Consider the following 47990-nt stretch of genomic DNA (forward strand, 5'->3'; position numbering starts at 1 on the left):
TATTCCGCAAGCGCCGTGTTGATTTCTTCGACAGAAAAGTACGTCGGTAAACATTTAACAAAATCTTCCGTGCAAACATTTTCAGCCCACTCGCGGAACTCCGCTCTCTCCGGTTCCGGCAACCGGGGTGAAAGGATATCCTTCAGCGTTGCTTTTCTTCCTGGTACTGACAAATCCATGCTACCTCCCTTTTGTAATATGCTTTATTATAGCATAATATTATCACAGGATTTCAGAAATGTCAGCAAGATATTTTAAGCTAAATGCCAAGTTTTACAGGGTATTATTGCTTGATACATCTGGAATGATGGCGGATTTTCTGGTGGAAGGATATCGAAAGATGGCGAATAAAGTTTACAGAAACGACAAATGCCCCCGGAATAAATCCGACGGCATTCAGGATGGAGAGTTTGGTTTGTGGTTTAGCATTTCCGACAATTCACTTGTCGATGTCGGATATTCAAATTCACGTCAACGGGTCTTTGACGTGCAACGAATCAAAGGTCCTTGATATCGCCTTTGGCAATAAACTGCTCTAAATAGGCATCCAATGCCCTACGGACTATTTCGCTTTCTGAGTACCCAAATTTGCTTTGCATCTGACGGAGAAGTGAATCAATTCTTGGTGGTGCAATAACACGAAGCAATCTACTTTCTGCCGGCGAAGCTTTCAAGTCTGCCGGGTCCTTCTTTGGCGGTCTTCCACGGCGCTTCGGAATGCTGATTTCCATAATGACTTCCTTTATATTTAATATAGCTCTAAATTATCCTTAAATATGCTATATGTCAACGGGGTTTCCTTGACTTACCTGGGTTAAAAATGTATTTTAACGTCGCCGTTTTATTGACTTATACACCGTAATTTTAATGAGTTGCCAAAACACTGCATTGCTGGGGGGCAAATGAATGTTTTTGATTTCCGTGACCGCGTAATCGGCGAGTACGAGGCATTTTCGAGGAGTTTTTCCAAGTTCCACGCAAAAGATATTAAGACTTTTGTTGATGCAATCTACGAGGGTCAGCACTTTTGTCCTTCCCCCCTTATTCAACTCAACCCAAGCTTTGTCCCCGGCAGAACTGTTGAACAACTCGTCTCAGAAAAAATCCTCGATTCCGAATGCACCAAAATATTCAGAATAGGCAAGGATTCTGAAAACCTTGGTTTCACCCTTCCTTTGCATAAACATCAAGATGAAGCTATCGGCATCGCCCAACGCGGGGACAGCTACGTTCTGACAACTGGAACTGGTTCCGGCAAGTCGTTGAGTTATTTTATCCCTATTGTTGACGCTATATTGAAGGAAAAGAAGGCTGGAAGCGAAGGCAAGCGGATAAGGGCAATCATTATTTATCCGATGAATGCTCTCTGCAACAGCCAGCTTGAAGAACTCGAAAAGTTCCTTTGTCTTGGTTATGGCAAGAACCAACAACCAGTGACCTTCGGACGGTATACCGGTCAGGAAAAAGAAGAAGAGCGTCAGGCTATGGCAATTAATCCGCCAGATATTATCCTGACAAACTTTATGATGCTTGAACTGCTTATGACACGGCAGAACGACTTGGATAAAGCTATCGTTCGTGCTGCCGTGGGACTTCGATTCCTGGTGCTTGACGAACTTCATACTTACCGTGGACGGCAAGGTGCAGACGTAGCCATATTGGTTCGTCGTGTTCGTCAGGCTTTCAATGCTGACCTTCTTTGCGTTGGTACTTCCGCAACAATGGCCTCCGATGGGGATGCTTCAGACCGAAAGGCGAAAGTATCCGAAGTGGCCGGGCGATTATTCGGTGCAGAGGTCCGACCTGAGAACGTAATTACGGAAACTCTGCAACAGGTCACGCCCGATAATGTTGAACTCGATGAGGCTAAACTCAAATCGGCCATTGAACAAGGGATTCCAGAATCCGCTAATTATGACAAGCTTCGCCAGCATCCAATTTCGGTCTGGGTTGAACTGAACCTTGGATTAGCAAAAGAAGCCGGCAAGTGGGTTCGGGCAATTCCAAAAACAATTAATGATGCCGCCTTGATACTGTCTGAAAAAACTGGAATCAATGAAACTGTTTGCCGGGATTACTTGACCCGATTTCTTTTGCTTTCATATAACACCCGAAATGAAAGCGGTAAGAGCCTGTTTGCATTCCGACTTCACCAATTTGTGTCTGGTGCGGGAGACCTATTTACAACTTTGGAATCACCGGGCACGCGATATCTGTCTGTTGACGGCCAATTATTCAAGCCTGGCGACCGAACCAAGAAACTGTTTAATACGGTTTATTGCCGTGAGTGCGGGCAGGAATACCATCCTGTATGGGGAAACGTTCAAGCGCAGACTATCCAAACAATTGAACCAAGAAATCTCGATGAAAAAACACATGAAGACGAAGATGTAAGACACGGATTCTTTATGCCGGATACGACCGGCAAATGGGACGATACTGTCAATGAAGACAACTATCCCGAAGACTGGATTGAATACCACCGGGACAATCCCCGCTTAAAAGCTTCTTTTAGGGGTTATCAGCCGAAATTCTTGAAGGTGAATACCCTTGGGCAATCCGTTGAAGACGGGATGCGTGGTTGGTATATACCTGGAAATTTTCGTTTTTGCCTTAACCCGGAGTGTCGAGTTGTATATGACGGTTCTACCCGTAGCGATATAGCCAAACTTTCCAGCCTTGGAACCGAAGGCAGAAGTTCTTCCACAACTATCCTGACCATATCTGCAATGCGGTATCTGTTAAGCAGTGATTCGGAATTGTCAGCTCGCGCAAAGAAGCTTCTTGGCTTTTCCGATAACCGCCAGGATGCTTCCCTTCAGGCAGGTCACTTCAACGATTTCGTTCAAATCCTTCTCCTTCGCGGGGCGCTTCTCGCAGCCGTCCAAACATCCCCGACTGGATTCCTTACTGACGATGTACTTACTCAAGCGGTATTCAGCCGGTTGAATCTGGACAAAGTTGATTTTATGGCGAACTCGGATGCACCGCCATTTATTCAAATTCGGGTTGAACAGACCCTGCGTGATTTACTTGGTTATCGTTTGTATTTCGACCTTCGCCGAGGTTGGCGAATCATGAATCCCAACCTTGAACAATTGGGACTTTTGAAAATTGACTATCTGTATCTGGATGAGCTTTGTGCCCAGAATTGCTATTGGGAGAACGCACACCCACTTCTTGCTTCCGCTTCACCTGAAAAGCGAAAAGAGGTCGCTGTCGAACTTCTTGATACCCTTCGCCGGTCGCTGTGCATTAAAACGACATATCTCGACCGCTACAAGCAAGAGCAGATGCGGAATGCCAGTTTTACTGACCTCAAAGAACCGTGGGGATTGGCAGAGGACGATAAGCTATTTGAAGGGTGTTATATGCTCCCTGAAACCCGTCCGGCAAACGAAACACCAATGAACCGTGATTATCGGGCTATTTACCTGTCTTCACGCTCTAAATTTGGGAAGTATCTTCGTAAGCCATCAACATGGGGTAATAATCCGTCCTACCCCGAGAAGTTCAAGCAAGATGACTATGATAAGTTGATGAAAAGCTTGTTTGAAGTCCTGAACGGAATAATTGAACCTCTTGAAGCAAATAAAAAGCAGGCTTATGTCCTGAATGCGGCTGCCTTAAAATGGGTGGTAGCTGATTCAATCCCTTCAGGGAAGAAGAAGAGCGACAACAAATTTTTCGCAGACCTGTACCTTAATGTTGCCGCCATGCTTCAAGACAAAAACAGATTACTGCACCAGCTTGAAGCCCGTGAGCATACCGCACAGGTTGAATCCGAAGAACGCGAAAAGCGTGAAGATGCATTCCGAAGCGCCAAACTACCAGTTATGTTCTGCTCTCCAACTATGGAGCTTGGCGTCGATATATCCGAACTGAATACGGTCTACATGCGTAACGTTCCGCCTACGCCGGCAAACTATGCACAACGTAGTGGGCGCGCCGGGCGAAGCGGACAGCCCGCACTGGTAATCACTTACTGTGCGGCAAAAAGCCCTCATGACCAGTATTTCTTTGCTTCTCCAATACGGATGGTTTCAGGAAGTGTTTCGCCTCCGACTCTTGACCTGGCGAATGAAGACCTTATCAAAAGTCATTTGCATTCAGTCTGGCTGTCTGAAACTGGTCAGCGTCTGGAAAGCTCCGTAAATGGGATGTTGGCGCTTGAGCAGAAAGGGCTTCCAATTCTGCCGAGCATTGAAAGTTCAATGGATGTGGCAAGTGTCCGGGAACGAACCCTTGCGCGCGGGACAACAATTCTCTCCATGTTGAAAGATGAATTGACCCCAGAGCTTGCTCCCTGGTTTAAAGGTGACTGGCTTGAAAGGGTGATTCGTTCTGCTTTCCTATCCTTCAACCAGTCACTTGAACGTTGGCGAACCCTTTATTTAGCTACTGTCCGGCAACTGAACGCAAGCCATGCTATTCAGATGAATGCTGCCGCCACGGAAAAGGAGCGGAAGGAAGCAAAGCTTCGATACAACGAAGCAAGAACTCAGCAGGAATTATTGTTGAAAACAGGTTCAACAATGACTTCCGACTTTTATACCTACCGCTATCTTGCCAGCCAAGGATTCTTGCCTGGTTACAACTTCCCACGCTTGCCGTTACTGGCGTTCATTCCGGCAAGACGAGAAAAAGTTGGGCGGGATGCTTTCCTCTCTCGTTCCCGATTTCTTGCATTATCAGAATTTGGGCCATTGAGCCTGATTTACCATGAAGGGAGTCAATATCGTGTCCGCAAGGTCATTGTTGGCGTCAGGGACGATGATGCTGCAAGTGGTAACGGATTACCTGTCAGGGCAGCACGAATATGTCCCTTGTGTGGTTATGGTCATTTTGGGACACAATTAGACGACGAACGCTGTAATTCCTGTGACGCTCGGATTGATGGTGGAACGCTTCTGCCGAACCTCTACCGGGTTGAAAACGTCAGTACCCGGCGGGCTAACCGAATCACTTCTGACGAAGAAGAGCGCATGCGACTTGGATACGAAACGCAAACCACTATCCAGTATGCACAAGAGAACGGGGCGTTGCAGGTTATCAAGACTGTATTCAGTGAAGGCGGGAAAGATATTCTCCGGCTGTATTATGGTCCGGCAGCAACGGTATGGAGAATTAACCTGGGGTGGCGTAGACGCAAGAACAAGTCCATTTATGGTTTCAATATCAATCCTAATACTGGTGTATGGAGCAAAGATATCCAGGCACCAGACGACGTTGACGATGCGACAACTGACGAAAATGCTGATGCGGTTCAGCGTATAATCCCATATGTAGAAGACCGCAGAAACGTCCTGGTTATATTCCCGGAAGACCAATTAGATGAAGTGGCAATAACCACACTTCAATACATTATCAAGCGGGGCATCGAAGGAACATTCCAATTAGAAGAAAGCGAACTGATGGCAGAACCATTGCCATCAAAGGATGTTCGCAATGCTATCCTGTTCTATGAATCAGCAGAAGGTGGAGCTGGAGTTCTGACCCGGTTGGCAAACGACCTTAATGCCCTGAAACGGGTAGTCACCAAAGGTCTTGAAATGTGCCATTACGCTTCTACAACCGGGCGGTGGAATCCAGATTCCATTGAAAACACCCATACTGACTGTGAAGCGGGTTGCTACCGGTGCCTTCTGAGCTATTACAACCAGCCTGAACATGACAATATCGACCGCAGAAGACCCGATGTTATCGAGCTTCTGTGCAAATTGACCCGCGCCGAAGGGCGAAAAGGAACCGAAGGGCGTTCAGCAGAAAATCATTACGACGAGCTTCTTCGGTTATCAGGCAGTAGCCTGGAAAAAGCTTGGCTGAAACATCTTCATATAAAGGGCTACAACCTTCCTGACCGCGCCCAGATTCTTCTGGAACAATTCAATACCCGCCCGGATTTTGCTTATAGCAAATCACAATCTGTGGTTTACATCGACGGGCCTCACCATGAGCAAGAACCACGCAAAAATCTGGATGCGACAATAACCGCCAACCTTAATGACGCGGGCATCACAGTCATACGGTTTCCCAAAGAACAAGAAACATGGGAATCAATCATTTCAAAATATCCTGATTTATTCGGTAACGGAGAAGCTTCGTGACAATTCAATATCAACCTGGAAGTCTCGTCCGGGCAAGAGGCCGTGAGTGGGTCGTATTGCCCGAACAGAGAGAGGACGTTTTGCGTCTGCGTCCACTCGGCGGGAGCGACGAAGATTCCACCATAATTTACCTTCCATTGGAAAAGCGACAACCTGAACCGGCTACCTTCTTGCCACCTGACCCAGCAAAGGGTGGTAGCCAGGCAGCAGGATTACTTCTTCGTGATTCGTTGCGCCTAAAACTTCGTGCTGGGGCTGGTCCCTTCAGAAGCTTTGGTAATCTTGCTGTTGAGCCTCGTGGATACCAGTTAGTTCCGCTATTAATGGCTATGAAGCAGGATACCATTCGTCTTCTGATTGCTGATGATGTAGGTATCGGGAAGACTATCGAAGCAGCATTGATTGCCCGCGAGCTTCTCGACCGTGGCGAGATATTAGGCTTTGCGGTCTTATGTCCTCCGCATCTTTGCGAACAGTGGCAATCCGAACTGCTTACTAAATTCAATATCCAGAGCGAAGTCGTCAGAACCGGAACCGCAAGCCGTCTTGAACGTGGGCTTCCTGCAGGGAAGTCCATTTTTGATGTGTATCCGGTTACCATCATAAGCCTGGATTACATTAAGTCGGATAAGCGCCGGGACGAATTCCAGCGGGCATGTCCTGAATTCGTTATCGTTGAAGAAGCACACTCCTGCGTTAATGTTGGAACTGGAAGCAGGCATAAACGGTTCCAGTTGTTGCGTGGCCTTGCTGACAATACTGACCGGCACATGGTCTTCCTGACGGCAACTCCTCATAGTGGTAATGACGAAGCCTTCTACAACATGCTTGGCTTACTCCGCCCAGACTTCAAGACGTTGAAAGACCTGGTTGGCAATCCGCGTGACCGACTCCGGGAACAGCTTGCTGACTATTTCGTGCAACGTCGTCGTCCTGATATTGCGGAGTGGAAAGACAATACAGTATTCCCTGACCGCCAGACCAAGGAGCAGACCTATTCACTTACTGGTGACTGGGGAAAGCTCTTTGCCGAGGTGCTTGTCTACGCACGTCAAATGGTCGAAAAGTCCGAAGGTATGGGATTACTGCAACAGAGAATGAACTGGTGGGCAGCGCTTGCACTACTGCGGTGCATAAGTTCGAGTCCGGCTGCCGCCAGTGTTGCCCTACGAACCCGCTTGAAAGCTGTAACGGGCGAAACTGAACAACAACAGGCTGCTGAACTTGACGAAATCAGCGCCAGTATTGTCCTTGATGGTGACGGTGAAGACATATTTTCAATGGACGAAACCGTTCCTGGTGCAATTAGCGAACTGACTGCAAATAACCAGGAAGATTACAATCTCCTTGTAGAGCTTGCTCATAAGGCTGATGAACTCCGTGGGGCTTCCAAGGACCCGAAACTTTTCGCCCTGGTCAACCAATTAAAAGACCTGGTCAAAGAGGGATTTTATCCAGTTGTTTTCTGCCGATATATAGCAACGGCCCATTATGTTGCAGAACATCTCAAAGCAGTTTTCACCGGTAAAGACATGGTTGTTATGGCTGTAACGGGGGAACTAACTTCCGAGGAACGACATGAAAAGATTGCCGAAACAAAGGATTTTGACCACCGTATTCTTGTAGCAACCGATTGTCTTTCGGAAGGTATAAACCTTCAAGACCTGTTTACTGCAGTCATTCATTATGACCTGAGTTGGAATCCAACCCGCCATGAACAACGTGAAGGCCGAGTTGACCGGTTCGGGCAAAGAGCCAAGGTTGTCCGTGCAATAATGCTCTATGGTGACAACAACCCCATTGACGGGGCAGTTCTACAGGTAATTCTCCGTAAGGCTGAACGGATACGGAAAGAACTCGGCGTGTCTGTTCCTCTCCCTTCTGATACCAATAAAATCATGCAAGCCGTTATGGAAGCTGTCTTGATGCGTAAAGGTCAGACTTCTGAAACACGTCAGATGACTTTTGATTTTGGTGACGTAGAACGGAATGTGGATGCTGCCTGGGAAAGTGCCCGTGAGAAAGCAACGGAAAGCCGGACTATTTTTGCACAGCGCCGGCTTAAACCTGATGAAGTTCTCCCTGAATGGCAGAAAGCTATAACAGCCCTTGGTGGGGTTGATGATGTGCAACGGTTTGTTTCAGTGGCCGCACAACGGCTTAATGCGCCACTTGAATCAATGAAAGGGTATTTTCGGTTTCCAATCCAGTTTTTGCCGGTGGCGTTAAGGGAACAGTTGGAATTATCCGGTATCAAAGGAACGGTAAAAATCTCTTTCCAATACCCGGAACTGTCTGCTGTAGAACATGTCCACCGGACTCATCCTATTGTTATCGCATTATCGGACTATGTTGCTGAAAAAGCTCTTGCCGAGGAAATGCCTGAATTGGCGGCAAGGTGCGGGGCCATTTTTACAGACAAAGTTTCAAAACGAACCACCATTTATCTTCTCCGTTTGCGTAGTCAGCTCTCCATGAAACGTAAGGCTGAAGAGAAGATAATGCTTTCCGAAGAGTGTCTTGCTTTAACGGTTTCTGGCACTTCCGACCTGGTTGTAATGACTGAGCCGGATGCCCTTGTCCTTATGTCCTCGGAACCTACCAGGAATATGGATGTAGGCCAGAAAAGCCGTCTGATTACAGAAGCGGTTGACGCCTTATCAAGCCTTCAAGGTGATTTCAATTCAATCGCGGAAACAAGGGCGAAAATGTTGCTTGAAGACCATAAACGTGTCCGTGTTGCCAGCGACGCACGGGGGATACGTTATGATGTCAGACCGTGTCTGCCGGTAGACGTGGTTGGAATTTATGTTCTGATGCCTGTAGTGGCATTTTAGCCAGGAGCGACAATGAGAAAACGGACTGAACATGGCTTTGTCGCACTGAGATTGGAAGGCGGAATTCTCCCCGCAGAATTTTTCCAAAAGGTTGCTGCGCTTACTGCCAAAAAACAGAAAAATTCCGATTACCGGCTTGCCAAGGGTCTTAACATAAGAGACGAGATTGGTCGTGGCTGGCGTATTGCTGTGGCTGAATGGCAGGAATACCAAGAACACCGGATTCGAACCGGTGCCGACCAGAACGAAATCGGTATTATGCGTTGGCTTACAAGCTTGCTCAAGCAGGTTTTGGGATTTGAAGATTTGAATGCGTCAGACCGTATCTTCCACGCCGAGCGTAGCTTTCCGATTAACTACCGTGGCGAGAGCAATATAGTCCCTATGGTGCTTGCCACATACGATTACCAGTTGGATAAAGGTCATGTTCTATTCGGTGAAGATGGTCGCAAACGTTCACCACACGGGCTATTGCAAGAATACCTGAATGCTGATGAATCATGCCTGTGGGGATTGGTCAGTAATGGCTTAAAAATCCGCCTTCTGAGGGACAATCCGAGCCTGTCCCGTCCTGCCTTTATTGAAGCAGACCTGGAAAGAATCTTTGAGGAAGAACTATTTGCTGACTTCGCGGCCATGTGGCTTATTTTTCACGCCAGCCGTTTTGGTTCAGTAGATGGTGTGCCTGAACATTGTCCGTTGGAGGATTGGCGTGAAGAGGCCCAGGTTGTTGGTGAACGTGCCCTTACAGACCTTCGTAAAGGTGTAACTCAAGCCCTCCGTGAATTGGGCAATGGCTTTGTTCAGTTTCCTGGTAACACGGAACTGCGAACCGCTATTCAAGATGGAAGCTTTACCCCGATGGAGATGTACCAAGAACTGTTGAGGCTCGTCTATCGGTTTATATTTCTTTTTACCGCAGAAGACCGGGACATACTCAACACACCAGACGGAAGCGATTCTGCGAAAGTCATCTATCAAGACGGATATAGTATTACCCAGCTTCGAGAACTGGCACTGAAACGCCACAACTACGATACATTTCCTGACCGATGGGAAGGCTTGCAGGTTGTTTTCACCGGGCTTTCACAAGGCGCAGAAGCAATACGTCTCCCAGCATTGGGTGGTCTGTTTGCCGAAGAACAATGCCCCTGGATTGATTCGGCACTGATTGACAATAATCGCCTACTGAAAGCTATCTATAATCTGAGCTTCTTCCGCACGGGTGAGGTTCTTGCGCGAATCAATTATCATGACATGGACACGGAAGAACTCGGAAGTGTCTATGAAAGCCTTCTGGAATTGCATCCACAGGTGAATGTGACAAATCTGCCGTGGAGCTTCACGTTTGCTGGGGATGATACCGGTGAGGGTGTCAGCGGTTCAGAACGAAAACTATCTGGTAGCTATTACACCCCGGATTGCCTGGTTCAGGAATTGATAAAGAGTGCCCTTGAACCGGTCATATCAAAGACTATCGCCGAGAACTCGACAGACCCCGCCGGAGCCTTGTTAAAGCTCAAGATAATTGACCCAGCTTGCGGGTCTGGTCATTTCCTTTTGGCGGCATCTCGTCGCATGGCCGCCGAACTCGCACGCCTGGAAGCAGATACGAACCAACCTGATGAAGCCTTATACCGACACTGCATGCGACTTGTTGTGCAGAAATGTATCTATGGGGTTGACCTGAATCCAATGGCGGTTGAATTGTGCAAAACTGCACTGTGGTTGGAAACGATTGAACCTGGTATGCCACTTGGTTTCCTGGACAATCATATCCGATGTGGCAACTCGCTGGTTGGCGTCCGTGACCCGAAGATTATGGAAGATGGAATTCCTGACGCAGCCTTCAAGGCGTTATCTGGTGATGATGCCGACATAGTGAAGGAATTGAAAAAACAGAATAAGGCTACTGGTAAGGCAGTTCAGGGTGATTTGTTTTCTGGAACCGCCTTTGCTCTTGCTGTAACTCCATCTGCGGTTATCGATGATATGCCGGAAGATACAATTACCGACATTACCGCAAAGAAGGAAGCATACATAAAGGCACAAGAAGACAATACACAACGCCGTATGGCAAATATCTATACGGCAGCGTTCTTTGCTTCAAAGACACGTGAAAACCGCGATAGTGTTCCATTAACGGAGGACTTGAACCGATTACGTCAAGGACTTGTGCCAAAAGACAAATCACTTCAATACGCACGGGAGCTTTCATCTACATTCCGCTTCTTTCACTGGTATCTTGAATTTCCCAAAGCCTTCACCAAAGGTGGATTTGATGTTGTGCTTGGGAACCCGCCTTGGGAGCGAATCAAACTACAAGAAGAAGAGTTTTTCGCGCCCAGAAGCCCTGAAATTGCCAAAGCTTCAAACAAGGCAGCACGTGAACGTTTAATAAATATGCTGGTAGCACCGGAAGCAACTTTATCCGAAAAATCGTTACATAAGGAATTTCTCGATACGCGTCGTGGTGCGGAAGCAACCAGTGAATTCGTTAGAAATGCAGGATTGTTTCCCCTTACTGGGGTAGGTGATGTAAACACATATGCCCTATTTGCAGAATTATCCTTGAGAATAGTTGCTCCTGTGGGACGGGCAGGAATCATTGTTCCTTCTGGGATTGCGACTGACGATAGCACTAAAGCTTTTTTTGATGAAATTTCCGGTAAAGAGCGGTTAGTAAGCTTATTTGACTTTGAAAACCGTGAAGCACTTTTCAAAGGAGTTCACCGCAGTTACAAATTTTGCTTACTAACGCTTGGAACTGACATAAATATTTCATCATTTTGCTGTTTTGCTGGAAACATATCTCATCTTTCTGATTCGCGCCGTCGATTCAGTTTGACTGGCGAAGATATTCGGCTTCTTAATCCAAACACTCGCACTTGTCCTATCTTTCGAAGTCAAACAGATGCAGAACTAACTAAAAAGATTTATAGACGTGTCCCAGTATTAATGGATGAAAGTAAAGGAGACAGTGGGAATCAGTGGGGTATTCGTTTCACGTCGCTATTTCACATGTCAAACGATAGCCATTTGTTCAAGTCATACCAACAAGTATCCGAAGCATTAAAAGCGAGTGAGCAAAGCCAATCCGATGAATATTGGTTACCTCTATACGAAGCTAAAATGGTTCACCATTTTGACCACCGATGGGCGACTTTTGATGAAAACGGCAAGGACTCTAACGATTTAACGGAAAGCGAAAAGAGCGACATAAGTTTTGAGCCATTACCGCGCTACTGGGTGCCGGAAATAGCCGTCACAGACCTATTAAGCAATGTGCATTGGTCAAGAAAATGGTTATTGGGTTTCCGGGGTATCGGTCGCTCAACTGACGAAAGAACAATAATCTCTTCAATTATTCCCATTTCTGGGGTTGGCAACAGCTTTCCTCTGTTAGTAATGAACCCCAAAATTTCTCCACAATGCGTTTGCGCTTTGGTTGCCAATCTTTCAGCTATTGTTTTTGACTTTGTTGCAAGATTTAAAGCTGGTGGCGCAAATCTAAACTTCTTTATTATTAAGCAACTTCCAGTCCTTCCTCCTTCAGCTTATACAGATGAAGCGTTAGAGTTTATTGTGCCTCGGGTTCTTGAACTGACATATACTTCCAACGCACTTCGTTGTTGGGCATCAGACCTTGGTTACGAGGGCGAACCATTCATCTGGGACACGGACCGACGTGCAATCCTACGCGCTGAATTGGACGCATTTTATGCAAAATTATATAATCTAACACTTGATGAGTTGCTCTATATACTGGACCCTGCAGATAACAACGGTGAAGATTATCCGAGTGAAACATTTCGAGTCCTTAAAGATAAGGAACTGCGAACATACGGTGAATATCGTACAAAGAAATTGATTCTAAAATCTTGGAATGAATGCAAATAAATAGCATTTAAGGAGATATCGGCTAATGCGACTCAGGATAGTTAAAGTTTCAGAGCCTCACTTGAAAATATGTATGGAGTATAGCGTTTGGGCAAGCGAAAAAGCTCGGTTCAAGTCATGGGAAATCGGGGACAGACTTCTTTTCACTATTGACAAACATATGGCTGCATTAGCAATTGTGTCGGGGGCATCATTTGAATCAATTGACGTACTCTGGGAATCGAATCTTTACCCATACCGGATACCATTGAAGTTTACGCATTTGGTTGCAGAAGATGGAAGATTGTCTGTGGCTGATAACATAAGAGATATTTTGATACGGAATTGGGGAAAAAATTATGGTTTCGGGATTTTACAGCAATTTGTCCTGGAAGGCCCAGATGCCGATGAAATCGTAGATAAATTCAATTCTATTCCAAATTTACTGAACTAAATATAAATCAAGGTTAACTGAATGCAAACAGGAAACTATTATAAAGCTGTTGGCAATGTTCATATGTCAGTAATTGCTAACATAGATATCCTTGGTTATAAATCTTTTGTTGAAAAACCAAACAGTCTGGAAGAAACAAAACTTTATCTTGATTTACTGAAAAATGCTGTAAATAAATCATTTGAATTTATAAGGGATAAAACTCCTGATTTTATTGAATATCGTGGGTGGGAGATAAAAGCATACACTGATAATATTTCAATTTGTTTTCCTGTAATTGAAGGAAATATCAACGGTTACAGTAGTTCCGTCTGCGCTTTAAACGCAATGCTGTATATGTTAGGACGTTTTCAAATTGAACTCATAAAAGAAGGTAGTTTCTTTGTAAGAGGGGCAATAGCAATTGATGAAGTGTATTCGGATGAAATTATCGTTTATGGTAAAGGGCTTCTGAAAGCTCATGAAGCAGAAGAAAATCTTGCAATCTTCCCAAGAATAATAATGGCTGAATCCGCCAAAATGCTTGTAGATGGACATATTCAGCAAGTCAAAGATACCGAAATTGAATATTACTTGCCTGAAATCCTTGGAGACTCTGACGGACAATATTTTGTTGATTATCTAAAAATACTTAACAATGATGATGAGCTTTCTGAAAATGACTTTTTACAAATACATAGGGATACAATTCTTCAAAAAATAGCTGAATACTCAGGGATTCCGCCAGTATTAAGGAAATTTCTGTGGGTGGTAAGCTATCATAATTATCATTGTAAGCGTAAGGGACTGGATGGATTAATTATAGATTCTGCTCCCTACGATTTCAGAGAACTGATGGGGTGACCAATGCCCGACTTGATTGAAGATTTTTTTGCATTCCTATATTCAACCAAAGATAGGAAAAATCCTACGGCTAATAATGGTGCTAATTGCCCTGCTTGTGGGGCTGAATTGGAATATGACGAAGAAAATGAAACAATGACATGCCCAAACTGTGACTGAAATGACTGGAACACGAAAATTGAACAGGTACTTACAACTTCTGGTGATGCTGGCTCTGCTTGCTTTAGCCATTCCATGCTTCGCGAGAGATATTCTCCGTACGATTGAAGGTACTGTTACCAAGGTTTCCGATGGTGACACAATCCACGTAACCGACAATTTTGGCACGAAGGTCAAGGTAAGGTTTTATGGCATTGATTGCCCTGAAACCGAAAAATCAAACAAAAAAACCCTGAAAGTAAGTAAGCCGGGGCAACCATACGGGGAAGAAGCATACGTAGCTTTACGTGGCAAAATTTACCGTAAGCATGTGCGCTTGGAAGTCACGGATATTGATAAATACAAGAGGACGGTAGGCATCGTCTGGTTAGGTAGTAGGAACATAAATCAGGAGATGGTCGCGGAAGGTTGGGCCTGGGCGTACCGCGATTATCTTGATAGTCCGTATGCCAGCGAATTTATCCGGCTGGAAGAGCAAGCCCGCGAACAGCGATTGGGGCTATGGCAACAGGCGAACCCTGAACCGCCCTGGGAATTCCGTCATAAATTAAAAGCGAAGGGTAAAAGAAGACGATGACAAAAGCTGATATTTTTGAAAAGGTTTCATCAAATTTGGGTTTATCCAAGAAGGAATCCGCCGAACTGGTGGAAGCAGTGTTTGCTTTGATAAAAAGCACGCTGGAATCCGGCGATAAGCTCAAGATTGCAGGTTTCGGGAACTTTGAGGTCAAGCAGAAGGCAGACCGTCGTGGTCGGAACCCGCAAACTGGCGAGACCATTACCATTGAAGCACGCAGGATATTGACCTTCAAGCCGAGTCAGGTTCTTAAAAGCGCAATAAATAAGTAGTCAAGGGGTGGTTGATGCAAGTTGATATCGTCGGAAGGGTCAATAATCTCGACCTGCCTATCACCAAGCCATTCATTCCCTTGCTGGAATGTTTGGTTAATTCTATCGACTCAATTGAGGACGGCGGAATCAAGGATGGGCGGATTGATATTTATATCGAACGCGATTTTCGTGAACAGACATTACCCAACACCGACGAAACCTTCCATGCCCCCATTAAGGATATTACAGTTACCGATAATGGTATCGGATTCAACGACAACAACGCCCGTACCTTCTTCCTGTCTGATTCAACAAAAAAAGCCATTCGTGGTAATAAAGGCATTGGACGATTTACCTGGCTGAAGGTATTTGAAAAAGCCCGCATCAAAAGTACCTATCCAGAAGGGGAAGCATGGTTTACCCGAAGCTTTGACTTCGTGAAAACAACCGATGGAATTGAAAATGAAGAAGTAAATGACGCAACAAGGAAACTTCGCACTACTACTGTTAAACTTCTTGACCTACAACCTGAATACCAGAAGGCATTCCCTAAACATCTTGAAACCATTGCTCATAAGATAATCGACCATTTGCTTATCCACTTTGTCAACGGAACATGCCCTCAAATACTGCTTTCTGACAACGCCAATTCTTCATTGAATGTGAATCAATTATTCGCCGAAGAAGCAAAATCAAGAGGACAGGAAGTTGATTGCCAAATCCGTGAGTTGAATTTCAAAATTACCTTCCTGCGTTATCAGTCCGGCGCAACAAAGCATCACACCATTTCGTATAGTGCTAACAAGCGGGAGGTCATTGAATGGAAAGCTGGCACTTCCGTTTCTGACTTCAAAGTTAAGTTTATCGACGATTCAGGGCAATCGTTTGTATTCAAGACCTATGTTTCCGGGAGTTATCTTGATTCCAAAGTCAATTCGGAGCGAACCAGTATTCAGTTCCTGCAAGACGGGGAGCTTGACTATCCACACGAAATTACCCGCGCTGAACTGGATGCGGCTGTAATCACTGCTTTGAAAAAGGTTGCTGAACCATTTATGACCGTATTGAAGAAAGAAAAGCGCCAATCAATAGAGCAGTTCGTAATAAATAAAGCCCCTCAGTTCAGGTTTATTCTGAATGACCGTTATCAAAAGCACCTTGAGAAAATATCCCCGAACCTGTCTGATGACCAACTTGATATTGAAATCTACAAGGCTCAACGTGATATTGAAATTGAGCACCGTCAAGAAGCGAGTAAAATCAATTCTCCACCTCCATTGACTCTTGATGGGGCCGAAGAATACAAGGCGCTTTATGAGCAATACCTTGAACAGGAAAATGAACTGGGCAAGGCGGCACTTGCCAAGTATGTCATTCATCGCAGAACAATTCTGGAAATGCTGGATAATGCCCTGAAAATCCAGGACAACGGCAAGTTTGTCTGTGAAGATATAGTTCATAATCTCATATATCCCATGCGAACAACTTCCGCCGACATTGAATTCTCAAAGCAAAATTTATGGGTGGTTGACGAGCGACTTGCCTATCACTGGTATCTTGCGTCCGACAAAACTTTGAGCAGTATTAAGGTTGCAGACGTTAAGGGTGGAGATGAGCCTGATATCGTGACATTCAATACACCGCGTGCATTTACGGAATCTAAAAGCCCTTATCAGTCCGTGGTAATCGTTGAATTCAAGCGTCCTGAACGGAACGAATATCCTGATAAAGATGAAGACCCGATTGACCAGATTTTGCGTTACGTCGATAAAATCAAGGAAGGAACGGCAAAGGATAAGGACGGTAAAACCTTTACCGTTGGAACCATTCCGTTCTACGCATATCTTCTTTGCAGCCTGACTCCGAAAATCAGAAAGATTGCCAGAAGCAGGGATTTCACCAGCATGCCTGATAATGAAGGATATTTTGCTTATCACAAGGAAGCTGGTTGCTATATCGAAATCATTTCATTCGATAAGGTTTTGAGTGATGCCAAGAAGCGAAACCGTGCTTTCTTTGAACATCTCCAAATTCCTTGCACCTGACCTATGTGCGGACGTTTCGTAACGATAATCCCGTATGAGGAATTGATGGCAATATTTGGCATTATTGAAAGCCAAAATCGCACTAATCCCCGGTATAACGTAGCTCCTACCCAGGATGTTGGTGTTGTTCGTCAGGGAGACGACAAGTCGAATCACTTTGACCAGCTCCGATGGGGGTTGATTCCATCCTGGTCAAAAGACCCTTCCATTTCAACTCACACAATAAATGCCCGCTCGGAAACCGTCGCAGAAAAACCGTCCTTCAGGCACGCCATTAAGGTAAATCGGTGCATTATCCCTGTGTCCGGCTTTTATGAATGGAGCCGGCTTGGTGGCGAGAAAAGCCCACACTTCATCTACATGGCTGATAAAACTCCGATGGCGCTGGCTGGTATTTGGGAACACTGGGCGGGGCCGGATGGCGTGATTGAAACATTCTCGATTCTTACCACTTCAGCAAATAAAGTCATATCGCAGTTGCATGACCGAATGCCTGTTATACTTTCCGCAGATAATTACGACATGTGGCTTGATAAATCACTCAAAGACCCACGCCACCTTGAGCATCTTTACATTCCGTATCCTGACGAAGAAATTTCGTTGTATGAAGTTTCCAAAATCGTCAATAGCGTTCGGAACGACTTCCCAGAATGTATAGAACCTGTTTAGAAAAGTGATATCTGGTTGCTGTTTTCCCTGAATGCTTCATTGGGCTCTGCAAGGGAAATTACTCGACGTGCCCACGCTTTTGACCGTTGAAACCGTTCCATCTCTTCGGCGGAAAAATGACTTCCAGAGGTCATAATTTCCGATGTATCCAGCAGTTCTTTTAATGCTGCCAACAAGTCTTCTTCCAACAAAGTCATATATCCCTCAAAAAAATTTAGCAAATTTGCACTGAAGATAATCTCGGTCAATATAATTACCAACAACTTTAAAATACTCAATCCTGTTATTCGGAAGCGAAATAATTTCGTTTCCGAGTCTTAACTCACATCAACGTTTCGGATACCTTCTGGCCTCCAGGCCGGACTGATTACATGACTTCCCTTCTCTTCATTGTTCATGAGACTCCCGAATGTAACCCGGAATTCACCGAACCGGTCATTAACCGTGTCCATTGCCTTGATTGCGTCATTCCTCTTCTGGACATCGCGGAACAGGCTTAACTGTTCTGCTTCAAACTTCAAATTCGTCAGCCGGACTCCTAACTGACGTATTGGTTGCAGAAGTTCCAGTGTATCCAGTATTCGGACAGATGCTTTGAATATCTCATCACTCATATTGATATAACTGGTCAGGGTGTTCTGTTTGCCAACGTTAGAATAAAAATCGGCGAATCGAACATGAAGATGAACCGTTCTCCCAGATACACCGTAACGCCTGGCACGCCTACCAACCATCTCTGACAATTGAAGAAGATATCGCAGAATGTCCTCACGACTATCTACGTCTCTCGGCAAGGTCATACTATGCCCTACGGATTTTACCTCGTCATCTTCTTCGGCGGGAGAGACCGGAGAATAGTCAATACCTTGCCCCATTTGTTTATAGACTTTCCCAAGAATGCCGAACTTTTTAGTCAATCTTGCTTCGTCTGCACGTCCCAACTCACCACACGTGCGGATTGACATCATGGCAAAATGTCGGCCCATTTTCTTGCCAATGCCACAAAGTTCTGAAATCGGTAGCCGTTCAAGTACCCGGTTCACGTCTTCAGGGTGAATTACGGTTAGTCCATCAGGTTTCTTCATATCCGAAGCAAGTTTTGCGAGAAGTTTGTTTGGGGCGATACCGATAGAGCATAATAGCCCGAAACTTTCCTTTATACGTGCTTTCAGCAGGTAAGCAATCCGTTCCGGTGTCCCGAAGATACTGAGGCTATGCGTAACATCCATCCAAGCCTCGTCTATCGAAAAAACCTCAACAAATGGAGTGTAATCCCGCATCATCTCCATGATTCGACTGCTGGTGTAGCAATATTTCTTATTATCTCCCACTACTATAATCAATTGCGGACAAACTCGAAGGGCTTCCCACTTTGCCATCCCAGTCTTTACGCCAAAAGCACGGGCTTCATAGGAGCTGGTAGTGATTACTGTCCGTCCGTTGCCACCAACTACAGCAATAGGTTTCCCTTGCAGTTCGGGGTTGGCTTGCTGTTCGACCGAAGCAAAAAACGCATTAAGGTCCAGGTGCATTATAACTCTGGGTTCAGGCATCTTCATTCTGTCTTGTGGGGGTAAAGCGTCCAGGTTTGGTCATGAGTATTAAGAACAAGCTCGAATAGTGCTTCATTTTCGTCTACGACTGCGAAATGCAAAAGCGGTGTATCGCCGACCCGGTCTTTCCAGAAGTATGTTGTTCTTGCAACCTTGTGTTGCTGCCGATTTAGTTCAAACCAGATTGGTTTGATTTTTTCGCCTGGTTTGTAAACCACAGCTATGCGAACTGGTGTTCCAATCATCATCAATCAAAGAATCGAACAGTCTTCAGTAATTTACCGGCAATCATAGTTTCTGCTTCGCCGGCACGAACTATTATCGGTTGCATACTGATATTCTCTGGTTGCAATCGGATATGGTCATGTTCCCGGTAAAAACGTTTCAGGGTAGCTTCGCCGTTAATCAGAGCAACGACAATTTCCCCATTTTCTGCGTTTACCTGCGGGCGAATGATGGCATAATCACCATCAAATATACCCGCATCCCTCATAGACTCGCCTTTGACTCGCAGAATAAAATTACCATGACCAGAGAGCCAACTGGCGTCAATCTGACAAAACCCAAGTATGTCTTCTGTTGCAAGTTCCGGCGTGCCTGCCCGCACAACTCCGACTATCGGAACGGAGACGGAACTTCCAGTTTTTTTGGACAAAGCAATTCCGCGTGAACCTTCTCTTCTTTGTATAAACCCTTTCTTTTCTAATTCTGAAAGATGAAGCATGGCTGTTGCGGTGCCTTTGGTTCCTATCTCCTGAGAAATCTCCCGAAGCGTTGGCGGGCAGCCATGTTGCTCAATATAGGCACTCACAAAATCAAAAACCTGCTTCTGTTTGGGAGGAAGTGAATCCATTTTATTCTCCAAGGCTATCAGATGATAAGGCTATCAGATGATAGCTTTTGGATGTGTTTCCGTCAAGAGTCAAATGGCTTGTGACTACAAGTTGAGCAATATCAGATATTTATCTTGACAGTTAAAAATATAAATGCTATATTATAGCATAATCGAACGCAGGCAAGTATCTTTGGGGGATATTTGCGATTGCCAGATTATAGCGACATATTGTTGTCGCGGTGCACCTTGCCGCTGAGACCTGTGCACCAGTCTCAGCGGCATTCATATTTATGAGGGGGCAACTTGGAGTTACAAGCTTTACTGATTATACCGATTGTATGGATTGTCTACGCCTGGACAAAAACCATGTCTCCACCTCGGAAAGAAGTAGTCCGACAGAAAAGGAAATGGAAAAAGTCAAAGTGTAAAGCCAGTAATAACTGCTATCAACCATTGGCTACCTGTTTGGACGTCGATGAGCAGTTTTTTATCTCTAATGATGACACGACATTTTCCGATACAACGGATTTTGATTATTCATCAGGTTTTGATGACATAGGCACCATGTCGGATTCGGATTCTGACCCGTTCGATTGGAATGATAATAACTGTGCAATAAATGATTGGTGGAGTGACCCTGCATATAGTTCACTCGAAGGGAACATATTCCACCATCACGATGATTAACGGAAAGTGGGACGAATGAATGAAAAGAGCGGGATTAAATATTTCTGGCTGGCTGACCGGATTATTGCAAGATTTCTCTGGCTCCGGTTCAGTCCAACGGAATTAGAGGAAATCCGGGCGGAAGCGGTCTTCGGTGCGTGCGTTGCTCCGTATCCGTTGTCATATGCACTGATGCATTGGGCGGTGCGTCGAGCTATTGGAATGCACTGCGTTATCAAACCAGAATATGTTCTTGTTCCGCTTCATACAATCCGTGAAACAACTTGGCAGGTTGACCCGCCGGAACTTGTAGAATGTACCGTGGTTGATTTATCGAAGTATCGGCAAGAAAGAAAATTGATTGAGCGTGTTGTTTAGTTAATTTGTCCAGCCATTTGTTGTGGCAAATCTGCCACAAATATTATGAAGCAATTTTACTGTCTATTTGGGGTGTACCTGAACTGTCAATAGACCGTGGCTATATGACAGTAAATCAAAATTACCGGTTTTATTGTCAATAGGGTTTGGTTTCGGTTTTTGACAGTATTTTTTCAGAATAGTCCGCCCTATTGACAAAATGGAGGTCACAGATGGCGATAATTGGATACGCACGGGTATCAACTGCTGACCAGGAACTTGAAGCACAGATGGAGCAGTTGTGCTCCATCTCCTGTGAAAAAATATTCCGAGAAAAGATTTCTGGGGCGACCGTCGAACGACCTCAACTGACGGCATTACTGGAATACGTCAGAGAAGGTGACATCCTCGTAGTTTGCAAATTGGACCGCATTGCTCGTTCAACCAAAAATCTTCTGGATATCGTTGAACTGCTGGAAAAGAAGAAAGTGGCTTTCAAAGTTCTGAACATCAATCTCGACACGACTACTGCTACCGGAAAACTAATGTTGTCCATGTTGGCAGCAATCGGCCAGTTCGAACGTGAAATGATGCTGGAGCGTCAGGCGGAAGGAATCCGTATCGCAAAGACTAAAGGAATCTACACCGGACGGAAACCGACAGCCCGATTGAAGTCAAACCGTGCACTGGAACTACTATCACTTGGACGGACAAAGCAATCCATATCTGATGAACTGGGCATCAGTCTTTCTTCTGTATATAGAATTGCATTGGCAAATCGGGTCAATAGCGTGGCAGTCTCATAATCAGCACTATTAGCAACGGGAACCGCAAGTATTGTCTTTCTGTAACCTGCATAATTGAAAGGAGGTCTATGAAATTCAAACCCGGTCAGATTGTTACCACTCGTGCAATTCATGAACGTCGGATTGAAAATGTAGAATTTTCGAGGTTCGTCCAATTATCGCTATCCAGGCACCTCGAAGGAGACTATGGAGACATTTTGGATGACGACCGTGTTGCCAATGTCAACGCGGAAGATAAGGAAGAACGCATTCTTTCAGCATTTGACTTTCCTGGTTCCGGGGAACGAATTTGGATAATAACGGAAGCTGACAGAAGTAGTACGACGGTTTTGTTTCCTGATGAGTACTGACCTGGTTAAAACTTAAAACCAAAGGAGGGATATTGAGACAATTTGAATGGGTGTTGACTGCGATTACCTGGTATCAGACCGAAACACACTTCGACCCGTTGACCTGTAAGAATGACGGAACAAAACTTATCGGATGCAATCATCTTGGGCACGTTTACCTGGAATGTCCACTTTGCGGATTACGGAGATATGACATTCCGCCGTATGTAATTGAACTCTATTTCAAGGAGAACGATATTCCTACTATGTGGCAAATTCACGAAGCAACAGCATTGGCAGAAAAACTGGGCCGTACCGTGCCGGATTCCGTCTTGGTGTCGGCGGTGCAGTTAGAGCAGTACATTAAAGCAACAAAGGGAAAAGTTATTGCTCTTGGAGAATGGAATGGACAAAGTTCGTAATCATCCAAAAATAGGCGACCGGATTAAAGTGCAACCCATCCGGTGCATTGAGGATGTGAACCGGGTCAAGGTTCTGTTGCGGAATAATGTCCGTGACCTTGCCTTGTTTTCTCTCGGCGTTAATTCGGCTCTCAGTCCGTCCGCTTTACTGCATGTTCGGGTGGGAGTGGTGCGGAACCTTCGTCCTGGCGACTCATTTGAAATCAACGGAAAATCCGTTACCGTGAACAAATCTATAAAGGAGACGATTGACAAACTACTTTCTGCGATGTCCGTGGTTGAGGACAGCGACTTCTTATTTCAATCAAAAAAACTTGCAGGTCAACCGCTTGGGGCCAGTACTCTTCATCGCTTGGTAAAGACCTGGTGTGCTGATGCGAACCTCACCGGAAATTTTGGAAGTCATAGCCTCCGAAAAACATATGGGTATATCTATCGGACTACATTCAAAGCTGACCTTGGTCAACTTGCAAGGATTTTCAATCACGCTTACAAACGCCAGACTGTGGATTACCTTTGTCTGCCACAAGAAGAACTCCATAGTATCTGTATGCAGGAAATATGACCGGGCTGTTTCTGTTCTTCTTTACTATCTGGGCGCTTGGTTTCCTGATTACCATTGTTCATGAGTTGGGGCATGCTATATTTTCCGGCGGTAACGTAGAGTATATTCAAATCGGCATCGATATCGGAACATCTTTCGTTTTGGGTAAATTCATAATTTATCCGCTTCTTCCTATTGCTGGCGGAACCAAATTGACAATTGAAAATCCGTCAAAGCAACGGGTAGTGCTATTTGCTTCTGCAGGAATAATCATCGGAAGCGTTATTTGTATCCTGGTCGGTCTTATTGGATTAAGTCTGCTGCCACCAGAAACACTGGCGGAAGTGGTTCAAACCCACAAACTCCGCTTTCTTCTAACTACCGTCATTTTAGGTAATGCCAGTATTCAAACTACAATCGCAACTGCCTTCCTTTCTTCAGCCATCCTATACGGCGTTCAACAAATCGGAAATTTCTTCCCGGTTCCGGGCTATGATGGACACCTCATACTGAACGCAATTCTTCCTCGCTAAAACTTTTCTTAACTTTACTGATTATCCCGAAAAATCCTGACAAATCAAAAATAGCATTAAAAAAGTGGGCCAAAATCTGTGAACTGACTGATTAAATGGATAAAACATCTGCTTGACTCTTTCATTTTACAGAGTTACATGATGAGTAATTCCACTCCATTGAGACCAACTTAAATTGCCCAGACGCCCTTTCCTGCGTTTCTTCCAACCATTAATTACCTATTTCTGCGCCTGTTTCTGCATTACTCGACTTTTCAAATGGTCTGTATTGTTATCTGGCTCAACCATTCCAAACACAAAGCAACCTGCTCTGTGTTTTTTTATTGCTACATAAAATTAAAACTCAAATGAAAGGAGAATTATCGAAACTGAATGTGTAAGTAAAAAGGAAGGCTGATAAAGATTATCGTAATTGCGCAGTTAACAATGTAACAGCCTCACCACAACTGAATATACGGACACAAGGGCTGATGCAAAATAATCGTTATAGGCGATTAGCATCAGCTTTTTTGTGTCTGGAACATTTCATTCAAAAATCCAAAACTCAAACAATTAAAGGAGAAAACTCAATGATTAAAGACATTACTGCTACCAATTATTTCAAGTTCTGCGACTCACGTAAAGCAAATCTGACAGCTGCGGATTTTGAAGATGAATTTGAGACGGAAATTTACTTCGAACTTTCTGATAAATCTGGCGATGTAATGAAACAAGGAATTTGCAAAGAATCCTTTTTGGCAAAATTAAATGCGTGGGCAAACGACATAGGCGGAACATTTTATACGGAAGCTCTTTGCTAATCCGTTAAATCCATCGGAATTTACCCATTTCTAACTACGCTCAACCAAAATCTTGGGAGGATTACTCATGTCAATCATTAACTCACAGTCGGAAATTAAACGTTCAAAACGCACCATCGACCTCAAAAGCCCAATGGGAAACGCTTATTGCCTCATGGCAATTGCACAGGATTTAGCTGGTCAATTGGGAAGAAGAAATACTGATGAAATTATCGAACAAATGAAAATTGGCGATTACGAGAATCTACTCAATGTCTTTGACCGGGAATTCGGGTTTATCGTAGATTTACTACGCTAACCACCTGCATCGTTAAAAAGAGACCCTCACCGGTTCACGCAGCATGCCTTCGGGCTTTGCCAATTAGCGTGGACTTTGGTGGGGGTTTTTTATTGCCCAGCGTTCTGGATTGATTGCATTTTTCCGCTGAAATGCTTTACAACTGGGACTTAATTTTTCGTTTAGGGGAAATTCTGATGCAAGCACCAGATGTAATTAATGGGATATTTGAGCTGGTCGGAAGCGTAATGTGCTGGCTCAACGTCTATAAGATTATTCAAGACAAGCGGGTTGAAGGCGTTTACTGGTCCGTATCGGCGTTCTTCTCGGTATGGGGACTGTGGAACCTGTATTATTACCCGACTTTGGGGCAGTGGGCCTCATTCGCCGGCGGAATTTTTCTTGCTGCCGGAAACATTACCTGGACTCTGCTTGCAATTAAATATTCAAGGTTGAACAAGCTTGTTCCGGCAGAAGCATAACTAATTATACAAGGAGCTTGTATGCGATTTTTGTTTTTTGCGTTCTTGGCGGTTCAATTACTTTCTGTTGCCGGCATTGCCAGCGCAGAAGGTACTGCCAAGGTTTATGGTGTTGAACTTGAAGGGTTCCAGTATCCCTACCCTGTAGGGCATTTCAAATTTGCCTCACAAGGCCAAGAACTCCAGATGGGTTACATGGATGTTCCCGCCAAAGGAAAGCCCAACGGACGTACCGTTGTGGTAATGCACGGAAAGAACTTTTGTGGTGCATCTTGGGAAGCCACGATTTCCGTTCTGGCCGACGCTGGATTCCGGGTAATTGCACCTGACCAGATTGGTTTCTGTACTTCCACCAAGCCAGCGAATTATCAATACAGCTTCCAACAGCTTGCTTTCAATACTATGGCGTTGTTGAAGAAGTTGGGAGTCTCCCGTTCCGTAGTAATCGGGCACTCAACCGGGGGAATGCTGGCGACCCGCTTTGCCTTGATGTATCCAGAAGCGGTTGAGAAGCTGGTAATGGTCAACCCAATCGGGTTGGAAGACTGGAAGGCGTTGGGCGTACCTGGTCGTACAGTTGACCAATGGTATGAACGGGAACAGAAACTTTCGGCTGATGGAGTGCGCCAGTACGAGAAATCCGTCTACTACGGCGGACGCTGGAAACCAGAATATGAGCGTTGGGTGGATATGCTGACTGGACTCAATCAGGGTCCTGGTCATAAATTGGTTGCCTGGAACTCAGCGCTTATCTACGATATGATTTTTACTCAGCCGGTTGTGTATGAATTCCCACTACTAAAAGTGCCTACTACCCTAATGCTTGGAGATGCTGATACTACCGCTATCGGCAGTGATATCGCTTCACCGGAAGTTAAAGCAAAAATTGGTCGTTATAAAGTGCTGGGAAAGGAAGTCATCAAGACTATTCCGCAAGGCCGTTTAGTCGAATTCCCCGGTTATGGGCATGCGCCACAGATTGAAGCCCCGGATATGTTCCATAAAGCCTTGCTTGAGGATTTGGAGCGGGTAAAAAATTAAAGGGAAAGGCAAAAATGAAATGCTTCAAAATTGCTATTAATGCCATTTCTGCAATTGCAGCAATGGTTGCAGCATTCCTCTGGTATAAGGCATCTGTTGTCACAGTTAAACCCGCAGAAGAAGGTGTTGAAGGTGACTTTATGATTACAGATGAAGACTCTAATAATGAGCCATACGATGTAATCAAGACTGGTAAAGAACAGGCAAGATGGAACAAATATGCCGCCATAGCTGCGTCTGTTGCTGCAATATTTCAATCGGTTGGTTTACTAATTCCAGAATGACTTTTTGGGATTAATATGTGATTTATTTTCTGTGGGGGACGCATGGCGGATGATGTTTTAAGAAAATTACAGGAATTAGCTTCGGTTCCTGAACTCACTTCGGGATTTAAAACCCAGCAGGAGTGCATTACCTGGGCAAACAAGGTACTTCCTGCCCTGGTTTTTAATGCCGAATTCCGCCAGGAGTTTATGGCGTATCAGCAAAATATCAATACTGTCGGACTTTCCAGAGACCTTCAGGCTTCATCCCTTAACCAGTTGGTAAGTATTCTGGGGTTGGCTATTGCTGACCGACAGCATCAATTGTCTCAACAGCCACAATTGGTAAGTGATGAATTGCTGGAATATGTGGATGTTTTCGAGGCAATCTCCGGGAGATTTGTCAAAGGAAGCACTTTGCATCTTCAGTTGGAAGACGAGGTGTATTTCAAACAGAAAGCAATGGAAGTAATTTCGCTTATAAAGGATTTCCTGGGGGATAAGAACCAGTATACCGGCACTATCTATCACACCCTGAATTATGATATGGGCACTTATGGACCCAGCCTTCATTGCGTGCAAACAGTGAAAGGCGTCGTGTTGGCAGCACAGAAGGAAATTCAACGGAAAGAATCCAAAAATGCCCACGGAGGCAGTATGTTTAAAGAATTTATGACCGACTCGGTGTCAATCATTAATAAAAATGGCACGGAGCATCAAAATGTCAAAGCGTCGGTTCAAAAGAACATAATTCTTGTTACTGACATTTCCATTCCGATTGAAACCGGAGATAAAATAGTCAGGATATTACCAAGTAAAGTAAAAGAGGTATTTGAAGTCGTTGACCCAGGTTACCATGCAGGATTTGGTGGTATAGACGCTCATTACCAAATTAAATACCGGAGGGGAGTAGATGCTCCACAAGCGCATCCACAAGTTGTCCCCCATCAGATATTTAATCTTCACGGGGACAATGCCCGTGTAAATATCCATTCTACTGATTCATCCACCAATGTAGTCAATACCAATTCTGCGGAACTTTTCGATGGGTTATTGAAACTGATTGAAGAGCAGATTGAAAATGCAAAAGACCGGGAATCCCTGATTGCGACCGTTGAAGCAATGCGACAAAATCAGGGAACAAGTGGATTCATGTCATGCTACCAGGAATTTATGGCGGTGGCTTCTGACCACATTACCGTTTTTGGTCCATTTATACCGGCTCTGACCAAACTACTATCATTTAGTAGCTGATAACTCTTACTAATGAATCAGGGCGTTGTTTCACGAATACAATCTTGTGGTTATTGGAAACCTGCTTCAAGTAAAGATTGATATTGGACTTAAACTTTTGGACGGTAAGTATTTTCCGGGTATCCCCTATGAATATGTCAAAGCAATCACGCTTGTTCAGCCCCTTAAATTCCTTATAGGCTGGTGATTTTAACAGCATATTTGCCCGGTCTACGTTGATATAGCGCACGTAATCCACTATCTTCGATATTTCGTCGTCCATGAACGCTATTGCATCCTCGACAGTTGATACTGTGCCGGACTTCCAAAGTGGTTCATGGTGTGAGAAGCGATTTCTTAACAAGTTGATTTCTGCCAGTTCGTTATAAAAATCCGACAACTGTTTTGCCTTCGGTGCGTTTGGGAAAACCTTTGGAAGTGATTCGGGCCATAGGAGGGTTTTGTTGGCTGATGAATAGTCGTTTTTGAAAAGGTTTACCCAGAATCCAAGCATTAAAGAAGCTATTACGTTAGAAGCGGAAACCACTTTCCGCTGTTTCCGTAGTTGGCTTACAGCGGATGTAATTTTAATTTCATTATCGGTGGGTGCTGGTGTTCTTCCGCTTTTTATTTGTCTCTTTCTTACGTTATCTCCTGCTTTAGTGCAAACATGCTCATACCATGTTTCTCTGCTAAATTTGGCTTTACCCGTAATGTGTAATGAATTCCGTAGCGAGACTTCAAGACACTGCAGAAAAGAATATACGGCACCGCCGAGAGCTTTGTTCCAATAATACGCCCCAATGGCCTTATCAATATCACTACAACCCAGGAGGGTTGTGTATGTAGCAAGCCTGTCTGCCGATATATATTTTTCCAGTTCATTAAAATTCATCTCAAGTCGCCGTTCCTTCGATTATTTTCTTGCAACAGTAGCTGATTATATTTAAGGTTGGAACATATTTTCGTCAGCACGAAGATTTCCGCAAACTTCCGGTCAAAAGTATTTCGTTGACAATTAGGGCAAGGTTCAATACACTTTCTTTGAAGGCGACTGGAAGACTTAAGCACGGCTAACGCACGTGAAAGTTCCGGTCCACGGCTTACTAAAAGGCTGTCCCTCTTACGGGGGGCAGCCTTTTTATTTGTGCTGAAAGCTATTTCTCAAAGTCCTCGGCATCGCTGACAGATACGGGAAGGGCAAGAAACTTCAACTTCAAGAAACAGCACCGCTATTGAACCTCACGTCGCTATTGCATTCTACACCGCTATTTTCCGGCGGAATTCAATAAACACGTCGCTATTCACTTCCTCCGTCGATATTTCAGGTCTACACCGCTATTCACACCAACGGCAAGATACAACCGTCAGAACACACCAGACTTCACGTCTGACGGATTTTAACGTCAAGAGCCACACCGATATATCATCTGCAATCCTGAACGTCGCTATGGCATACCTGTTCGGCCATAAAAATCGAAGAGCCACCAGGTCAATTCCGGTGGCTCGTTTACATCCAAAAACCTATACCCCGGCATCGACAAGAATACGGGATTCAACAACAAATCTTCACATTGCCATTGCTTCCATTTGGTAAAGCAACCTGGACGTGCCTTCAAGGTACATGGCTTCGATTTCCGGGGTTGGTTCTTCCCGGACGACAGTTTCTTCGTATTCCAGAAAATCTTCTTCGGTTAAATCTTCAAGCGGAGTCATTCCCAAAGCAAGGGCAATCCGCATGTTTGCCTTTCTGTGAAATACCGGGTCCATCTCCGAACCCCAGAATTTCCGCTCGTATTTGGCACATACCTCCGCTGTTGTGCCGGTTCCAGAAAACGGGTCAATGACCCGGTCGCCTCTATTTGAATGTGTAAGGAGTAGGCTTTTGATAAGGTTGTATGGCTTTTGGCACCGATGCAGTGTCTTCCCTTCGTCATCAGTCAACCTTTCACCACCAGCGGTCAGACCTGACTGAAATAGCCCGGTCATTGTGTTTCCGCAAAGTTCTCTGTCGATAAAGGTTGTATTGAAAGTGTTGCAGTGACTGTTCGGTCGGACAAGCCACAAAATATATTCGACCGTTTCCAGATACTGACCAGTGTTTGGTTTGTATCGCCGATTTACCTTATGCCAATGCAAAATCTGCTTCAGTTTCAGCCCATTAAGATTGGAAAGATAATCCGGCAGAAGTTCATCAGTGCAAAAAATCAATGCCTGCCCGTTTATATCCAGAACCCGTTCGACTTCACACATAAACGCCGATACGTCGAACCGTTTTTCTGGTTCCTTACAGTCCCACTCTTTTCCACCAGACTCTGTTATCCCTTGTCCGTAAGGTGGGTCAGTAAGGATAAGCTGAACCGTACCATCGGTTACAAACCGGATTTCGTCTTCATACCGACCGAGAGAAAGGGAAGCAGTAAACTGGAAATCTTCGCCCTCCTTCGGTTCCCAGTCTTCTGGCAAACTATGTCTTAACCTGTTACAGACAATGTACCTGTATTCTTTGATTGAAGAAATAACCCGATTTTTCAACATTTCGACACAAGGCAGTTTGTAGCTGTCCTTCATTTTGGCAAGTTGCCGAAGGTCGCCGAGGTTGTTTTCGATGGGCAGGCCAACAAGTTTTTCGCTTATTTCATCTGGCAATCCCTTGCCGGCAGCAATCATATTCTGAATCGTCTTCTGGCCTTTCCCAATTACATCCGAAACCTTTGCGGTAAATGCCGGAATCATCGGAACCGAATTTATTTCGCTTTCGAGTTCCTTCTTTGCTTGAAGGTTGGCTTTGGCTTTTGCCTTTTTCGTGGATTCCGGGTAAAGCAGTTCATACAACATCTGCTGTTCCGCCAAAGCCTTTACCTTATGTAGCATGCTCAGTTCCGACCGTTCCAGATTGTCATCAATGCGTGCAATCTGTTCTTGAAGCTCGGAATATTCTTTAATTATTGCTGGAATAGTGTTGCGTTCAAGGCGAAGGAATGAAGCAATCCGTCGTGCGCCGGCCACAAGTTTCATATCCGGTGTAACGACTATCGGATTTATTAAACCAACTTTTTCAATAGACCGGCAGAGGCTATCAATATCGCCTACCGACCTGTGCTTTTCCCCGATTATGATATTACTGATTTCTATGTCTTGCATGTGTCTCTCCGTGTCCACGTTTTCGTTAAGAGTCGGTTGAATGAGTTGAAGGTCAAGTTGTGTCCATCCTGATGTCGTTTTCTTTGCCATGTCCCTATCCGTTATCGGTGTTGGCTGGAATGGCATTGTCTTTGACAGTACCTCTCAGCCATTCGATATAAATGGACATGCGGAAAATGCAACATTCTATATCGCCGGGATACGTGAACGATTTAAGGAACGTGAATTCTTCAATCAGACTATCAACGGTATTGCGGAGAAATTCGGTTTTTTGGGAGGACGTAATTTTCTTTGGTTTCATGCGTGCTGCCTCCCTTCAATCAATTCGTAGTGCGAAGGTACACGCTCAGACAAACACACCGTCGTCATAAGAAAATACAGAGACAACGAAGATTCACTTTCTTTACTAAACCAAGCGAAGTTCTTTTCAGTAAAGTTATGCGTTGATACATGCACGTCCCAATGGTCTTCATTTTTGACCTTGACGACGTATTTCTTGCCGGATTTTTTGTCATCATAAAAACGCACCATTTTATAAATTGTTCCGTTATTTCTAATTAAATCGAACGTAAACACTGGTGTACTTTTTTCTTTCCAAATCTTCCTTTTGCCAAAATCCATCATAATTTTCCCCTTTTATATTATTTGTGTGTGAGTGAGAGAGCCTCCCTGATTAATTTCCAGGAAGGCTCGTTGCGACCGGAATTGGGACCGGTTTATTCGTTATGTCGGGACATAATCAGCGGTATTGACGGAATTTTGTCGGTAAAACCTTTCGTGGCCTGGATGTAAAGGATACGGTTTGCATTGTTCAGGTCTTCTACCGGTTTTGCCAATTCGTACTTATCGCCGTGGAACCGTTGCACCGCCCGGTGAAGTTCTTCTGTTGCCCATGCTATAGTGGCAACCTTCATTAATCTGGAGCGGACCGAGATGGGCAACTTCGGCGCATGGGTCTTGCCGAATTCAATTACCATCTGTTCAAAGACGCATTCCATTGTGTAAAGTGTCTGTTCCAGTTGAATCATTTCTTTCTTGGTCATAAAATATCCCCTTAATTTTTGTTGGATGAGTGAGAGAGCCTCCCCGGAAAAATTCCAGAAAGGCCCGAATATATGCTTCGTGTCCGATAAGTTTATTGTATTAAGCCATAGGCTATGCCCCTTGCCTTGCGTGTGCGGACCGCAAGATTGCCAATATGTTACTGACCTTTTGGTTAGCGATTTCAGGCGGGCATGTGGCGTAACTGAAAGTCACGTCATACGTCACATGCGCCTTCCTGTTATTTTTAATCGCTTCACCCATTGCTATTTCGTCGCCTTTTTGATATAATTACTGTAAACATCAAATATGTTCAAATAATAACAGAAATCGTCAAATTGTCAAGCAAAAAGTCAAATAGGGAGGTTTGTCCGTGGAACCAAAAAGTAAGATTAAGGAGAAAAACCCAGAATTTCAGGGTGTTGCGGATAGATTGCTTCAGATAAGAAATGATGTTTTTGTTCGGGCAACCAATAGGGAAATTGGATTGAAGGATGGTTTGGGGAATAAATTGACCCAGGCGGAGATGGCAAATCTTGCAAATTGCAAGGCACCGACTTGGGCCGAATACGAATCCGCAAAAGCACTTCCAGCACCCAAAGTCATTCAGGCGCTAATTGAACTTGGGTATGACGCAAACTGGATTCTATGCGGGAAAGGTCAAATGCGTCTTGCTGACGGAGACTGGACGCTAAACAAGATAGCCTTAAATACGGTCATCCAGGCGGTCATGACGGAAATTGAAAAGACCGGAGCAAAACTGTCACCAGTCGGGATTTCTGGAATTATTGGTGTGGCGTATGATTCATATCGAAAAAACGATGACGTTACGGCATTGGCGACCCAAGTAGGGCAACTTGTGGTTATTGCATCAATGGGCGGTCAGCAATGAATGTTGGAATTTGGATTCGCGTATCAACAGATGACCAGAAGAATTCTGACTCGCCGGAAATTCACGAATTAAGGGCCAAGGAATTTTGTAAACAACACAAATATAAAGTTGTGAAGACGTATGATTTGGCGGGCATTTCGGGAAAAAGTGTCATGAATAACCCGGAATGTAAGCGCATGTTTGCTGATGTGGAGTCAGGTGTCATTAAAGCGTTGGTCTTTTCATCTATGTCGAGACTGGCTCGAAATTTACGGGAACTTCTGGAATTCGACAGCCATTTCCGTATGCACGGGGCAATTCTTCATTCAATCGACGGACAAATAGATACGAACACGGCCGCCGGAAGAATGTTCTTCGCACTATCCGGCGCTATGGCACAGTTCGAGCGCGAGCAGGATTCTGCAAGGGTAATAGCCGGTATGCTCACGCGAGCGATGGAAGGTCGAAAAATTTCGGGTCAGCAACCATTTGGTTATACATGGACAGATAAATACAACTTGGTCATCGACCAAGATAAAGCGACGATAGTCCGTAAGGCGTATGATTTGTTCATCGAACACGGGAAAATCAAGCGGGTTATCACGATATTGAATGACGCGGGATATTATGCTGCCAAATCCCCGTGGTCACCAAAAAGCATGAAAAGACTCTTGGTTAATCCAATTTACACTGGCATCTACCAACGGAATTATACAAAGTCAAAAGGCAACAAAAAGTCGTGGGAGTTAAAGGATAAATCCGAGTGGATTCCAATGGAAGTTGAACCGATATTATCCCAGGAAACATGGGACACGGTTCAGCACATGCTGGCGACCCGCCCTCAGATGTATTCTGCGGGGGTACCAAAAGAAGGTCGTTATCTGTTTTCCGGGGTATTGAAGTGTGAATGTGGCAAGAAACTCTATGTAGCACCATATAAAGGGATGACAATCCCACGCTACAATTGCACGGAATGCAAAAACAAGATTAACGAAGATATCTTGGTGGAAAAGTTCCTGCCGGTTCTCCATAACATTGTCGTGAATCCCGAAGATTTGAAACCCGAAAACGACAATGATGCACTACTCATTCAGAAAACTGATGAACTGAAAGTTCAAAAAACTGAAAAAACCAAAAACCAAAATCGAATTGATTCCCTGTTTGAGCTATTCACAGACAAGTTGGTTACGAAGGAAGTCTTTGCAGAGAGGCATGTTCCACTTGAAGAACGGAAAGAACAGATAATAGCTGAAATTGAAAAACTTGAACTGGATTTGGTGAGGTTACGACAGACTGAGGTTGGTAGACTGCATGTAGTCGCTCAAGCGCAAAGTTTGGCAGCGGAATGGATTGGGCTTACAGAAGAAGAACGCCGGCGGATTGTCCGAGTGTTGCTTGACCGTGTTGAAGTTGACCGAGAAAAGGATGGTGTTGACGGAAAAACACAGGCTATCCGGTTTGTTTTTGCATTTGATTTAAAAGAGTTTTTTGGCAACTTACCCCCTACGGATAATGGCAGTAGTAAAAAGGGGGCGCATCCACAGGGGTTCATGGCCGCCACAAGCATGAAGCGCGACGGATAGGTGAGGGACATGAGGGCGCGGGAGATGGAAACCCGCCCGTCCTCCAGGGGCTGGCGGAGAACTTCGAGGACGTGCTTCTTGAACTCGGGGAGCTCGTCCAGGAACAAAACTCCGTGATGGGCCATGGAAACCTCGCCAGGGCGGGGCGTGTTCCCTCCTCCTATCAATCCGATGTCCGAGATTGTGTGATGTGGGCTGCGAAACGGCCGGTGCGCCACGAGAGCGTTATCCCGGTCCAGAAGCCCCATAACGCTGTAAACCTTGGTGGTCTCGATAGCCTCTTCGAAGGACATCCGGGGGAGGATGGTTGGAATCCGGCGGGAAAGCATAGTCTTGCCGGAGCCCGGAGGACCGATCATGATGATGTTGTGGGATCCCGCCGCAGCCACCTCCAGTGCCCGCTTTGCGTGCTCCTGCCCCTTCACCTCGGCGAAGTCGTCACCGGTTTCACAACTCCGCTCGAAGAACGCTTCCACGTCGACCCGGTGGGGTGTGATCTCCCGCTCGCCGTTCAGGAACTCAACCACTTCGGCAAGCTCCGTAACGCCGATAACGTTGACTCCCTCGACCACCGCCCCCTCGGGTGCGTTCTCCTGGGGTACGATGATGCCGGCAAGACCCGCGGCCCGTGCCGCAACAGCCACGGGTAGGCAGCCGCGAACCGGCTTTACGCTGCCGTCCAGTGACAGTTCGCCGAGGAGAAGGTACTCCTTGAGCCGCTCACCCTTGACCACGCCGGTGGCAGCCAGGATGCCGATGGAAATGGGGAGGTCGAAGGCGGCCCCCTCTTTCTTCAGGTCGGCCGGGGCCAGATTTACGGTGATCTTGCGGGCGGGGAAATCGTAACCGGCGTTTTTCAGGGCTGACTTGACCCGGTCCTTGCTCTCTTTGACGGCGCCGTCAGGGAGGCCGACGGTGGCGAACTGGGGAAGCCCTTGGGCAATGTCCACCTCCACGTCGACGATGACCGCGTCAATACCCAGGAGAGCGCTGGAAAGGGCCTTGGCGAGCATGGGCTACTTCTGCATGTCCAGGTAACGCTCGGCGTCCAGGGCGGCCATGCAGCCGGTACCGGCGGAGGTGATGGCCTGGCGGTAGTGCTGGTCCTGGACGTCGCCGGCGGCAAAGACGCCGGGGATGCTGGTGGCGGTAAAGTTCCCCTCGCTGCCGCACTGGGTGCGGATGTAGCCTCCGTCCATCTCCAGCTGCCCCTCGAAGAGGAGCGTGTTGGGAGTGTGGCCGATGGCAATGAAGCAGCCATGGGCCTGAAGATCCTTGGTGGAGCCGCTGGTGTGGCGGATACGGATGCCGGTGACCCCTGACTCGTCCCCCAGAACCTCGTCCAGGACGTGGTTCCACTCGATGGTGACATTGCCGCCGCGGGTTTTGGCGATGAGTTTGTCGGCCAGGATCTTCTCGGAGCGGAGCTTGTCGCGCCGGTGAACGAGAGTAACGTGGCTGGCGATGTTGGAGAGGTAGAGGGCCTCCTCCACGGCGGTGTTGCCGCCGCCAATGACCGCCACGGCCTTTCCCCGGTAGAAGAAGCCGTCGCAGGTGGCGCAGGCGGAGACCCCTTTCCCCTTGAAGGCCTCCTCTGACGGAAGCCCCAGGTACCGGGCAGAGGCGCCGGTGGCGATGATGAGGGCATCGCAGGTGTATACGCCGCTGTCCCCCTCCAGGCGGAAGGGTCGCTCCCGGAGATCGGCCTTGTTGATGTGGTCAGAGATCATGGTGGCGTCGAAGCGCTCGGCGTGACGGCGCATCCGTTCCATGAGTTCGGGCCCCTGGACCCCGTCCGGGTCGCCGGGCCAGTTGTCCACCTCGGTCGTGGTCATGAGCTGTCCACCCTGCTGAAGGCCGGTGATGAGGGTTGGGCTCAGGTTGGCCCGGGCGGCGTAGACGGCGGCGGTATAACCGGCGGGGCCGGAGCCGAGAATAATGAGCCTGTGATGAGTCGCTTCCATATTAGAAACCTCCAAAAACGGTCGCGCTACGATATCAGCAACACTTCGGAAATGCAAGGGGGGAGCGGTTCTTTCCGTTTGACCGGCCAAAGGGGCATCTGGTACAGTGAACCCCTGCCGGGAAGGGAGACGGACTGACTATGCATGCCGAAACGCACCTAGACCAAAGCATCACCGGACGCTTCAAGTATGCCATCGCCCTGACAGCCCTGACCCTGGTGGCCGAGGTCGCGGGGGGGATCTGGACCAACTCCCTGGCCCTCCTGTCGGACGCGGCCCATGTCTTTCTCGATCTCTTCGCCCTGGTTCTCTCGCTGGCGGCCATCAAGCTCGCCGCCTACCCCGCCTCCGACACCCGCACCTTCGGCTGGCATCGGACAGAAGTCTTCGCCTCCTTCATCAACGGCGCCACGGTCTTTCTCATGGCCATCGGCATCTTCTACGAAGCCTGGGAGAGGCTGCGCCATCCGGTTGAGGTCAAAAGCCTCCCGATGCTGGCCATCGCTACAGTGGGCCTCGTCATGAACCTCATCGCCGCCTCGGCGCTCCACAGCCACTCCCACGACGACCTGAACGTCCACAGCGCCTTTCTCCATGTGATCGGCGACGCGGCCGCCTCTGTAGGGGTCATCATCGGTGGCGTCATCATGTACTACACCAACTGGTACCTTCTGGACGCCCTCATCTCCGTGGGGATCGGCTGCGTCATCTTCTGGGGATCGTGGCGGGTGATCCGGGAGTCGTCCCACATCCTGATGGAGGGGGTTCCCCGGGGGATGAGCACCCGATCGGTGGCCGACGCTATTCAGGAGGTGGAAGGGGTGAACACCGTCCACCACCTGAACATCTGGACCATCTGCTCCCACATCCTGGCCCTGTCGGCCCACGTGGACGTGAAACCCGACCACAAAGAGCGGCAGGCGGAGGTGCTCCGGCAGATCGAGGAGCTTCTCTTCGAGCGCTACCACATCTCCCACACCACCCTCCAGGCCGAGTGCACCCGGTGCGTGGAGGCGCCACCGGTCATCAAGGAGCTGCGCCACCGCCCCCGCCACGGCCAGCACCACGACCACCATCATGGCCACGGCCATGGGCACGGACACGACCACCACGGGCACGACCATGGCCACGGCGGCTGCAGCCATGACCACTAGATCATCCGACCAACCGGAGAACCGATGCTCCCCTACACCCTGATCCAGGAAGCGGCCGACCGCCTCAAAAAGCGGGTCCGGCGCACCGAACTGATCCACTCCCACCACTTCAGCGAGCGGTTCGGCTTCCCCCTTCTCTTCAAATGCGAGAACCTCCAGCGGACCGGTGCCTTCAAGATCCGGGGGGCACTCAACTTCATGACGTCCCAGCCCCGGGAGGCCCTGGCAAAAGGGGTCATCACCGCCTCTGCCGGAAACCACGCCCAGGGGGTCGCCTTTTCCGCCGACCTCCTGGGGGTGAAGGCCACCGTCTTCATGCCCGAGAGCACGCCGCCCCAGAAAGTGCAGGCCACCAGGGAGTACGGCGCCGAGGTGGTCCTCACCGGCAGAAACTTCGACGAGGCCTACGCTGCCGCCGTCCAGGCCCAGAAGGAGAGCGGCGCCCTCTTCGTCCACCCCTTCGACGACCACCTGGTCATGGCCGGCCAGGGGACCATCGGCCTGGAGATTCTGGAGGAACTCCCCGACGTCTCGGCCATCCTAGTCCCCATCGGTGGCGGCGGTCTCATCGCCGGCATCGCCACGGCGGTGAAGGAGACCCACCCCCACGTGCGGATCATCGGCATCGAATCCAGGGCAGCCCCCTCCATGCACTACTCCCTCAAGAAGGGGAAGATCATGGAGGCGCCCCTCACGGTAACCCTTGCCGACGGCATCGCCGTAAAGAAAGTGGGACGGAACACCTTCCCCATCGTGCGGGATTTGGTGGACGACGTGATTCTGGTGGAGGAGGAGGAGATCGCCTTGGCCATCGTGGGGCTCCTGGAGCGGACGAAGCTTCTGGTGGAGGGGGCGGGGGCCGTGACCCTGGCGGCCCTGCTGAACGGCAAGGCGGGAAAGCTGCCGGGAAAGACGGTCTGCGTATTATCCGGCGGGAACATCGACGTGAAGACCATCTCCACCGTGGTGGAGCGGGGCCTTGTGGCGGCGGGGCGCTACCTGAAGCTGCAGGTGGTGCTGGACGACGTCCCCGGCTCCCTGGCAAACCTGGCTGCGGGGGTCGCCGCCGTCCGGGCCAACATCTTCCTCATCAACCACGAGCGCCGCTCCATGGACCTCCCCCTCGGCAAGACCGAGGTCCTCCTGGAGCTGGAGACCCGGGGATACGAGCACATCCAGGAGATCATCAACCACCTGGGGCGGCAGGGCTACGAGGTGGATGTCGTAAAATGAACTCCCGCGTAAGCGGCGCGCCATTGGCGGGGTCCACGAGTTCCGGCCGGAGGAGGTCGGCGGCCGTGTCCACGTCGTGCCAGACCGGCAGGAGCGCAGTGGCGATCCCGGCCGCTGCGGCCCGGGACAGGGACCGCTCCAGCACTTTCCCCGTTGACCAGGGGATGCCTGTGAAGAGCTCGGGATGGAATCGCTTCATGGCCAGGAGGTAGTAGCCGCCATCCTCCGTCGGACCAAAGACGGCATCCACCCGCGGATCTCTCAGCAGACCATAGGCCCGGTCGATGAAGGCCGCCGGCAGATGGGGCGAATCGGTGCCGATGACCGCCGCAGCGTCGTACCCCAGGCCGAAGGTCCGGTCGAAGGCCGCCGCCAGCCGCGCCCCCAGCCCTTCTCCCTCCTGTGGATGACACTTCACCTCCCCCACCATTTCCGCAAAGAACTCAGGCGCCCCATCCCCTTGTTCATAAAAGATGATGCGGTCCAACCCCGCCAATATGCCGGTTTTAACGAGAGTATCCAGGAGCATGCGGCGATAGAGCTCGGCGGCCTCTTCGGGGGTGAACGGCGGGGTTAATCTCGTCTTTACACGCCCCGGAACCGGCCTTTTGGCGAAAACCAGGAGAGCGGTCCTCATGGTACGAACCCGCACGAAATAAGGTCTTGACAACGACAACCCCTAGCCTTATCCACACCTTCCGGCCTTTTCCACACAGTTATCCACATCGATTCAACAATCACCACCCGGCACGATGACAGATATTCCCATCATCGCCCCCGCTTGTCCCGCTCGATGGCGGCATAGGCAGAGTGCTTGTGGATCGACTCGAAATTCTCCGCCTCCACGGAAAACCAGGTGATGGCATCGTGGGCCAGAAGTTTCTCGGTCACCTCCCGGACGATATCCTCCACGAACTTTGGGTTCTCGTAGGCCCGCTCGGTGACGTACTGCTCGTCCACCCGCTTGAGCAGCGACCAGACCGGGCTCGACCCGCACTCCTCGATCATCGTCACCAGATCCTCGATCCAGATGAAGTCGGTGTACCGGAGCCGGACGGTGATGTGGCTCCGCTGGTTGTGGGCACCGTAGCGGGAGAGCTCCTTGCTGCAGGGGCAGAGGGACGTGACCGGGATCTGGACCCCCAGGACGAAGTCGAACTCCTCACCCAGGGTGCCGCTGAAGGTGCAGGTGTACTCCATGAGGCTCCGGGCGCCGGAGACCGGGGCCCGCTTTTCGATAAAATAGGGGAACTCAATCTCCAGGTGGGCCGACGAGGCCCCCAGCTTCTCCTTCATCTTCTGGAGGATCGGCTCCATCTTGTCCAGGGCGATATCCTCCCGGTAGGCGTTGAGAATCTCGATGAACCGGCTCATGTGGGTCCCCTTGAAGTGGTGGGGGAGATCCACGTACATGTTGATCCGGGCCACGGTCTGCTGGAACTTCCGGTTCTTGTCCATCACCACGATGGGGTAGGAGATGTCCTTAACCCCCACCTTGTTGATGGGAATCTTCCGGGTGTCGGGGGATTTCTGCATGTCGGGCATGGGGGTCATGAAAAACCTCTGGGTATTCTAAACGTCAGAATTCTTGCCGGCCACGTAAGCAACCGGATCATTCACCCCCGCCTCCGCAAATCCCTTGAGCCGCAGGCGGCAGGAGTCGCAGAGTCCGCAGGAGAGTCCCTCCGGGGTGGGGTCGTAGCAGGAGTGGGTCCGGCCGTAATCGACGCCAAGGGAAAGTCCCTTCCGGATGATCTCGGCCTTGGTGAGGCTGATGAGGGGGGTATGGATCGTGAACCGGCCGGCACCTTCCACCCCGGCCTTTGTGGCCAGGTTGGCCATGGCCTCGAAGGCGGCGATGTACTCGGGGCGGCAGTCGGGGTAGCCGGAGTAGTCCAGGGCATTGACGCCGATGAAGATGTCGAAGGCGCCGAGCACCTCGGCCCACCCCAAGGCAAAGGAGAGAAAGACCGTGTTGCGGGCCGGCACGTAGGTTACCGGGATGTCGCTCCCCACCCCTTCCTTGGGGACGGCAATGTCGCCGGTGAGGGCGCTCCCCCCTACCAAGCGGTAGTCGAACTCCACCACCAGATGGTCTACGGCCCCCATGGGGCGGGCGTTCCGCCTGGCCAGCTCCAGCTCCACGCTGTGGCGCTGGCCGTAGGAAAAACTCATGGCGTAGGGGTCATACCCTTCGGCCCGGGCAATGGCGAGACAGGTGGTTGAATCGAGCCCTCCGCTGTAGAGAACGACTGCTTTTTTCCCCATGACTTCCCCCAAAAAGAATGCGCCTTCCGGCGCGTGCATCAGTCGACGTATCCTACCCCATGCAAATACCTTCAGACAACTACAGAAACCAGCTCACTGAATTGCAGAGGCGCTCCATGAAGCGGACGCCCCAGCCACGGCGCTCGTGCTCCGCCAGGACGACGCGACGGGACCCCCCGAGATCGTCGGTGAACATCTCAGCCACCTGGCTGCCGAACTCGCGGCTCACGACGATGGTGTTGACTTCGTAGTTGCGGTGAAAACTGCGCTGGTCCAGGTTTGCGGAGCCCACCACCCCCCAGGTGTCGTCAATGAGCATCACCTTGGCATGGAGAACCGACCCCTGGCGCTCGTAGATCTCGACGCCGGCCCTGAGGAGCGGCGTGTAGTAGCCGCGGCTCACAAGCCGGACAATGGGAACATCGCTCTTGGCGGGAAGGATCAGCTGCACCCGCACCCCCCGCCGTACGGCCCGCAAGAGCGACCGGATCACCCGGGGCCCCGGCACGAAGTAGGGGTTCATGATCCGGATCGATTCACCCGCGCCGGCCATGGCGATGCGGAAGGCGTTGTGGATGAAGGAGCGGGCATGGTGGGGGCCGTCGCTCACGATCATCACCTCGGCGTCCCCCATGGCGGCCAGGGGGGCATGCTCCATAAACCAGGCAAGGGATGGACTCCCCTTCTCCTCCAGCCAGAACTCCCGGAAAAGATGCGAGAGGACGGTGACGGCCGGACCATCGATCCGGACCCCCAGATCCCGCCACCGTTCGGCGCTCACCCCGAAACCCGAATACTCGTCGCCGATGTTGACCCCCCCCGTGAAGGCGGTCTCGCCGTCGATGACCGCCACCTTGCGATGATCCCGCTTGTCGAACCAGGCAAGCCCCCGCCTGAAGGGAGGAGGGTTGAAGGCGAGACAGCGGACACCTCCGCGCTCCAGGCGCCGGAAATAGGCGGAGGGGGTATCGAAGCAGCCGATGTAATCGTAGATGAGGGAAACGTCGACACCGCGGGCGGAAGCGGCCAGGAGCGCCTCGGCGAATGCGGCGCCGGTAGCGTCGTCGCGGATGAGGTAGAACTCGGCGTGGATGTGGTGACGGGCCTCGGCAAAGGCCTCCAGCATGGCCGGAAAGAACTCACCCCCCGAATCGTAGAGCTTCACCCGGTTCCCCTGGGAATGGGATGCCTCGGCGTTTCTCCGGAAGACGCGGAGAAAGCGGGGGGCACGGTGGGTGCCGAATATCTTTTTTCGCCGCACGATGGACATGGCCCGAGCTCCTGCATCAAGGGTAGCGCAGGCGGGCGATGAGAGCAAGGGAGATGATGGAGGGGAGAAACCGAAGAGGCGCGAAGCTTCCCCCGCGCCTCCCGGCAGTCATCGTCACTATTCTGTTTTCAGTCTTTCAGTCTTCGTAGGCGACCACCCGGACAAGGCCGATGGTCTCACCCTTGTCGTCGGTGGTCGGCGAGTCGGAAACGGAGATGATCCGCTTCACGCCGTTGCCGGCCACGAATGCGTTGACCATGGCGTCCAGAGAGGAAAGCTCCTGCATGGTCTTGAGGGGACGGATCTCCATGCCAAACGTTTTGACCTTGTAGCCCATACCATCCTCCTTGAAAACGGTCCGTTGCGGGGTTATTGAACGGAAATCACTTCCTTAACGCCGGGGACCTTCTCCTTCAGGGTCCGCTCGATCCCCATCTTGAGGGTCATGGTGGACATGGGGCAGTGGCCGCAGGCCCCCACCAGCTTCACCTTCACCACGCCGTCCTCGGTCACTTCCACCAGTTCCACGTCGCCACCGTCCGCTTGGAGCGCGGGGCGCACCGTATCGAGAACCTTCTTCACGTCTTCCAGCATCGTTGTCTCCTCCTTGGGGTTGTGTGCGCTGCTTACTCAGTTATGCTTGCCTCCCGGAACCCCGGGACTCGTGAGGGGGAACGGGTCGAGGATTTCCGCGAGCTTCCCGGCCGACAGGAGCTGCCGCTCTTCCACGATCTCCCGGATGCTCCGGCCCGTGGCCGTCGACTCCTTGGCCACTTCGGCCGCGGCGGAGTAGCCGATGTAGGGGGCCAGCACCGTGGCGAGCCCCACCGACTGGTCCAGGTACCGGCGGCAGCGCTCCCGGTCTGCGGTGATGCCGGCGATGCACGAATCGGCCAGCTTCGGCACCGTGTTCTTCAGGATCTCCAGGCTGAAGAGGAGATTGAAGGCGATGACCGGCATCATCACGTTCAGCTCCAGCTGACCCGCCTGGGCCGCCAGGGTGATGACCGTGTCGGCCCCCATCACCTGGAAGGCCACCATGTTGGTTGCCTCGGCCATGCTCGGATTCACCTTCCCCGGCATGATGGATGAGCCGGGCTGGATCGCGGGCAGCGCGATCTCGGCGAACCCGGTCCGGGGGCCGGAAGAGAGAAGCCGCAGGTCGTTGGCGATGCGGCCCAGGTTCACGGCAAGCCCCTTGAGGGCGGATGAGAGGGCCACGAAGGGGTCCATGTTCTGCATCCGCTCCACCAGGTTCCCCCCTCGCACGAGGGGAAAGCCGGTCTCCCGGGCCAGCTCCGCCACCATCAGGTCGATATAGGCCGCCTCGGCGTTCATGCCGGTGCCGACGGCGGTGCCGCCGATGCCCAGTTCCCGAAGCCCCGGCAGGGCACCGTCGATCCCCGTCAGGTTCTTCTCCACCGCCACGGCCCATGCCTCGAACTCCTGGCCGAGCCGGATCGGCACCGCGTCCTGAAGGTGGGTCCGGCCGCTCTTGAGGATGGCGTCGAACTCCCGCCCCTTCCCCCGCAGGGCCGCCGCCAGCCCCTCCAGTCCCGGCCGGAGATCCTCCACGAGGGCCAGGGCCGCCAGCCGCATGGCCGTGGGAAAGACGTCGTTGGTGGACTGGGCCATGTTCACGTGGTCGTTGGGGTGGACCGGCGCGTAGGCGCCCCGCTCTCCCGCCAGCAGTTCGTTGGCCCGGTTGGCGAGGACCTCGTTCACGTTCATGTTGTGGGAGGTGCCTGCCCCGGCCTGGAAAGGGTCAACCACGAAGTGGGCGTCGAAGGCGCCGGCAAGGGCCTCGTCAGCGGCCCGGATGATGGCATCACCGAGCCGGGCATCGAGCCTCCCCGTGGCCATGTTGGCCTGGGCCGCACTCTTCTTGACAACGACTGTTGCCCGGACCAGCGCCGGGTGGGGCCGGAGCCCCGAAATGGGGAAGTTCGCCACGGCCCGGGCCGTCTGGGCACCGTAGTAAGCGTCGGCCGGTACCTTCACCTCGCCGATGGTATCCTTTTCGATCCGAACCGTCACTGTTCCGCCTTTCCCGATCCCTGGTCCCCGGTTACCGCTTTATTTCTTTATTTCGTTGTACTTCTCGGTGATCACCCGCAGGTGCTCGGTCTCCTCATCCCGCAGGGCCTTGAGCATCCCCTTGCCGTCGGCGTCGGAGGTCTTCGCCATGAGATCATCGAAGTAGGCGATTCCCTTCTTCTCGATCTCCATGGCGATCTCCAGGGCCTGGAGGTCGTCGGTGTCAAATCCAACCTGCTTCTCGCCGGAGTCAGCCGGGTCGAGGGCGATGGTGGAGCCGCCGTAGAAGACCCAGCGCCCCCCCTCGTGGAGTGACTGGTAGAGCTCGTTCAGCTTCAGGTAGTGCTGCTCCTCGGTCTTGGCGAGCCAGCGGAAGATCCGCTTCCCCTCGGGATTGAAGGTCTTCTGCTCGGCCTTGGTGTAGAAGTCGAAGGTCTCCTTTTCGATCTCCATGGCCCGCATGATGGCGTCGAGGGTCTCTTTGGTCTGTTCGTTCATCGGTGCTCCTTACGCTAAGGTGGTTTCTATGGTCAGCAGTTCGTCAACGGTCCGCGTGTGAAAGACCCGGCAGCCGAGCTCAAGCGGCAGCCGCAGGTCGATGTCGTAGCGGTCTCCCACGAAGAGACACTGGGGGGGCTCTTGTCCGATCTCCCGGAAGATTTCCTTGAGCACCTCCAGGTCAGGCTTGGGGCGCCAGGAATCTTCGATGGTGAAAACCCGCCGGAAGTACCCGGCAACGCCGAGGGCCCCCATGATCCGTGAAGCGAGGGGGCGGTTGTTGTTGGTGTAGATGTGGAGCTCGTACCGCTCGCCAAGCCTCCGCAGCAGCTCCACCACCCTCTCGTCCCGGCTGAGATACGGCTCCGGCACGATCTCTGCTGCAAAATGGCGGTGGAGCTCCTGCAGATCCCCCCCAAGCTCCAGGCAAGCGTGGCTCAGGGAAGCGGTCCAACCGGTCAGGGCGGCGATCTTCTCCTTGGTCTCCCGGACGAGCAGTTTCGCCTCCTCGGGGGATATTCCCCGGAGGGTGGCCAGATACCGCATGGCGGAGGCGTTTATCTCGCGTCCAACCCCGTCGCTCACGTACAGGGTGCCGTCCAGGTCAAAGACCAGTGCCCTGATCCCGCTCACGGTTTCCCCCTCCCCACACGGGTACAGTCTATCATCGGGAGAATCCCTGTCAAAAGAGCTTCCCCCAGTCGCGCATGCAGAGAAGCTGCGGGTTGTCGATCCCCTTGGCCTGGACGAGGACCTTGAAGGTGTCCCCCATGCCACCCTCGGGGAGGATGAGCTTCTTGAGGGAGAGACGGATCACAAGGCGCTCCTGCTCGCTCTTGGCGGCGGCCTCCAGGGCCATCATCTCTTCCATCATGCCGGTGGCCACCAGGAAGCGGTACTGCTCACCGTACCAGACCTTGCTGAGCCCCAGTTCCTCCCCCCGCGCGGCCAGGGTGGTGAAGTCCACGTGGGTGGTCATGTCCTGGAGGCCGACCCGAATGTAGGGATTTTCTTCGATGGTATGGCGGTAGTAGCAGAGGAGGGTGCCGTTCTGGCGCATGGGGCCGTAGAGTTCGGGGGCCAGGTAGCCGTAGTCGATGGTGAGGACGAAGCCCCGTTCGAGGGCGTTGGCGACCCCTTGGAGCCACCGGACGGCGTTCAGGTTGATCTCGGTGCGCTGCCCCACGGTGAGAGTGATGCCGAGGCAGGCCAGGTAGGCCTCCAACTCCGGCGTTGAGGGAAGGTCGAGGATTTCGGTGAACTGGTCCTCATCCGCAACCACAAAGGCCTCCCGCAGCCCCTCGGGGCGCATTTCGACGAGGTGGGTCGGAAAGGAATCGATCAGTTCGTTGGAATAGAGGCAGCCGGTGAACCGGAGCCGCCCCTCGGCCAGATCGGCCGGAGAGATCCAGGAAACCTTCGGCTGGTGGTGGGCAAGGAGCTCGCCCTGGACCGCGGCAAGACTCGGTTCGGCCTCTATGAGGGTAAGGCGGACCCGATCGTAGAACTCGCCGTTCAGCTCGCGGATGGTGTCAAGGACATCGATGGCCAGCTGGCCATGGCCGGCCCCCGCCTCCACGATGTCGAAGCTGGCCGGGCGCCCCATCTCTTCCCACATGCGGCAGATCTCCCGGGCGATGAGGCGGCCGAAGACCCGGTGAACGTTGATGCTGGTGTAGAAATCGCCCTCGGCCCCCACCTTGCGGCCGGGGGAGGTGTAGTAGCCGAGACCCGGCTCGTAGAGGCACGCGGCCATGAAGTCGACGAAGGGAATCCGCCCCTGCTTCCTGATACGATCGAGAATGATCCCCCTGAGCCTGCTGTCGTCCACCTGTCCCACACAAAACCTCCCGAAAAAGCTCAGTTATAGAGGATCGGGATGGTTTTGTCAATGCAGCGCGAGGGTCACACCACCCTGATCCGCTCCCGGGCTTCCACATGCACCGGGGCCAGGTCCAGGGCCTTTCCCTCGGTCAGCAGACGACCCAGGTCGGCGGCGGCCACGGGACGGCTGAAGAAGTACCCCTGCATCTCCTCGCACTGGTGCCGGCAGAGGAAGTCGATCTGCTCAAGGGTTTCCACCCCCTCGGCGATGGTCTTCATGCCGAGGCCGTGGGCCATGGTGATGATGGTCTTCACCAGGGTGGCGTCGTCGGGGTCGCGGGTCATGTCGCGGATGAACGACTGGTCGATCTTCAGGTTGGCGATGGGGAAGCGCTTCAGGTAACTGAGGGAGGAGTAGCCGGTGCCGAAGTCGTCGATGCTCAGGCCGACACCCAGTTCGTGCAGGCCGTGCAGCACGCGGATGCTGGTCTCGACGTCGCGCATCACGCCGCCTTCGTGGATCTCGATATCGAGCAGACAGGGCGCCACGTCGTGCGCACGCAGGCCCTCTCGAATGCGCGAGACGATGCCGGTGTCGGTCAGCGAGTGCACCGATAGGTTGATGCTCACCGGCAGGTTCAGGCCCTGGGTGGACAGCACCCGGATCTGCTGCAGCGCCGCGCCGATCACCCAGTTGTCCAGTTCGCGCATCAGCCCGCAGCCCTCGAGCACACCCAGGAAGTCGGCTGGGCCGACCCAACCCTTGTCTCGATGGTGCCAGCGGATGAGGGCTTCGGCGCCCGTCACGTGCATCCCGGCCAGCGATGCCTTGGGCTGCAGGAAGAGCGTGAACCCGCCGTTGGCCAGGGCTTCCTTGACCTCGCCTTCGAGTTGCGTCTTCGAACGCAGCGTCGCCTCGAGCGACGGCACGTACACCACGGGCGCGGCCGTCTTCATGCGCTCGGCCTCGCTCACCGCCATCGAGGCGCGCATGTGCAGCTCATCGGCGTTTTCCCCATGTTCGGGGCCTTTGGCGATGCCCGCGGCAATGCCCATGTCGAACAGCGTGCCCTTCAGCACCAGCGGCTGCTTCGCCGCGGCGAGGACGGCCGCGGTCCGGTCGGGGCTCTCGATACCC

The 47990-nt window shown here is 50.1% G+C and carries 48 protein-coding genes and 1 pseudogene (1 of these 49 cut by a window edge); 27 read left to right on the forward strand and 22 right to left on the reverse strand.

What is annotated here, in order from left to right; genetic code table 11:
• Nucleotides 1-179: the 5' portion of a hypothetical protein gene (locus tag RCH91_RS05770; RefSeq protein ID WP_306533659.1), read on the reverse strand. It extends 118 nt beyond the left edge of the window; only the first 179 of its 297 coding nucleotides appear in the window; the start codon lies at nt 177-179; its stop codon lies off the left edge, out of view.
• Nucleotides 180-238: 59 nt separating this feature from the next.
• On the opposite strand from RCH91_RS05770, the gene RCH91_RS05775 reads away from it, so the two are divergent.
• Nucleotides 239-511, forward strand: coding sequence for a hypothetical protein (locus tag RCH91_RS05775; protein WP_306533660.1), 273 nt, complete (start codon nt 239-241; stop codon nt 509-511).
• Here RCH91_RS05775 and RCH91_RS05780 read toward each other — a convergent pair.
• Nucleotides 498-731, reverse strand: coding sequence for a hypothetical protein (locus RCH91_RS05780; RefSeq protein ID WP_306533661.1), 234 nt, complete (start codon nt 729-731; stop codon nt 498-500). The genes RCH91_RS05775 and RCH91_RS05780 overlap by 14 nt on opposite strands.
• Before the next feature lie 171 nt (nt 732-902).
• Between RCH91_RS05780 and RCH91_RS05785 the strand changes: the two genes are divergently transcribed.
• From RCH91_RS05785 to RCH91_RS05825, 10 genes are read left to right on the forward strand one after another with little or no spacing between them, the layout of a single operon-like run.
• Entirely contained in the window at nt 903-6107 is a 5205-nt protein-coding gene (locus RCH91_RS05785) for a DEAD/DEAH box helicase (RefSeq protein WP_306533662.1), read from the forward strand.
• Nucleotides 6104-8944: a helicase-related protein gene (locus RCH91_RS05790; RefSeq protein WP_306533663.1), complete on the forward strand. Its 2841-nt coding sequence runs from the start codon at nt 6104-6106 to the stop codon at nt 8942-8944. Before RCH91_RS05785 ends, RCH91_RS05790 begins: the two co-directional genes overlap by 4 nt.
• Before the next feature lie 12 nt (nt 8945-8956).
• The gene (locus tag RCH91_RS05795; RefSeq protein WP_306533664.1) at nt 8957-12844 is read left to right on the forward strand and encodes an Eco57I restriction-modification methylase domain-containing protein; all 3888 of its coding nucleotides are present in this window, start codon (nt 8957-8959) and stop codon (nt 12842-12844) included.
• A 25-nt stretch (nt 12845-12869) separates the two neighbouring features.
• A complete protein-coding gene (locus RCH91_RS05800) occupies nt 12870-13277 on the forward strand; it encodes a hypothetical protein (protein WP_306533665.1) in 408 nt (135 codons plus the stop codon).
• A gap of 21 nt (nt 13278-13298) precedes the next feature.
• A complete protein-coding gene (locus tag RCH91_RS05805) occupies nt 13299-14120 on the forward strand; it encodes a hypothetical protein (protein WP_306533666.1) in 822 nt (273 codons plus the stop codon).
• Between the two features lie 3 nt (nt 14121-14123).
• The gene (locus RCH91_RS21420; RefSeq protein ID WP_373694368.1) at nt 14124-14279 is read left to right on the forward strand and encodes a Trm112 family protein; all 156 of its coding nucleotides are present in this window, start codon (nt 14124-14126) and stop codon (nt 14277-14279) included.
• 1 nt (nt 14280) lies between these two features.
• The gene (locus RCH91_RS05810; protein ID WP_306533667.1) at nt 14281-14856 is read left to right on the forward strand and encodes a thermonuclease family protein; all 576 of its coding nucleotides are present in this window, start codon (nt 14281-14283) and stop codon (nt 14854-14856) included.
• Nucleotides 14853-15128 carry an integration host factor subunit alpha gene (locus RCH91_RS05815; RefSeq protein ID WP_306533668.1) on the forward strand — a complete coding sequence of 92 codons (276 nt, stop codon included), beginning with the start codon at nt 14853-14855 and terminating at the stop codon, nt 15126-15128. Before RCH91_RS05810 ends, RCH91_RS05815 begins: the two co-directional genes overlap by 4 nt.
• Before the next feature lie 14 nt (nt 15129-15142).
• On the forward strand, nt 15143-17155 hold the full coding sequence (locus RCH91_RS05820) for a hypothetical protein (protein WP_306533669.1): 2013 nt from the start codon (nt 15143-15145) through the stop codon (nt 17153-17155).
• 3 nt (nt 17156-17158) lie between these two features.
• Nucleotides 17159-17824, forward strand: coding sequence for an SOS response-associated peptidase (locus RCH91_RS05825; protein ID WP_306533670.1), 666 nt, complete (start codon nt 17159-17161; stop codon nt 17822-17824).
• On the opposite strand, the gene RCH91_RS05830 is transcribed toward RCH91_RS05825, so the two are convergent.
• From RCH91_RS05830 to lexA, 3 genes are all read right to left on the reverse strand, one after another.
• Nucleotides 17821-18072, reverse strand: coding sequence for a hypothetical protein (locus RCH91_RS05830; RefSeq protein ID WP_306533671.1), 252 nt, complete (start codon nt 18070-18072; stop codon nt 17821-17823). The two genes, RCH91_RS05825 and RCH91_RS05830, sit on opposite strands and share 4 nt — an antisense overlap.
• Nucleotides 18073-18141: 69 nt before the next feature.
• On the reverse strand, nt 18142-19377 hold the full coding sequence (dinB, locus tag RCH91_RS05835; RefSeq protein ID WP_306533704.1) for a DNA polymerase IV: 1236 nt from the start codon (nt 19375-19377) through the stop codon (nt 18142-18144).
• 247 nt (nt 19378-19624) lie between these two features.
• Nucleotides 19625-20230: a transcriptional repressor LexA gene (lexA, locus tag RCH91_RS05840; protein WP_306533672.1), complete on the reverse strand. Its 606-nt coding sequence runs from the start codon at nt 20228-20230 to the stop codon at nt 19625-19627.
• Between the two features lie 684 nt (nt 20231-20914).
• On the opposite strand from lexA, the gene RCH91_RS05845 reads away from it, so the two are divergent.
• The 12 genes from RCH91_RS05845 (at nt 20915) to RCH91_RS05900 (ending at nt 27986) form a co-directional block, all read left to right on the forward strand.
• On the forward strand, nt 20915-21256 hold the full coding sequence (locus RCH91_RS05845) for a hypothetical protein (RefSeq protein WP_306533673.1): 342 nt from the start codon (nt 20915-20917) through the stop codon (nt 21254-21256).
• Between the two features lie 212 nt (nt 21257-21468).
• A complete protein-coding gene (locus tag RCH91_RS05850; protein WP_306533674.1) occupies nt 21469-22041 on the forward strand; it encodes a recombinase family protein in 573 nt (190 codons plus the stop codon).
• A 68-nt stretch (nt 22042-22109) separates the two neighbouring features.
• Entirely contained in the window at nt 22110-22391 is a 282-nt protein-coding gene (locus RCH91_RS05855; RefSeq protein ID WP_306533675.1) for a hypothetical protein, read from the forward strand.
• A gap of 32 nt (nt 22392-22423) precedes the next feature.
• Nucleotides 22424-22792, forward strand: coding sequence for a hypothetical protein (locus tag RCH91_RS05860; RefSeq protein WP_306533676.1), 369 nt, complete (start codon nt 22424-22426; stop codon nt 22790-22792).
• Nucleotides 22776-23357, forward strand: coding sequence for a tyrosine-type recombinase/integrase (locus RCH91_RS05865; protein ID WP_306533677.1), 582 nt, complete (start codon nt 22776-22778; stop codon nt 23355-23357). The genes RCH91_RS05860 and RCH91_RS05865 overlap by 17 nt, the downstream gene beginning before the upstream one ends.
• A complete protein-coding gene (locus RCH91_RS05870) occupies nt 23354-23869 on the forward strand; it encodes a hypothetical protein (protein WP_306533678.1) in 516 nt (171 codons plus the stop codon). Before RCH91_RS05865 ends, RCH91_RS05870 begins: the two co-directional genes overlap by 4 nt.
• 569 nt (nt 23870-24438) lie before the next feature.
• Nucleotides 24439-24669, forward strand: a complete 231-nt coding sequence (locus RCH91_RS05875; RefSeq protein WP_306533679.1) for a hypothetical protein — start codon at nt 24439-24441, stop codon at nt 24667-24669.
• A 67-nt stretch (nt 24670-24736) separates the two neighbouring features.
• Nucleotides 24737-24967 carry a hypothetical protein gene (locus tag RCH91_RS05880; protein ID WP_306533680.1) on the forward strand — a complete coding sequence of 77 codons (231 nt, stop codon included), beginning with the start codon at nt 24737-24739 and terminating at the stop codon, nt 24965-24967.
• A gap of 176 nt (nt 24968-25143) precedes the next feature.
• Nucleotides 25144-25428, forward strand: a complete 285-nt coding sequence (locus RCH91_RS05885; RefSeq protein WP_306533681.1) for a hypothetical protein — start codon at nt 25144-25146, stop codon at nt 25426-25428.
• Nucleotides 25429-25449: 21 nt separating this feature from the next.
• On the forward strand, nt 25450-26469 hold the full coding sequence (locus tag RCH91_RS05890) for an alpha/beta fold hydrolase (protein ID WP_306533682.1): 1020 nt from the start codon (nt 25450-25452) through the stop codon (nt 26467-26469).
• A gap of 14 nt (nt 26470-26483) precedes the next feature.
• Nucleotides 26484-26753, forward strand: a complete 270-nt coding sequence (locus RCH91_RS05895; RefSeq protein WP_306533683.1) for a hypothetical protein — start codon at nt 26484-26486, stop codon at nt 26751-26753.
• A 42-nt stretch (nt 26754-26795) separates the two neighbouring features.
• Nucleotides 26796-27986 carry a hypothetical protein gene (locus RCH91_RS05900; protein ID WP_306533684.1) on the forward strand — a complete coding sequence of 397 codons (1191 nt, stop codon included), beginning with the start codon at nt 26796-26798 and terminating at the stop codon, nt 27984-27986.
• Here RCH91_RS05900 and RCH91_RS05905 read toward each other — a convergent pair.
• The 4 genes from RCH91_RS05905 to RCH91_RS05920 form a co-directional block, all read right to left on the reverse strand.
• Entirely contained in the window at nt 27976-28860 is an 885-nt protein-coding gene (locus RCH91_RS05905) for an Abi family protein (protein WP_306533685.1), read from the reverse strand. The genes RCH91_RS05900 and RCH91_RS05905 overlap by 11 nt on opposite strands.
• Before the next feature lie 674 nt (nt 28861-29534).
• Nucleotides 29535-31199 (reverse strand): DNA methyltransferase, encoded by a 1665-nt coding sequence (locus tag RCH91_RS05910; RefSeq protein WP_306533686.1) that lies wholly within the window; start codon nt 31197-31199, stop codon nt 29535-29537.
• Between the two features lie 207 nt (nt 31200-31406).
• Entirely contained in the window at nt 31407-31733 is a 327-nt protein-coding gene (locus RCH91_RS05915) for a hypothetical protein (RefSeq protein ID WP_306533687.1), read from the reverse strand.
• A gap of 92 nt (nt 31734-31825) precedes the next feature.
• Nucleotides 31826-32152 carry a hypothetical protein gene (locus RCH91_RS05920; RefSeq protein ID WP_306533688.1) on the reverse strand — a complete coding sequence of 109 codons (327 nt, stop codon included), beginning with the start codon at nt 32150-32152 and terminating at the stop codon, nt 31826-31828.
• 371 nt (nt 32153-32523) lie between these two features.
• On the opposite strand from RCH91_RS05920, the gene RCH91_RS05925 reads away from it, so the two are divergent.
• Nucleotides 32524-33042 carry a helix-turn-helix transcriptional regulator gene (locus tag RCH91_RS05925; protein ID WP_306533689.1) on the forward strand — a complete coding sequence of 173 codons (519 nt, stop codon included), beginning with the start codon at nt 32524-32526 and terminating at the stop codon, nt 33040-33042.
• A pseudogene (locus tag RCH91_RS05930) lies at nt 33039-33848 on the forward strand (recombinase family protein); the annotation flags it as partial. The gene RCH91_RS05925 and the pseudogene RCH91_RS05930, both read left to right, overlap by 4 nt.
• A gap of 494 nt (nt 33849-34342) precedes the next feature.
• On the opposite strand, the gene RCH91_RS05935 reads toward RCH91_RS05930, so the two are convergent.
• Both RCH91_RS05935 and trxB read right to left on the reverse strand, forming a co-directional pair.
• The gene (locus RCH91_RS05935; RefSeq protein ID WP_306533690.1) at nt 34343-35617 is read right to left on the reverse strand and encodes a YifB family Mg chelatase-like AAA ATPase; all 1275 of its coding nucleotides are present in this window, start codon (nt 35615-35617) and stop codon (nt 34343-34345) included.
• 3 nt (nt 35618-35620) lie between these two features.
• Nucleotides 35621-36568, reverse strand: coding sequence for a thioredoxin-disulfide reductase (gene trxB, locus RCH91_RS05940; RefSeq protein ID WP_306533691.1), 948 nt, complete (start codon nt 36566-36568; stop codon nt 35621-35623).
• Nucleotides 36569-36708: 140 nt separating this feature from the next.
• Between trxB and RCH91_RS05945 the strand changes: the two genes are divergently transcribed.
• Nucleotides 36709-37722, forward strand: coding sequence for a cation diffusion facilitator family transporter (locus RCH91_RS05945; protein WP_306533692.1), 1014 nt, complete (start codon nt 36709-36711; stop codon nt 37720-37722).
• A 24-nt stretch (nt 37723-37746) separates the two neighbouring features.
• Nucleotides 37747-38955, forward strand: coding sequence for a threonine ammonia-lyase (ilvA, locus tag RCH91_RS05950; RefSeq protein ID WP_306533693.1), 1209 nt, complete (start codon nt 37747-37749; stop codon nt 38953-38955).
• Here the strand turns inward: ilvA and RCH91_RS05955 are convergent.
• The 11 genes from RCH91_RS05955 to RCH91_RS06005 all read right to left on the reverse strand — a co-directional run.
• On the reverse strand, nt 38909-39592 hold the full coding sequence (locus RCH91_RS05955; RefSeq protein ID WP_306533694.1) for a TIGR04282 family arsenosugar biosynthesis glycosyltransferase: 684 nt from the start codon (nt 39590-39592) through the stop codon (nt 38909-38911). The two genes, ilvA and RCH91_RS05955, sit on opposite strands and share 47 nt — an antisense overlap.
• Nucleotides 39593-39723: 131 nt before the next feature.
• Nucleotides 39724-40509, reverse strand: a complete 786-nt coding sequence (folE2, locus tag RCH91_RS05960) for a GTP cyclohydrolase FolE2 (protein WP_306533695.1) — start codon at nt 40507-40509, stop codon at nt 39724-39726.
• A gap of 18 nt (nt 40510-40527) precedes the next feature.
• On the reverse strand, nt 40528-41223 hold the full coding sequence (gene queC, locus RCH91_RS05965; RefSeq protein WP_306533696.1) for a 7-cyano-7-deazaguanine synthase QueC: 696 nt from the start codon (nt 41221-41223) through the stop codon (nt 40528-40530).
• A 79-nt stretch (nt 41224-41302) separates the two neighbouring features.
• Complete coding sequence (locus RCH91_RS05970; RefSeq protein WP_306533697.1) at nt 41303-42493, reverse strand: phosphatidylserine/phosphatidylglycerophosphate/cardiolipin synthase family protein; 1191 nt, start codon at nt 42491-42493, stop codon at nt 41303-41305.
• Between the two features lie 136 nt (nt 42494-42629).
• A complete protein-coding gene (locus RCH91_RS05975) occupies nt 42630-42830 on the reverse strand; it encodes a hypothetical protein (protein WP_306533698.1) in 201 nt (66 codons plus the stop codon).
• Nucleotides 42831-42862: 32 nt separating this feature from the next.
• Nucleotides 42863-43087 (reverse strand): NifU family protein, encoded by a 225-nt coding sequence (locus RCH91_RS05980; protein WP_214185903.1) that lies wholly within the window; start codon nt 43085-43087, stop codon nt 42863-42865.
• 36 nt (nt 43088-43123) lie between these two features.
• Entirely contained in the window at nt 43124-44530 is a 1407-nt protein-coding gene (locus RCH91_RS05985; protein WP_306533699.1) for an aspartate ammonia-lyase, read from the reverse strand.
• Between the two features lie 39 nt (nt 44531-44569).
• Nucleotides 44570-45028, reverse strand: a complete 459-nt coding sequence (locus RCH91_RS05990) for a ferritin family protein (RefSeq protein ID WP_306533700.1) — start codon at nt 45026-45028, stop codon at nt 44570-44572.
• A gap of 9 nt (nt 45029-45037) precedes the next feature.
• Nucleotides 45038-45661 (reverse strand): HAD family hydrolase, encoded by a 624-nt coding sequence (locus RCH91_RS05995; protein ID WP_306533701.1) that lies wholly within the window; start codon nt 45659-45661, stop codon nt 45038-45040.
• 49 nt (nt 45662-45710) lie between these two features.
• The gene (locus RCH91_RS06000) at nt 45711-46868 is read right to left on the reverse strand and encodes a class I SAM-dependent methyltransferase (protein WP_306533702.1); all 1158 of its coding nucleotides are present in this window, start codon (nt 46866-46868) and stop codon (nt 45711-45713) included.
• Between the two features lie 65 nt (nt 46869-46933).
• Nucleotides 46934-47990, reverse strand: a 1057-nt coding sequence (locus tag RCH91_RS06005) for a bifunctional diguanylate cyclase/phosphodiesterase (RefSeq protein WP_306533703.1), incomplete at its 5' end; no start/stop codon positions are given.

It is taken from the genome of Geobacter sp. (genome assembly GCF_030834625.1).
Lineage (GTDB): Bacteria > Desulfobacterota > Desulfuromonadia > Geobacterales > Geobacteraceae > Geobacter.

Coding starts and splice junctions, on each gene's coding strand:
- RCH91_RS05775 (WP_306533660.1), top strand. CDS start 239: ATGTCAGCAAGATATTTTAAGCTAAATGCCAAGTTTTACAGGGTATTA.
- RCH91_RS05780 (WP_306533661.1), bottom strand. CDS start 731: ATGGAAATCAGCATTCCGAAGCGCCGTGGAAGACCGCCAAAGAAGGAC.
- RCH91_RS05785 (WP_306533662.1), top strand. CDS start 903: ATGAATGTTTTTGATTTCCGTGACCGCGTAATCGGCGAGTACGAGGCA.
- RCH91_RS05795 (WP_306533664.1), top strand. CDS start 8,957: ATGAGAAAACGGACTGAACATGGCTTTGTCGCACTGAGATTGGAAGGC.
- RCH91_RS05800 (WP_306533665.1), top strand. CDS start 12,870: ATGCGACTCAGGATAGTTAAAGTTTCAGAGCCTCACTTGAAAATATGT.
- RCH91_RS05805 (WP_306533666.1), top strand. CDS start 13,299: ATGCAAACAGGAAACTATTATAAAGCTGTTGGCAATGTTCATATGTCA.
- RCH91_RS21420 (WP_373694368.1), top strand. CDS start 14,124: ATGCCCGACTTGATTGAAGATTTTTTTGCATTCCTATATTCAACCAAA.
- RCH91_RS05810 (WP_306533667.1), top strand. CDS start 14,281: ATGACTGGAACACGAAAATTGAACAGGTACTTACAACTTCTGGTGATG.
- RCH91_RS05815 (WP_306533668.1), top strand. CDS start 14,853: ATGACAAAAGCTGATATTTTTGAAAAGGTTTCATCAAATTTGGGTTTA.
- RCH91_RS05820 (WP_306533669.1), top strand. CDS start 15,143: ATGCAAGTTGATATCGTCGGAAGGGTCAATAATCTCGACCTGCCTATC.
- RCH91_RS05825 (WP_306533670.1), top strand. CDS start 17,159: ATGTGCGGACGTTTCGTAACGATAATCCCGTATGAGGAATTGATGGCA.
- dinB (WP_306533704.1), bottom strand. CDS start 19,377: ATGCCTGAACCCAGAGTTATAATGCACCTGGACCTTAATGCGTTTTTT.
- lexA (WP_306533672.1), bottom strand. CDS start 20,230: ATGGATTCACTTCCTCCCAAACAGAAGCAGGTTTTTGATTTTGTGAGT.
- RCH91_RS05845 (WP_306533673.1), top strand. CDS start 20,915: ATGAATGAAAAGAGCGGGATTAAATATTTCTGGCTGGCTGACCGGATT.
- RCH91_RS05850 (WP_306533674.1), top strand. CDS start 21,469: ATGGCGATAATTGGATACGCACGGGTATCAACTGCTGACCAGGAACTT.
- RCH91_RS05855 (WP_306533675.1), top strand. CDS start 22,110: ATGAAATTCAAACCCGGTCAGATTGTTACCACTCGTGCAATTCATGAA.
- RCH91_RS05865 (WP_306533677.1), top strand. CDS start 22,776: ATGGACAAAGTTCGTAATCATCCAAAAATAGGCGACCGGATTAAAGTG.
- RCH91_RS05870 (WP_306533678.1), top strand. CDS start 23,354: ATGACCGGGCTGTTTCTGTTCTTCTTTACTATCTGGGCGCTTGGTTTC.
- RCH91_RS05875 (WP_306533679.1), top strand. CDS start 24,439: ATGATTAAAGACATTACTGCTACCAATTATTTCAAGTTCTGCGACTCA.
- RCH91_RS05880 (WP_306533680.1), top strand. CDS start 24,737: ATGTCAATCATTAACTCACAGTCGGAAATTAAACGTTCAAAACGCACC.
- RCH91_RS05885 (WP_306533681.1), top strand. CDS start 25,144: ATGCAAGCACCAGATGTAATTAATGGGATATTTGAGCTGGTCGGAAGC.
- RCH91_RS05890 (WP_306533682.1), top strand. CDS start 25,450: ATGCGATTTTTGTTTTTTGCGTTCTTGGCGGTTCAATTACTTTCTGTT.
- RCH91_RS05895 (WP_306533683.1), top strand. CDS start 26,484: ATGAAATGCTTCAAAATTGCTATTAATGCCATTTCTGCAATTGCAGCA.
- RCH91_RS05900 (WP_306533684.1), top strand. CDS start 26,796: ATGGCGGATGATGTTTTAAGAAAATTACAGGAATTAGCTTCGGTTCCT.
- RCH91_RS05905 (WP_306533685.1), bottom strand. CDS start 28,860: ATGAATTTTAATGAACTGGAAAAATATATATCGGCAGACAGGCTTGCT.
- RCH91_RS05910 (WP_306533686.1), bottom strand. CDS start 31,199: ATGGCAAAGAAAACGACATCAGGATGGACACAACTTGACCTTCAACTC.
- RCH91_RS05915 (WP_306533687.1), bottom strand. CDS start 31,733: ATGATGGATTTTGGCAAAAGGAAGATTTGGAAAGAAAAAAGTACACCA.
- RCH91_RS05920 (WP_306533688.1), bottom strand. CDS start 32,152: ATGACCAAGAAAGAAATGATTCAACTGGAACAGACACTTTACACAATG.
- RCH91_RS05935 (WP_306533690.1), bottom strand. CDS start 35,617: ATGCTCGCCAAGGCCCTTTCCAGCGCTCTCCTGGGTATTGACGCGGTC.
- trxB (WP_306533691.1), bottom strand. CDS start 36,568: ATGGAAGCGACTCATCACAGGCTCATTATTCTCGGCTCCGGCCCCGCC.
- RCH91_RS05945 (WP_306533692.1), top strand. CDS start 36,709: ATGCATGCCGAAACGCACCTAGACCAAAGCATCACCGGACGCTTCAAG.
- ilvA (WP_306533693.1), top strand. CDS start 37,747: ATGCTCCCCTACACCCTGATCCAGGAAGCGGCCGACCGCCTCAAAAAG.
- RCH91_RS05955 (WP_306533694.1), bottom strand. CDS start 39,592: ATGAGGACCGCTCTCCTGGTTTTCGCCAAAAGGCCGGTTCCGGGGCGT.
- folE2 (WP_306533695.1), bottom strand. CDS start 40,509: ATGACCCCCATGCCCGACATGCAGAAATCCCCCGACACCCGGAAGATT.
- queC (WP_306533696.1), bottom strand. CDS start 41,223: ATGGGGAAAAAAGCAGTCGTTCTCTACAGCGGAGGGCTCGATTCAACC.
- RCH91_RS05970 (WP_306533697.1), bottom strand. CDS start 42,493: ATGTCCATCGTGCGGCGAAAAAAGATATTCGGCACCCACCGTGCCCCC.
- RCH91_RS05975 (WP_306533698.1), bottom strand. CDS start 42,830: ATGGGCTACAAGGTCAAAACGTTTGGCATGGAGATCCGTCCCCTCAAG.
- RCH91_RS05980 (WP_214185903.1), bottom strand. CDS start 43,087: ATGCTGGAAGACGTGAAGAAGGTTCTCGATACGGTGCGCCCCGCGCTC.
- RCH91_RS05990 (WP_306533700.1), bottom strand. CDS start 45,028: ATGAACGAACAGACCAAAGAGACCCTCGACGCCATCATGCGGGCCATG.